Genomic DNA, 55,595 nt, shown 5'->3' on the forward strand with positions numbered 1-55,595 from the left:
AAGTGGTACATGTAGCCCAGGAAAACGCGGTTGTCGGTGGAGCGATCCACCAGCGGGCTGTCCTTGGCGTTGGAGGAAAGTCTCCTGGCCCGAACGTCGAACATCATTGAATGGTGCTTGTTGAAACGGTAGACGCCCTGCAAGCCGACTTCGGTGCTGATTCCGGAGTCGCCGCGATATTCGGGCCGTCCGGCCCGCGCCTCATGCGCCTGCACGCCGTAATAGTAGTCGACGTACTTGCGGTCATGCCACGCCGCGCCGATGCGAGGCGTGAGGGTGAAGCGCTCGCCCAGCCGCCAGGACCTGTCCAGGCCGAGATTGAAGCGCTGTCCCTTGCTGTTGCCCGAAACGTCGTGCGTCCAATCCGCACTGAGGTTCGCCAGGCTGGTCTGCCACTGCACCTTGGCGCCGGCCCAGACGCCGCCTTTGCGCTCGTCCATGCCCTCCAGCGCCCAGGAGTCGTCGGACTCATAACCGGACCCTTCCCAGCGGCCGACGAGGCGAAAATCGATCCTGTTGGTCTCGCTGAATTGCCAGCCGGGCAGTTTGGCTTCCAGTGTGGTCGCGAAGAACCGGACATACCGGTTCTCGACATGCAGCAAGGGCAGGACGGTGGTATCGCGGTCAATATCGATATAGGGTTCCTGGTTGCCGACGACGCCCAGGCCGAGACCCCAGGTGGTTTTCCGGGGGTTCGCATCGTCGGCGAAGGCCGCCGGTGAAGCGAGCACCAGGCCACCGACGAGGGCGGCGAGCGTCAACCCCCTGGCGGCAAGTTGACCAGTAAGAATGAGGGGGTGATGAGAACCCATGGCTGCGCTCCTGATGGCGGTCAAAGCGGCATCATCACGAGGGTTCTCTTACCCGTTTCTTACTGAGCGGCCACCGGCGATCGCTTTGGGATTGGCGTAGGCAAGTCGTCTTCCTCGCCTCTGGGGCGGGCTACGCCTGCGGTCAACCCAGGAAGCGAGTATCGGGGTCAGCGCTTGCCAGGACATTCCCGCCGCAGCACGCTCGCAGCATCCGCGAACTGCTGCCGCATCCATTGCATCGCCGGGTCGGCGACGCTACGCGCAGGCCAGGCGAAGGCGACGTCGAACGGTGTCCGTCCACCGGCGGTTCGAACAGGCGCAGCGCATGGCTCTCGGCATAGGCATGCGCGATACACGCCGGCACCGTCATCACCAAATCGGTACGGGCCACCACCACGGCCGGCGCCACCAGGAAATGCGGAAACGTCAGCACGACGCGGCGGGTAGGGCCCAGCGCCGTCAGCGGCTTGTCCACCACGCCCGGCACACGGCCCCGGCTGGACACCAGCGCATGGTCTTCGGCCAGGAAGGCATCCAGCGTGATCTCACCGCGGCCCAAGCTGCCCGGCGCACGCTGGTGCATACAGGCCGCCAGCGGCGTGAGCATGACCAGCGTGGCGGGGCGCATGCCTTCCCCGATGCGCCCGACTTCTTCGGTGAGGCTGCGCTCGCCGGTTGGTGTCGCGTGGTCGAGGCCGTGCATGGCGCGGGCGGCCGCATCGTTGTGCAGCTTTGGCATTGCGGGCCTGAGCGCCGCCCCGGCCAGCCGCACGATCGGCAGTGCCGGGTTTCGGGCCGGTCGAGCTTCGGGACGAGAACCTGCGGATTCGGGTGAAGGCGATGACCACCGGCGACATCGCTGACGTCGTTGCTTCATACGCACGCGCCGCAGGGCAGGCCGAAGCGCTGGGCTTTGACGGCGTGGAGATTCATGCGGCGCACGAATTCCTGCTCGATACGTTCCTATGGGAAGACAGCAACACCCGCACCGACGCCTACGGCGGTTCGCTGGAGAAGCGGTTGCGCCTCACGGTCGAAGTCGTGCAGGAACTGGGCCGCATCCTGAAACCCCTGGCGAAAGCCGGGGTCGACGTCTTGCATGCCAGCGCGCAAAGATTCTGGGAGCCCGCATTCGCCGGTTCGCTATTGAGTCTGGCCGGGTGGGCACACAAGCTCACCGGCAAGCCGGCCGTCGCCGTGAGCAGTGTCGGACTGCGTGGCGCCATCGACGAGGATGCCGGGGCCGCGTCCTCGGCGCCGGCTGACCTGCACGGTGCAGCCGAACGCATCGAAGCGGGTGAATTCGACCTGATCGCCGTCGGACGAGCGTTGTTGCTGGCTGATCCGGGCTGGACGGACAAGGTAGGTCAAGGCCGATTCGACGAGTTGCGCGGCTATGACGCTGCGATTCTCGAGCGCCCCTTGTTCTGACTGGAGGCGAACGGGAACTACGGCGCTTGCGTTGCTTGCTCGCGGTCGCCGGAGAACTGTCCGCGGCGTGCGGCCGGCGGCTCGGCGAGGTCTCAACCCCTAAGACCACTCGGGCCGGTGTGCGCCTGGAGCGCCTCGATGAAGCGTTGCACCGCGGGCACGGGCTCGCCCGTACGCCAGACGAGATGCGTGACGCTATCTCCGATCGGCAGCCGTGGCAGGCTGGCTGGCACCGGGCTCAGGTCCAGCACGCTCTGCGGCAGCAGCGTAACGCAGGCGCCTGCAGCCACCGCTGCGATCATGGCGTGGTAGGAACCCATTTCCTGGATGCGCCACGCGGGGTTGATTGTCGCGCCCAGGGCTCGTTCGGCGAGCGCGCGATAAGCGCAGCCCGGCGCGAATGCGGCGAGCGAGCGCGTGCGGACGGACTCCGGATGGACGGCGTCCTCGTGTGCCGGCAGCAGGAGGACCAGGGATTCCCGCCAGGCCGGCTGGCGCGCCAGGCCCGGCTCGGCCTCGTCGAGCGGGATCGGGTCCAGGGCGACGAAGGCCGCGTCCAGCCGGCCATCGAGCACCTGGGCCTGCAGCGCTTGCGACGGCCCGGTGCGCACTTCCAGGCGGATCTGCGGGCAGGCCTGGTGGAAGGCGGCGAGCACGCCAGGCAACCGGCTTGCCGCGGTGCTCTCCATGGTGCCCAGGCGCAGTGTGCCGGCCGCGCCGCCGACGACCTGGCGCGCCTCGTCCGACAGGGCGAGCAGGCGCTGGGCATAGCCTTGCAGTCGTTCGCCGGCGCAGGTGAGGCGCATGCGCTTGCCCGCGCGCCCGAAGAGCGTGACTCCCAGTTCCGCTTCGAGTTGCTGCATACGGGTGGTCACGTTCGAGGGGGCGCGGCCGAGCTGGGCGGCGGCGCGCGTAACGCTGCCCTGGCTGGCCACGGCAAGAAAGATGGCGAGCGACGTGGGATCCAAGGTTTTCTTAAATAAAGAATGAAGAAGGTATTATATTCTCCATTGGTGAATTTATATCACGCCGCTGTTGCCCTCTAGCACTGGAGAATCCCATGCCCACCCGCCATCCCTGGCTCGACCATATCGGCTTGCGCTATCCCATCATCCAGGCGCCCATGGCGGGTGTCAGTACGCCGGCGCTAGCCGCCGCGGTGTCCGAGGCGGGGGGCCTGGGTTCGCTGGGCATCGGTGCCAGCAGCCCTGCCCAGGCGCGCGACATGCTCGAGGCAACGCGCGCGCTGACGGCCCGCCCCGTCAACGTCAATGTGTTCTGCCACGCGCCGGCTCGCCGCGATGCCGCGCGGGAAGCGGCCTGGGTGACGCACCTGGCGCCACTGTTCGCCGAGAGCGGCGTGGCGCCGCCGACGCGGCTGGAAGAGATCTATCCGAGTTTTCTGAGCGACGATGCAACGCTGGCCCTGCTGCTCGCCCTGCGGCCTGCGGTGGTGAGCTTTCACTTCGGCCTGCCCGATGCGCACCGGCTGGCCGCGCTGCGCGACGCCGGCATCGCGCTCGTGGCCACCGCGACCTGCGTGGAGGAGGCGAAGCGCATCTCGGTCGCCGGCCTGGACGCCGTGGTGGCACAAGGCATCGAGGCCGGCGGGCATCGCGGCATGTTCGATCCCGATGCGACGGACGAACGGCTCAGCACGGCCGTGCTGGTGCGGCAACTCGTGCGCACCCAGGATCTGCCGGTGATCGCCGCGGGCGGCGTCATGGACGGCGCCGGGGTGGCGGCGATGCTGGACCTGGGGGCGGCCGCAGTGCAGATGGGCACCGCGTTCGTGCTGTGCCCGGAATCGTCGGCCAATGCCGGCTACCGTGCGCGCCTGGCCGGCGACGCGGCGCAGCACACGCGCCTGACCCGTGTGCTCTCCGGGCGTCCCGCCCGCGGCCTGGTCAACCGCCTCATGGTGCACGGCGAAGCCGCGGGCAGCCCTGCGCCGGCCGACTATCCCGTGGCCTATGACGCGGCCAAGCAGCTCAATGCCGCGGCCGCCGCGCAGGGCTGCGACGACTTCGCTGCGCATTGGGCCGGGCAGGGGGCGCCGCTGGCGCGCGCCCTGCCGGCAGCCGAGTTGGTGCGCACCGTGGTCGACGAATGGCAGGCGGCTCGCGGCTAAGGGCGCGCCGGGGTGCTGCGGTGGCGGACGGCCTCACGCAGACAATAGCCGTGTGCCGAGCGCCGGCTCCCGACTTGATGGCAAACTTGCCGCTGCATCGCGGGCGCACGCAGGGCCAATAACGAACGTGCCCGCCCCCATACAGGATCGCCATGAGTCACATCTTCACCGGGCCGGATGGCCAGGATCGCTGCGCCTGGTGCGCCGCCACACCCGCCTACATGCGCTATCACGACACCGAATGGGGATTCCCCGTGACGGACGATCGCCGGTTGTTCGAGAAACTCTCGCTCGAAGGTTTCCAGTCGGGATTGAGCTGGCGCACCATTCTCGACAAGCGGGAGAACTTCCGGGCTGCGTTCGACGGCTTCGCGTTCGAGCGCATCGCGCACTACACCGAACACGACGTCCAGCGCCTGCTGGCGGACGCCGGCATCGTGCGGCATCGGGGCAAGATCGAGGCGGTCATCAACAACGCGTCGCGCGCGCTCGAGCTGGTCGCCGAGTGCGGTTCGCTGGCCGCCTATGTCTGGCGCTACGAGGCCGAGCCCGCGACCCCCGGGCAGGGGCCAGTGTCGGTATCGCCGGCGTCGCTCGCCATGTCGAAAGACCTCAAGCGGCGTGGCTGGAAGTTCGTCGGGCCGACCACCGTCTACGCATTCATGCAGGCCATGGGGCTGGTCAACGATCATGCGCCCGGGTGCGCGATTCATGGGGCTGTGGAGCGGGCGAAGGCGGCTTTTCGTCCCCCGGGCGGGTGAGCGGCCTATCCGGCAACGTCGCCAGTTACGTCATGTACAGCGATATCAAGATACTCCAAGATATATCTTGAAATTGCATTTGTCGATATTAAGATATATCTTTTCAATACGTAATAACGGGTAGACGGATCATGGAACCAACGAATCCCTGGGACGACAAGGTCCCGCCCGGCGTTGCGCGAGGCCTGCATGGCAGCTTGCCGGCCGAGTTGCGGCGGCATGGCGGCCGCCGCCGCTTGTTCGGGCCAGGCGACGTGAAGCTGCTGGCGCTGCGTTGTCTGCACGAAGCCCCACGCCACGGCTACGAGATCATTCGGGCCATCGGCGATGCGGTGGGCGGCGACTACAGCCCCAGCCCGGGCACGATCTACCCCGCGCTCGCCTACCTGGAGGACATGGGATTCGCCAGCGCCGCAGCGGCGGGCGAGGGCGGCCGCAAGCAGTACTGCATCACGCCCGGGGGCGAAGTCCATCTCGTCGAGCAGGCCGAGGCCGTACAGCGCCTGCTGGCGCGGCTGCACCGTGGCCGGGAGCAGGCGCGGGCACGCGGCATCCCCGAGATCCAGCGCGCCATGGAGAACCTGAAGACTGCGCTGCGGCTGCGCTTCGAACACGACGCGCCGGATGCCGAAACCGTGGGGCGCCTGGTGGGCGTGATCGATCGGGCGGCGGTCGAGATCGGGCAGGTGTGAGCGCCTAATCCAGCATTTCGGGGCGAAAGCGCCCACGCCGGCTGATCACCTTGCCGGCGACCATGAAGACGCCATCCCCCGTGTAGTGCAGCGTTTCGGGGTGGCGCGGACGCACAGCCACGTGCGCCTTGACCACCTCGAAAATGAAGAAGTCGTAGCGCTCGACCAGGGCATCGTCGTGCAACCGGCATTCGAAGTTCGCGTGGCAGGCTTCGATCAGGGGCGCGTCGACGCTGGTGCCGTCTCGGGTGGCCAGCCCGAACCGGGCGAACTTGTCGACGTCCGCGCCGCTGGTGTTGCCGATATCCACCACGGTGTCGGTCAACGCCGTGGTGGGCAGGTTGACCACGCAGGTTCCACTGTCGCGGATCATCCGGTGGCTGTGGTTGCCGCGTGCGATCACCATGCCGATCAACGACGGCGCGAACTCCAGCACCGTGTGCCAGCCCAGCGTCATGACGTTGTCCCGCCCCTGCCAGCGCGAGGACACCAACACGATCGGGCCGGGTTCCAGATAGCGCCGTACCTGGGCGACGGGGAAGTCCTGCTTGGCGGTTTCTCGGGGCATGGGGTGATTTCGCGTTCAGTGGTTCAAGCCGCTATTGCGAGATAGTATCGGAGCAATGACAAGAGGCGGATTCAAAATCGTGCGCTGCGGGATGAAAGGCGTGGACGCTGTGTCGGCCGATACGACACATGCGTTCGGCCGACACATCCATGACCAGTTCGGGATCGGCGTCATCCTGCGCGGCGCGCAGAAGTCGTCGAGCGGGCGCGGCATCGTGAAAGCGCAAGCCGGTGACGTCATTGCGGTCAATCCCGGCGAAGTGCATGACGGCTCGCCGCTCGGAGCGAGCGGCCGTGCATGGCGGATGCTCTATTTCGACCCCGGTGTCCTGGCCGACCCTGTCCGCGTCCTGACCGAGGGCAGCATCGATAGCGCCGAGTTTGCGTACCCGGCGATGCGCGATGCGGCGTCGGCCGCGTGTTTCCTGTCGCTCTTTCGCGCCATGACCGATCCGCACGGCGGAGACAGCGAGATCGAAGGCCGGGAGAATCTGCTCCTGCTGCTGGCGCGGCTTATCGACCGCCGCAATCGGCAGCGGCCGCACGAATCGACCAAGGCAATAGCGCAGGCACGCGAGCGCATCGACGATGATCCGTCCGCGCCGCTGTCGCTTGCCGAACTGGCCGCAATCGGCGGTATCAGCCAGTTCCAGCTCGTGCGGGGCTTCTCGAAGGCGACCGGCCTCACGCCGCATGCCTATCTCGTCCAGCGCAGGCTCCAAAGGGCGCGAAACATGATCACGCAAGGCGCGGCCCTCGCCGATGCGGCGCACGCGGCCGGCTTCGCGGACCAGAGCCACATGACCCGGCTGTTCGTCCGCACCTACGGCATGTCGCCCGGGCTCTACGCCGCCGCGATGAACTGAGCTGCAATTTCCTTCAAGACGGGACGAGGCGGCATTGGGCATATTGCTCGAAAAGTGATCGAGCCACAGGAATGCCCATACAGTTTGCCGCCGCAATGACGCTCGAATTTTTCCTTACCTCGCTGGTCATTGTCGCATCGCCCGGCACAGGTGCGATCTATACCGTGGCAGCCGGCCTTGCGGGCGGCGTGCGTGCGAGCCTCATTGCCGCATTCGGCTGCACGCTAGGGATCGTCCCCCATGCGTTGGCGGCGATCAGCGGCCTTGCCGCGCTGCTGCACACCAGCGCGCCGGCCTTCCAGATACTCAAGTATCTCGGCGTCGCCTATCTGCTCTACATGGCCTGGGCGATGTTCCGTGCTCGCGGCGTGCTGAGCCTGAACGATGAGGTGAAGGGTAGAAGTGCTCGGCAGGTGATCGTTTCGGCAGTCTTCATCAACTTGTTGAATCCCAAGCTCTCGATCTTCTTCTTCGCCTTCCTGCCGCAGTTCGTAAGGGCGGATGAAGCTGCCCCCGTGAACAGGATGCTGGAACTGAGCCTGGCGTTCATGGCGCTGACCTTCCTGATCTTCGCTGCCTACGGCGCGTTCGCCGCTGCCGTCAGGCGGCACGTCGTTTCCAGTGCTCGCGTTCAGGCCTGGTTGCGGCGCGGCTTTGCCGCGGCATTCGCTGGGCTGGCTGTACAACTCGCCTGCGCCCAGCGATGAGGTCGCAATCCGGTGCGTGACCCAAGCAACGTTGCGGCCGTGTCGTCAGCCCAGGAGCGAGCTGGCACGTTCTCCGTCCCTGTCAGGGGGCGACGTGGATGCCGGCGGCTCGCGTCACTGCATCCCATTTGTCGGTTTCGGCAGCGATCAGGGCGTCCAGATCGGCGCCGTCCTGCGCCGTGACCTCCATGCCGATGCCGGCGAGCTTCTCACGTACCGCGGGGGTGTCCAGCGCGGCACGCAAGGCCTCGCTCAGCGTCTCGGTGGCGGCAGCCGGCGTGTCGCGCGGGGCGACGAAGCCGAACCAGCTCGCCACCTCGTACGCGGGCAGACTGGCGGCCTGCGCGACGGTCGGCACTCGTGGGAAGGTGGACGAGGGTTCGCGGGTGGTCACCGCGAGCGCGCGCAGCCGGCCGTCTTTCACGTACGGCGCGGCGATCGCGGTGGTCAGCGGCATCATGTCCACGCGGCCGGCGAGCAGGTCGGTCACGGCGTCTGGCTGCCCCTTGTACGGCACGTGGGTCATGTCCACGCCAGCGAGCTGGGACAGCAGTTCCCCGGACAGGTGGTTGGAGGTGCCGATGCCCGCGCTGGCATAGGTGACGGAACCGGGATCGCTGCGGGCTTTTTCGATCAAGGCCGGCAGATCGCGATACGGCCCGCTCGCGGGGACCACGACGAGGTTGGGCACGTAGCCGGCACCCGCGAGCCCGCGGAAGTCGCGCTTCGCGTCCCATTGCGCGCTTGCCACCAGCATCGGCTGCACGACGTGGCTCGCGCTCACGGCGAGCACGGTGTAGCCGTCCGGTTTGGCCTTGCGCACGTTCTCGGTACCGATCGCGCCGCCGGCGCCGGCCTTGTTCTCGACGATGACGGGCTGGCCCAGCGATTTGGCCAGGGGTTCCGCGACGATGCGCGCGACCGAGTCGACGATCCCGCCCGGGCTGAACGGGACGACGATGGTGACCGGGCGGTCGGGGAAGTTCTCGGCCAGGGCTGGCTGGGACAGGCAAAGTGCCAGCCCTGCCATGCCGACATATCGGATGGCGTTCATGGGAGTCTCCTGAGGAATGGTTCTGCGAGTCACGACCGCCTGAAGACGGGCGCTAGCTCGCCAGCGGATGGGGCGCCTGGGGCGCCGGAAAGTCTCTGCCTCGCTCGCTGCGCTCGCCGGTCGGGGCTTGCGCCGTGCTCAGGCCTGCGGTTCGAGCTGCATGTTGAAGTCCGGGTGGTCGAACGGCAGGCGGCCGAGTTGCTTGGCGATGTTGAGTTGATGGATCTGGCTGGTGCCTTCATAGAGGCGGAACAACCGCACGTCGCGGTACATCTGCTCGGCGATGTTGCCGGCGATGTAGCCGCTGCCGCCGAAGAGCTGGACGGCGCGGTCGGCCACGCGGCCGCACATCTCGGACGCGAACAGCTTGCACATCGAGGCTTCCATCGTTACGTCCTCGCCGCGATCGCGCTTGCGCGCGGTCTGCAACACCAGGGCGCGCGCCGCGTGGGCCTCGGTGATGCTGTCGGCGATGAGCTGCTGCACGAGCTGGAACTGGCCGATCGGCTGGCCGGACTGGACCCGGCTCGCCGAACGGCGACGCATTTCGTCGATCAGGCGCAGCGCCGGCCCGACGCACAGGCCGGCGAGATTGATGCGCTGCTTGTTCAGGGTCTTCATGGCGGTCCGAAAGCCGACGCCGGGCACGCCGCCGACGATGGCGCTGGCGGGTACCCGGCAGTCCTGCAAATGGACCTCGCCCACCGGCGAACCATGCTGGCCCATTTTTCGGTAGGCCGGGCCGGTGGCGAGGCCGGGCGTGCCGCGCTCGACAAGAAAGGCGGTGACGCCATCGGCGCCGCGCGCATCAGGATCGGTGCGGGCGAACACGGTGAACAGCCCCGCGATGGGAGCGTTGGTGATGAAGCACTTGCTGCCGTTCAGCACATAGTCGTCGCCCTCGCGCCGGGCGCTGGTGCGCAGGGCCGTGGCGTCCGAGCCGGCCTCGGGCTCGGTGAGCGCGAAACAGCCGGTCAGTTCGCCGGTGGCCATGCGCGGGAGGTAGCGCGCTTTCTGCTCAGGCGTGCCGTCGACGATCAGCGACTCGGTGGCAATGCCGGTGTTGCCGCCGAATCGCGCGCGGAACGCCGGCGCCGCCTGCGACACCACCATGTTCACCCGGGCGAGTTCCTCGGTGCCGAGGCCACCGCCGCCATGCTCGCGCGGAATGCTGTGCCCGAACAGGCCCAGCTCGCCCATGCGCCGCACCAGGGGCGGTGGGATTTCGTCGTTTTCCTCGACCTCGGGCTCGGCCGGGATGCATTCCAGTTGGATGAAGCGGTAGATTTCCGCGAGCATCCGGTTGAACGGGGTATCGGCTTCGGCCATGGTCGTCTCCTGCCGCATCGGGCTTGTCATGTGGGGTGGTCAGGGCGCGAGGCCCAGCGTGTGTTCGATCATGCGCGCGGCCTCGCGCAGGCGCGGTACGGCGAGTGCGGCGAGCGCCTCCGGCGCCGTGCGGTACGCGGCCATCGTGGCGTTCAGTGCGAGCATGCTCTCGCCGGTGGCCTGGCGCACCGGGACGGCCACCGCGTGGATCTCGGCCCGCCAGTCGCCCTGGCTGCGGCAATGGCCTTGTTCGGCCAGGCGGCGTTCGTCCTCGCGTAATTGATTCGCGCGGCGCGCCATGTCGGCGGCGTCGTGCAGGCGCAGGCGATTGAGTATGGCGCTGCGCTCTTGCTGGCCGAGCGAAAGCAGCAGGGCGCGGCCGATCGCCGTGGCGAGCAAAGGCCGGGTACTGCCGATGTCCGGGCTGTGCACGTTGCCCTGGTCGACACGGCAGGTCTCGATGTAGACGATGTTCAGGCGGTCGCGCATGCCGAGATTGACCGTACAATCGGTCTCGCGGGCGATTGCTTCCATCAGCGGCCGCGCCACGTGGCGCACGCGCATGCTGGCGAGCAGCGGATAGCCAAGCGACAGCACGCCCGAGTCGAGCCTGAACTTGTGGAAACGCTCGACATACTCGAGGTAGCCGAGCAGGGTGAGGGTGTAGGTGAGCCGCCACACCGTGGCCTTGGGCAGGCCGGTGCGCTCGATCAGCTCGCGGTTGCCGAGCAGGGGATCGTCGGGGGTGAAGGCGCGCATCACCTGCAGGCCGCGGGCGAGGTTGGTGGCGAACAGGCGGTCGGCGGCGTGCTCGCGCGGGTCGGCCAGCCCGGGCACCAGCGTCGCCGGGTGGGCGGCGTGCTCCGGGACGGTGGCGGTGGTGGGCGAGCGCGTGGGCATGTCGGGTCTGGGTGATCGGGTTGCTTTCATGATCCAGTGCGCTGAAAAGTGCAGTCAACATGATGGGCCAGTGGGTTCGCTGTGCGAAACATTGCTTGCCGGGGTCTCGCCGGGCAACTCAAGGTCTCGCCCAGGGCGCAATGCCCGGACGACCGGAGAAGACCTTGCAGCAGAAAGACCGTGGGCCGCTCGACGGCTTGAGCATCCTCGACATGGCGACCGTGCTGGCCGCGCCCTATGCCGCCACGCTGTGCGCCGACCTGGGCGCAGACGTCGTGAAGCTGGAACTTCCGGACGGCAGCGATCCATTGCGCCAGCTTGCTCCGGTCGAAGGCGACGTGCCGTTGTTCTGGAAGGTCGCGAATCGCGGCAAACGCGGCATCACGCTGGACGTGCGCAAACCCGAGGGCAGGGCGCTGCTGCTGCGCATGCTGCCGCGCTTTGACGTGCTGGTGGAGAATTTTCGCGCCGGCACGCTGGAGCGCTGGGGGCTGGATCTGGCCACGCTGCATGCCGCCAATCCGCGTCTGCTCGTGCTGCGGCTCACCGGTTTCGGCCAGACCGGACCGTATCGGCAGCGGCCGGGCTTTGCCCGCATCTTCGAGGCCATGAGCGGCTTCACCACACTCTCGGGCGAGGCCGGCGGACCGCCCATGCACATGAACTATCCGCTGGGCGATGTGGTGGCCGGGGTGTTCGGCGCGTTTGCCATCTGCGCGGAGGCGTTGCGCCTGCGCGGCGACCCCGAGGCGCGCGGTGCCGAGATCGATCTCGCAGCGACCGAGGCCATGTTCCGCCTGCTCGATCCGCTCGCCGTGGAATACGAGCGTCTGGGCCTCGTGAGGCGGCGCACTGGCAACCTGGCAAGCTATACCGCGCCGTCGAACGTCTATCGTAGCGGCGATGGCGTGGATTTCACGCTGGTGGCCTCGTCCGATGCGGTCTTCCGGCGCCTGTGCGCGGCCTTGGACTGGCCGGCGCTGGCCGAGGACGCGCGCTTTCGCGACAACGTCGCCCGGGTGGCGCACCGCGACGCACTGGATGCCGCGCTGGCCGGCTGGTTCGCCGCGCGCGAGTACGGCGGCATTGCCGCGGCACTGGAGGCTGCCGCGGTGCCTTTCAGCAAAGCCTACAGCATCGAGGACGTGCTCGCCGATCCGCAGTATCGCGCGCGGGAAGCCGTGATCCGGCTGCCCGATCCGGAGCTGGGCTCGGTGCCCGCGCCCTGCGTGGTCCCGCGCGTGACGGGCCGGAACCTGCCGGCCCCGCGTTCCGGGCCGGCCACGGGCGAGCACAACCTCGAGGTGTACGGTGCGCTGGGTGTGGCCGGCGACGAACTCGAGCGCCTGCGGGAGGCTGGCGTGGTGTGAGCGCCCAAGGAAGCCTCATTCCACCCACACATACCGATCCGCCGACAACACCGGCTCGCCGTCCCAACGATAGGCCGCGAGCTTGCCCGGCCCGACCGTGGAACCGGACTTGGCGGCGATGCTGTAGTCCAGGCAGGCGATGTTGGGCGCCAGCGGCGCGGGCGTGCCGGTGAGCCAGTAGTGGCCGAGGAACAACGGCGGTTCGTCGCCGTGGTAGCCCGGCAGCACGTGCTCGGGCACCGGCGTGTGCGGGATCGATTCGATCACTTTGGGCGAGACCATGGCGAGGTCGCGATAGGTCGGTGCATGGGTCGCCCACCAGCGTGTGCGGATGCGGTGGCGCGGGTTGCCGTCCAGATCGGTGAAGCCGTAGCCCGCGGGCAGCGGAATCTCCAGGCCCTTCAGGAGCGTCTCGATGGCCTCGTACGGCGGTGTGTGCTTCTGACCGAGAGCGATCCAGGCGTCGTCGTCGCGGATGCGCTGGCCGTCGTCCAGCCAGGCCTCGCGCAGGGACTGCAGCGAGGCCGGGTGCCAGCAGGCGTGGACCACGCGCAGGCCGTCGCGCTCGAGGTAGACGGGCAGGGTACGGAACCAGGCGATCAGCTCGCGATGCAGCGGCGAGCCTACGCCGACGGCGTCCAGAAAGCCCTGGTGCTGCCTGCGATTGACCGCGTTGTGCGGACGCAGGTAGCCCCCGGGGGCATGCGGGTTGGGCAGGGTCCAGCCCACCGCGTTGTACTCGTGGTTGCCCATCACGGCGAGCGCGCTGTCGGCATCGACCATGGCCCGGGCGATGCGTACCGCGTCCACCTGCCGAGGCCCGCGATCGATGAAGTCGCCCAGGAAGATCACGCGGCGCGAGGGGTGGCGCCAGGCGCCGCGGGTTTCGCGATAGCCGAGTTTGGCGAGCAGGCGCTCGAGGGCGTCTGCGTGGCCATGGATGTCTCCGATGAGGTCGTACATGAAAGTCTCCGGGCGCGCGCGCCGGTGCTGCGGGAGGCTGGACATTGTTCCACAGTCGGGCCGCGCATGGCCTGCTCACTCGCGCACGTGGGGCAGCACGTCGCTGGCGAGCTGGGCGATGACGTCGGCGGGCGCACGGGCGGTGTCCGCGAGGTTCAGGCTGACGTGATGCGCGCCGAGCTCGCGCAGCCCGTGCAGGATGTCGATCAATGCGAGCGGGCCGGTGCGGTAGCCGAGTTCGGCGGGCTCGGCAGGCCGGGCGCGCGCCTCGGCCAGCCAGAGCCGCATGGCCACGCCGAAGCCGCGAAAACCGTCGCCGGCCACGCGCGCGACGGCCGCTCGCCACATGGCGTGGCGGTCGCGCTGGACTTCGGGTTCGCGGTGATAGGTCATCCAGCCGATCGCATGGCGCGCGATCCAGTCCACGCTCTGGCCGGCCGAGCCGACCGCGAGCAGCGGCACGGCAGCGTCCAGCCGCGGCCCCAGGTCGAAGTGCACCGGGGGCGAGCTCGGCTGGGCGGGCCGCACGTCGGCCGGCTCCGCGAGCGCGGCGGCGAGCTGCCCCCAGTGCTGCCGATAGCGTTCGCGCCGGGCATCGCCGTCCACGCCGAAAGCGGCGTACTCGGGCGGCCGGTCGCCCGACCCCAGCCCGAGCACGAGCCTCCCGGGCGCCAGCGCGGCCACCGAGCGGGCGCCCTTGGCGATATGCAGCGGATGGCGCAGCGTGAGCACGATGGCGCCGGTGGCAAGGTGGATGCGCTGTGTGTGGCTGGCCAGCGCGCCCAGGAACACCCAGGGGTCGGGATGGCCCACCGGATCGGGGTAGTCCGGATGGTTCAGCGGTACGTCGCGGACCCACAAGGCGTCGAACCCGAGCGCGTCCGCCTGGCGGGCCAGGGCGAGCTGGGCGGACACGTCGACGTCGCGGCGGCCCTCGGCCTGGATCGGCAGGGCGAGGCCGACGCTCAGGCGCGCCGGCGTGAAGAGGGCGGTGGGCATGGCGATGGGGCTGGGCTGCATGTGCTCATTATGCGCGCGGGCGCTGTCCGCCCGATAATGCGTGCATCCCCTGGAGATCGCATGAACCCGACCGCTTGCAGCCTCGTCGACGTGACCCGCCTCGTGCGCGAGCTCGACGCCTTCGCCGACGCCCGCGACTGGCACCGGCACCATTCCCCCAAGAACCTGGCCATGGCGCTGACCGGCGAGGTGGGCGAACTGGTCGAGCTCTTCCAGTGGCAGTCCGAGGCCGAGTCGTACGACACGGCGAGACACCCCGCGACCGCGCGCGCTGTGCGGGACGAGTTGGCCGATGTGCTCATCTACCTGGTCCGGCTGGCCAGCGTGCTCGAGGTCGACCTGGACGAGGCCGTGCGCACCAAGCTGGTCGCCAATGCGCGCAAGTATCCCGCGCCGCAGGTGCCGCGACCATGACGCTTGCCCGCCCGCAGCCGGTGCGCCGCGGGCTATCCCCGATGCGCTGACGGCCGCCGTTCGCTATCGTTGAAGGCTTTTGCTCAGGCGCAGCGCGCCCTCGAAAGACAGGAGACAGAATGCCCGGACCGCTCATGAAGCACCGATCCCGCATGGTCACCGACGGACTGACGCGCGCGCCGCACCGCGCCTTTCTGCGTGGCACAGGATGGAACGATGCCGCCTTCGACAAGCCGGTGGTCGGCATCGTCAGCACACACGGTGAGAACACGCCCTGTTCCATGGGGCTGGCCCCGCAGGCCGATCGCGCCCGGCTGGGCGTGGCCGCGGGCGGCGGTGTGCCCGTGAGCTTTTCGACCATCTCGGTGTCGGACGGCACCTCGATGAACCACGGCGGTATGCGCATGAGCCTGCTGTCGCGCGAGACGGTGGCCGACAGCGTCGAACTGGCCGTGCGCGGCCATGCCTATGACGGCCTGGTCGCGTTCGCCGGCTGCGACAAGACCCTGCCGGGCATGATGATGGCGATGGTGCGCGTGAACGTGCCCGCGGTATTTCTGTATGGCGGTGCGGCGCTGCCGGGCCGCACCGCGGGGCGCACCACCAACATCCTCGACGCCATCGAGGCGGTGGGGCAGGTGCAGCGCGGCGCGATGACGCGGGAGGAACTGGCGCAGATCGAGCGCACCTGCCTGCCGTCGGTCGGCGCCTGTCCCGGGCAGTTCACGGCCAACACCATGGCCATGGTCGGCGAGGCGCTGGGGCTGGCGCCGCTCGGCTCGGCCATGATGCCGGCCGTGTACAGCGAGCGGCTGGCGCTGGCCCAGGCGGCCGGCGAGCACGTCGTGCGCGTGCTGCGCGAGGGCGGCCCGCTGCCGCGCGACCTGGTCACCCGCGCCAGCCTGGAGAACGCCTGTGCGGCCGTGGCGGCCACCGGCGGTTCGACCAACGCGGCGCTGCACATCCCGGCGATCGCCCATGAGGCGGGCATCCTTTTCACGCTGGACGATGTGGCCGAGGTGTTCCAGCGCACGCCGCTGATCGGCAACCTGCAGCCGGGCGGCCGCTATCTGGCCAAGGACCTGCATGAGATCGGCGGCGTGCCGGTGGTGCTGCGCACGCTGCTGGAAGGCGGCCATGTGCACGGCGAGGCACTGACCTTGAGCGGCGCACGGCTGGCCGATGCGCTGGCCGAGGCCCCGGCGGCGGACGGCGAGATCGTTCGCGGCTGCGCGCAGGCGCTGCATCCCAGCGGCGGCGTGACGGTGCTCAAGGGCAACCTCGCGCCCGAAGGCGCGCTGCTCAAGATCGCCGGCCTGGCCTCGCTGCGCTTTTCGGGGCCGGCGCGGGTCTTCGAGAACGAAGAGGCATGCATGCGGGCGGTGTCGTCCCGGCGCAGCTACCGGCCCGGCGAGGTGCTGGTGATCCGCAACGAAGGCCCCAAGGGCGGCCCGGGCATGCGCGAGATGCTGAGCGTGACCGCCGCCTTGTATGGACAGGGCATGGGCGAGCGGGTGGCTTTGCTCACCGATGGGCGCTTCTCGGGGGCGACGCGCGGCATGTGCATCGGCTACGTCGGCCCGGAAGCGGCGGCCGGGGGCCCCATCGGCCTGGTGCGCGATGGCGACCTCATCGAGATCGATGCGGTGGCCAACACGCTGCAACTGCACGTGGGCGAGGCCGAGCTGGCCGAACGCCGCGCGGTCTACGTGCCGCCGCCGCGCCCACCATTGGCCGGGGTTCTGGAAAAATACGCCTTGCTCGTGCGCTCGGCCGCCCAAGGCGCGGTCACGCACTCGGGCAATGTGCAATGGCCGTATGAAACACCGGAGGCGGAATGAGCAAGGTCGTAGGGTTTTGTGGGATAGGTCTGATGGGCTCGCCGATGGTGCGCCGCCTGCTCGCTGCCGGACACACGGTGCGCGTGTGGAACCGCAGTCCTGCCAAGGCGCAGGCGCTGGCGGCCGACGGCGCGCAGGTGGTGGACACGCCGGCCGCGGCGGCCCAGGGCGCCGACGGCGTATTCCTGTGCCTGACCGACCAGTCGGCCGTCGAGGTCGTGGTGTTCGGCGAGAACGGGATCGCAGGCGTGCCGGGCGGCTGGCTGGTCGATCATTCCAGCATTGCGCCGCAGGCCACGCGCGGCTTCGCGCAGCGCCTGGCCGAGAGCGCCGGGCGCGTCTGGGTCGATGCGCCGGTATCGGGCGGGGTGCCGGGCGCGACGGCGGGCACACTGTCGATCATGGCGGGCGGCCCGGCAGAGACGCTGGCGGCGGCCACGCCCTGCATCGAAGCCTACGCAGGGCGCATCACGCGCGTGGGCGACGTCGGCGCGGGGCAGGTCGCCAAGCTCTGCAACCAGACCATCGTCGCCTCCACCTTGAACGCCATCGCCGAGGCGGTCGCCCTGGCGCAGCACAGCGGCATCGACGCGAGCGCGCTCGATACCGCGCTCGCGGGCGGCTGGGCGGACTCCACGCTGCTGCAGCTCTTCGTGCCGCGCATGACGGGGCCGAGCAGCGCACCGCTGGGCGCCGTGGCCACCATGTTGAAGGACGTCGAGAACGTGGCAGCGCTGGCGGCCGAGACCGGCACCCGCATGCGCGGCCTGGACGGCGTGCTGGCAAGCTATCGCGAAGCCAAGGCGCGCGGGCTGGCGGGCCAGGACTTGTCCGAGATCGTGCGCGTGCCCTGGCCGCAGAAGCCGGGAGAACCGGGAGCGGGCGCATGAAGCTGTCGGCCAACCTCTCGTTGCTGTATGCCGATCGGCCGCTTGCCGAGCGCATCCATGCCGCCGCGCGCGACGGCTTTGCCGGCGTGGAGATCCAGTCTCCCTACGATCTGCCGGCCGATGTGCTGGCCACTCACCTGCGGCAGGCCGGCACGTCGCTGGTGCTGATCAACACGCCGCCCGGCGCGGGCGGGGAAGCCGGGCTGGCGGCGCTGCCCGGCCGCGAGGCCGAGTTCGCCACGGCGCTGCAGCGTGCGCTTGCGGTCTGCGCGGCGACGGGCTGCCCGCGCATTCACGTGATGGCCGGCAAGCTGCCGGGCGGGGCCGATCCCGTGCAGGCCCGCGAGGTGCTGCTCGCCAACCTGAGGCGGGCCGCGCCGCGCGCGGCCGAGCACGGCGTGGTGCTCACGCTAGAGGCGCTCAACCGTCACGACGTGCCGGGCTACTTCTACCACCAGCCGCGCGAGGCCGCCGCGATCGTCCAGGCCCTGGCCGATCCGGCCGTCGGCTTGCAGTTCGACTTCTATCATTGCCAGCGCGAGGGCCTGGACGTCGATGCCGAGCTGGCGGCGGTGCTGCCCTGGGTGCGCCACGTGCAGTTCGCGCATGCGGTGGGCCGCCGCGAGCCCGATCCGGCCGCGCCGGCGGTGGCGGCCGCCTTGCGCCGGCTGGCGGCCAGCGGCTACGCGGGCTGGCTGGGCGCCGAGTACGTGCCGGCCGGCGACACCACGGCCGGGCTGGGCTGGCGCGCGCAACTCGAGCGCGTGCTCGCCGGCTGAGGGCAAATCCGTCGGCGTGTGATACCTTAGTGGGCTGCGCGCTGGGATGCCCGGCGCGGCTCGCGCGTCGAGGCAGCTTCGCCCACCGGCGGCGCGGCCTTGCGAATTTCGCGGCGCCATCCGCGGCGCTGCATTGCCAACGGGCGCGAGACCCGTACCTGGATAGAGAAATGCCTGCATATCGTTCCCGCACCAGCACCCATGGCCGCAACATGGCCGGCGCGCGCGGCCTCTGGCGCGCCACCGGCATGAAGGATGGCGACTTCGGCAAGCCCATCATCGCCGTCGTCAACTCCTTCACCCAGTTCGTGCCCGGCCACGTCCATCTGAAGGATCTCGGCCAACTGGTCGCGCGCGAGATCGAAGCCGCGGGCGGCGTCGCCAAGGAATTCAACACCATCGCCGTGGACGATGGCATTGCCATGGGCCACGACGGCATGCTGTATTCGCTGCCTTCGCGCGAGCTGATTGCCGACAGCGTGGAGTACATGGTCAATGCGCACTGCGCCGACGCCATGGTCTGCATCTCCAACTGCGACAAGATCACCCCGGGCATGCTGATGGCCGCGCTGCGCCTGAACATCCCGGTGATCTTCGTGTCCGGCGGGCCGATGGAGGCCGGCAAGGTGGTGTTGAAGGGCAAGATGATCCCGCTCGACCTGGTCGATGCGATGGTGGCCGCGGCCGACGACAATGTGAGCGACCAGGACGTGGCCTCGATCGAGCGTTCGGCCTGTCCCACCTGCGGCTCCTGCTCGGGCATGTTCACCGCCAACTCGATGAACTGCCTGACCGAGGCGCTCGGCCTGTCGCTGCCCGGCAACGGTTCCACCCTGGCCACCCACGCCGACCGCAAGCGCCTGTTCCTGGAAGCCGGCCGCCGCATCGTCGATCTGGCCCGCCGCTACTACGAGCAGGACGATGCCAGCGTGCTGCCTCGCAACATCGCCGGCCGCCCCGCGTTCGAGAACGCCATGACGCTGGACATCGCCATGGGCGGCTCGACCAACACCGTGCTGCACATCCTCGCCGCCGCCCATGAGGCCGAGATGGACTTCACCATGGCCGACATCGACCGGCTCTCGCGCCACGTGCCGGTGCTGTGCAAGGTGGCGCCGGCCAAGTCCGACGTGCACATGGAAGACGTGCATCGCGCCGGCGGCATCATGGGTATCCTGGGCGAGCTGGATCGCGCCGGCCTGATCAACCGCGATCAGCCCACCGTGCACTCGGCCACGCTCGGCGCGGCGCTCGACAAGTGGGACATCGTGCGCACGCAGGACGAAGAGGTGCGCAACTTCTTTCGCGCGGCGCCCGGCGGGATCCCGACCCAGGTCGCGTTCAGCCAGGACAGCCGCTGGGACAGCGTGGATGACGACCGCACCAACGGCGTGATCCGCAGCGCCGAGACGCCGTTTTCGCACGACGGCGGCCTGGCCGTGCTCAAGGGCAATCTCGCCACCGACGGTTGTATCGTCAAGACGGCGGGCGTGGACGAGAGCATCCTGAAGTTCTCCGGCCCGGCCCACGTGTTCGAGAGCCAGGACGCCGCCGTCGAGGGCATCCTCGGCGGCCACGTCAAGCCGGGCGAGGTGGTGCTGATCCGCTATGAAGGCCCGCGCGGCGGCCCCGGCATGCAGGAAATGCTCTACCCGACCAGCTACCTCAAGTCCAAGGGCCTGGGCAAGGCCTGCGCCCTGGTCACCGACGGGCGCTTCTCGGGCGGCTCCTCCGGCCTGTCGATCGGCCATGTCTCGCCCGAAGCGGCGGCCGGCGGCCTGATCGGCCTGGTGCGCGACGGCGACATCATCGAGATCGATATCCCCAACCGCAGCATCCACCTCGCGGTGGGCGCCGAGGAACTCGAAGCCCGCCGCAAGGCGCAGGACGCCGCCGGCTGGAAGCCCGCGCAGCCGCGCCAGCGCCGCGTGACCACCGCGCTGCGCGCCTATGCCGCTTTCGCGGCCAGCGCGGACAGGGGCGCGGTGCGCATCGTGCCGGAATAAGCGGCCGACGGGCGTAGGCGGCCTGCGCGCAACGTCATGCCTGTTCGACAAGGCCCGCCGCCGGCGGGCCTTGTCGCATTCATCGCTGGCCCGGGGCCGCGCCGCCTGCGGTCTCGCCCGGCGCGAACTGCAGTTCGGCGAATGGTTGCGCGAGGACTTGCGCGCCGACATCGTCGAGCCGCCGACGGCCGACCCGGATCTGGCCATCCTGTTGACCAAGGCGCGCATGCGCAGCGTGGCCGTGGTGGCCCCCCCTCCGGCGCAGGCCTGGTTCGATCCGGTACCGGCTGAGGACCTCCTGCGGGCGTACGCCGACACCGTCGCGCTCTGGCAGCACCCCGCCGACTGCATTGCCGGTCTGCTCGCGCAGCCGCCTGCGGGCTGAGGCCGCCGGCTGCCCGCGGGTCGGAGGCGCGCTCCGGTGAACACGTACGAGGCAGCCGCGGCAGGTTCACAGAAAGCCGATCCAGCGCCCGGCGACCAGCGCCGACAGCCACGCGCAGAGCGAGATCGCGGCCCGTACGCGCACCGCGGTGGGCACGCTGCGGCCGGCATAGACTGCCTGCATGCCGGTGCCGGTGTGCTGCCAGGCGACGTTCAGCAGCGCCAGGGCGAGCAGCGCCAGCTTGTACAGAAACGCGGCATTGTGCAGATAGTCGACCGGGCGCACGGTGTACAGCCATGCCCCGGTAAGGATCGCCAGCAGCACGCCCACCGCGCCAACCCGGCTGAGCCAGGGGGCGAGCACGCGCAGAGGCTCTCCGCCGCGTCCGGCGATCAGCCGCAGATCCAGCGGCAGGATGGCCCCGAGGACGAGGCCGATGCCCAGGATGTGGGCGGCATTGACGAACAGGTAGGCGGTGCTCGACGACTGCAGCCACGTCGCGCCGGGCCATTGCGCGAGCATGGCCACCCATGGCGGCGTGTTCACGGCTGCTTGATGCGCTCCGGATACATGTCGTAGTGCTGGCCGCCCACGGTGATCCGTACGGCCTTCATGTGCGGCTTGCCCGGCTCGGCGCTACGGTTGCCCAGGATTTCGATCGGGGCCCCGACCTGGGTCGTCTCGGCGGTGAAGCCTGAACGCTGGGTCTGGCTGGGATTGCCCAGATCGACTTGCCAGAGTTCGCCGTCGGCGGCTTTGACCCGCAAGGTGGGATGGGGCGGCGCCATCGAGATCTGTTCGACGGTGCCGGCAAGGGTGGTTTGTTCGCCTTCCGCCCAGGCCCAGCCGTGGTGGGCGAGGGCGCTCGGCGCGTGTGCGCAGGCAAGGGCGGCAGCCAGGGCCATGGCGGCGCGGGTGGACGCTAGGGACATGAAAACCTCCAGGAAAAGCGTGGCGGGCGCGGTGAGCGGTACCGTATCCAGGGGATGCCTTGATTCAGCGTAACCAGCTTAGGCCGAGGGCAGTGGCAGTTAGTTCCCCAATCGGGCAGGCGGATTGCGTCCGAGGAGTAGAATCTGCCTCCTGCATGGCGTGCCCCATGCCGGTCCAGCGGCGGGTGGTCTCCCGCAGGGAGGCCTTCGCCGTTGGCGCCGCGCGCGGGCAGCCATGCCAGTCCAGGCGCGCCGGGCCGACCTTCTGCCCCCATCGCCGCGCCAACTGTGGCCCAGTGTTCAGCACGATCTTGTCTCCATGCAGACGCGCACCTCCTTCGCCGCAGGGAACTCAGATTCTCTGGAGATCCTTCAATGTCCGAGTCGTTGTCCGTAGATGTTCCCCACTATTCGTCCGAGGAAAAGCGCCACCGCGTCTTCGCCATCATGGCGGCCTCTTCCGGCAACCTGGTCGAGTGGTTCGATTTCTACATCTACGCCTTTTGCTCGATCTACTTCGCGAGCGCCTTCTTTCCCAAGGGCGACACCACCGTCCAGCTACTGCAGACCGCGGGGGTGTTCGCCGCGGGCTTTCTGATGCGTCCGATCGGCGGCTGGCTGTTCGGCCGCATCGCCGATCGCTACGGCCGCAAGAAGTCCTTGCTCATCTCGGTGAGCATGATGTGCGCGGGCTCGCTGATGATCGCCGCGCTGCCCACCTACGCGCAGATCGGCGCGGCCGCTCCGCTGCTGCTGTTGCTGGCCCGCCTGGTGCAGGGCCTCTCGGTGGGCGGCGAGTACGGCACCACGGCCACCTACATGAGCGAAGTGGCGCTGCGCGGCCAGCGCGGCTTCTTTTCTTCGTTCCAGTACGTCACGCTGATCGGCGGCCAACTGCTCGCGGTGCTCGTCATCGTCGTCATGGAGACGGTGATGAGCGAGGCCGAGATCCGCGCCTGGGGCTGGCGCATTCCGTTCGTGCTGGGTGCGGTCGCCGCCGTGGTCGCGCTGCTCCTGCGCCGTACCCTGCGCGAGACCCAGGATACCGAGACGCGCGAGAACAAGGACGCCGGCTCGCTGACCGCCTTGTTCCGCGATCACCGCGCAGCCTTTCTGACCGTGCTCGGCTACACCGCCGGCGGCTCGCTGATCTTCTACACCTTCACCACCTACATGCAGAAGTTCCTGGTCAACACCGTGCACCTGCCGATCAAGACGGCGAGCCTGGTGATGACCGTGGCGCTGTTCGTCTACATGTGCATGCAACCGGTGTTCGGCATGCTCTCGGACCGCATCGGCCGGCGCAACAACATGCTGATGTTCGGCGCGCTGGGCACGATCTTCACCGTGCCCATCCTGACGGCGCTCCAGCACGTCCAGAGCCCCGCCGTCGCCTGGGTGCTGATCGTCCTCGCCCTGGCCATCGTGAGCCTCTACACCTCGATCAGCGGCATCGTGAAGGCGGAGATGTTCCCGCCCGAGGTGCGCGCCCTGGGCGTGGGCCTGGCCTACGCGGTGGGCAACGCCATCTTCGGCGGATCGGCCGAGTTCGTCGCCTTGTCCATGAAGGCCGGAGGCCACGAGGAAGTGTTCTTCTGGTACGTGACCGTGATGATGGTCATCGCCTTTCTGGTCAGCCTGCGGCTGCCGCGCCAGGCGAAGTATCTGCATCACGAGCGGTGAGGCAAGGGGGCCGGGGCATGTCCGGCCGCGCCGCTCAGCGTTCCAGATGCCGCGTGACGTCCGCCCCCTGCGCGTCGGCCTTGCCGATCGAGGCGCGCATGTAGGCGGCGATCGCCCGCGCCGCATCGGTGCCGCGCGACTCCAGCCCCCGGGCTGCCCCCAGCTTGTCCGCGTCCGCGTAGTGCTGGTTCAACTTGAACTTGGGCAGCACGTCGTCCACGTCCAGGGCGAAACCGAGAATGTGCGGCAACAGCCGGGCGCGGCGCTCCGGGCTGTAGTCTTCCAGCGGCCAGCGCTCGGGCAGCTCGGCTTCGTTGACTTCGACCAGTTCGTCGACGATCGCGCTCGTCTGTTCCGGCGTGTCGAGCAGGCGCACGCGCCCGTTGACGTGCACGACGACATAGTTCCAGCTCGGCGCGGCCTCGCACTCCGGCGTGAACCATTGCGCCGAGAGATAGGCGTTCGGGCCATTGAACACCACGGTGGCGCGAGGATCGGCCGCCAGGGCCCGCCAATGCGGGTTCTGGCGCGCGAAGTGGCCGCGCAGCCGTACGATGCGGCCGTCCTCGACATCCACCAGCAACGGCAGGTGCGAGAACTGCAGTTCGTTCTCGAAAATCGAGACGAGCAGGCCAAAGCGCAGTTGCTGCACCAGCCGGACGGCGTCGGCCTGCGGCCAGCCGGTGAAGCGTTCGGGCATGAATAGCATGAAGACTCCGGACGTGAGTCACGAAATGGGGCGCCGAGGTGGAACGGCCAGCGCTGGGCCCCCGCGATCAACTGAGCGCACGGGCGGCGTGCGGATAATGTTCCCGGGCGAAAGCCGGGGTGATGAGGCCGTCGGCGAGGTCGGTCGCCACGGCTTCGGCGGCGCGTTCGCCGGGCAGCCCCCAGCCGGCGCCGCCGCCGACCGTCAACTCGACGATGTCGCCCTTGGCCAGGCGCATGACGTCGGGGTTGCGCAGCGAGAAGACGGCGTCGCCGCGCCGCACGACGAGCGAGGCTTTACGCGCGTCGGCGCCGTGGCATTTGCCGCGCGGCGGCTGGCGGAAATGTTCGGAATAGAAGCTCAGTTCGACGCCGTCCTCGAGGATCTCGATGGCGCGCGAGAAACCCAGCCCGCCGCGGAATCGGCCCGCGCCCGCGGAGTCCGGCACCAGGCGGTAGTGCAGCATGCGCAACTGCGGATGGATCTGCTCGATCGCTTCGATGGGGGTGTTCCGGCTGGAGCTGAGCAGGCCCGCGAGCGCGTGCGCGCCATCGTAGTCCGGCGCGCCGCCGTAGCCGCCGCCGAGCACGTCGGCATAGATGCGCACGCGTCCGCCGTCGCGGCGCTGCACGAGGTACAGCCCGGTGGTGGAATTGAAACCCTGAGCCGGCACGCGCTCCGGCACGGCCTGGGCGAGGGCATCGTGCACGGCATCGAGCACGCGGTACGAGGCGAGGATGCGGGCGCGCACGGGCAAGCCGGGCTCCGGATTGAGAATGCAGCCGCGCGGCATGCGGATGTCCAGCGCGCGATTGCAGCCGTCGTTGGCGGGGATGTCCTTGTCGGTCAGAATGGCGCGCACCGCGGAGATCGCCGCGGCGGTGGACGACGCCAGCGAGCTGTTGAACATGCTCTTCACCTGGGGCGCCGTGCCCTCGAAGTCCAGCGTCATGCCGCCATCGCGCACGGTGACGCTCACGCGCACGGGCAACGGTTCGTCGCCGCCCACGTCGTTGTCTATCCAGGCGGTGCCCTGCCAGCGGCCCTCGGGCAGTTCCGCGATGGCGGCGCGCACCCGGCGCTCGGCGTAGGTCAGCGTCTCGGCCATGGCGGCGCGCAAAGTCGCGCCGCCCACACGTGCCGCGAGGTCCTGCATGCGCTCGATGCCGGTGCGGTTGGCGGCGAGCTGCGCGTAGAAGTCCCCGCGGCCCAGGTCCGGTGTGCGCACGTTGGCGAACAGCATGCGCTCGAGCGGGCCGCCGTACAGGTCGTGCCGCACGTCGAGGAGCAGGGGCGGGATAACGATGCCTTCCTGGATCAGCTCGTTGGCGTGGATGTTGATGCCCGCGCCGGTCCCGCCGCCGATGTCGAGGTGGTGGGCGGTGTTGCCGGCCCAGCCCAGCAGCTCGCCTTCATGGAAGATCGGCTGAAAGAGGATGAGATCGTTCAGGTGCTGGCCCCCGGCGTAGGGGTCGTTGAGCAGGACGGCGTGCTCGGGGCCCACGCCCGACAGGTCGAGCTGGGCGGCCGATTCCCGGAAAGCCAGGCTGAGCCCGCCGTTGTGGATCGGGATCATTTCGGCCTGCGCGACCACGTTGCCGTGGGCGTCGAGCAGGGCGCAGGCACAGTCGCGCGCCTCGCGCACGATGGTCGAGAACGCCGAGCGCACCAGGGTGGCGCCCATTTCGTCCGCGATGGCGTGCATGGCGTTGGCGAGGATGGCGAGCTGGGTGGGGTCGTGAGGAATGGTCACAGGGTCTCCTTCGCGTGCAGGCGCGGCGTCGGCGGCTGAGCCGGCCGGGCTCGCCGCGTCGTGCGGTGGGTCGAGGCTGGCGCGGTCACCGGACTGCGTTCGCGCTGCGCCCTCCGGTATTCGCGCTCGGGGCGGTCCGGCGCGCTCATGCCGTCTTCTCCAGCAGCAGGTCGCCGGTCGGTTGGCAGGTGCACTGCCAGCCGGGGGGCACGACGACGGTGGATGTGGCCTCCTCGACCACGGCCGGGCCGGCGATGCGCTGGCCCGGAGGCAGGGCGGCGCGCGGGAGGAAGGACATCTCCAGGGCGCGTCCGGCCAGCGTTACCGTGGCGGTCTCGGGCTGCGCGTCCACGACGGGCGGCAGCGGTGTGCGCAGCTCCAACGTGTTGCGCCGGACCAGGCGCCCGCGCAGGTTGACCACCTGTACCGGCAGCGTGCTGCGCGCGTAGCCGTAGCGCTGTTCGTGCACGCGCTCGAAGGCGGCGCGCAGTTCGTTCGCGCCTGCACTGTCCGCATCATGCAGCCAGACCGTGAGCTCGAAGCCCTGGCCGGCGTAGCGCAGGTCCAGCCCCATCTCGACCTCGTACGTGCCGGCAGCAAGGCCGAGCTGTACCGCCTGCTCGTCGCACAGCGTGCGCAGCGTGGCCCGGGCGGCGGCGTCGAGCGACGCATCGGTCAACGGGCCGACGCTCGCCTTGACCATGTCCACGATGAGATCTGCGACGAGCAGACCGAACGCGCTGCCGATGCCGGGCGACCAGGGCACCAGCACGCGCCGCATGCCGACCTCGTCGGCCACCATGGCGCCATGCACCGGCCCGCCGCCGCCGTAAGCGACCAGTGTGAAGTCGCGCGGGTCGATTCCGCGGGCCGTCGACACGAGCCGCACGGCTGCCGCCATGTTGCTGTTGACCATGCGCAGCACCGCGTCGGCCGCCGCGGCGACACCGCCGGGCAGGCCCAGCGAGGCCAGGGCGTCGCGAGCGAGATCGGTGCGCAGCGCCATGCGGCCGCCGAAGAACCGAGCGGGGCGCAGAATGCCGGCGATCACCTGGGCGTCGGTCACGGTAGGCAGCGTGCCGCCGCGCTCATAGCAGGCGGGGCCGGGGACGGCGCCGGCGCTCGCCGGCCCGACGTTGAGGAACCCGCCCTTGTCGATCGCCGCGATGCTGCCGCCGCCCGCGCCGACCGTCGCCATGTCCACGGCGGTGGTGCGGATGGGCAGGTCGTCGACCACGAGTTCGGGCACGATGCGCGCCTGCAGCCCGGGCGCCACCGCGACGTCGGTACTGGTGCCGCCCATGTCCAGCGTGATGATGTCGTTCACGCCGTTGCGCTGCGCGAACCAGACGGCCGCGCGCACGCCGGCCGCCGGGCCGGAGAGCAGCATGCGTACCGCGTTGGCCTCGGCGGCGGCGGCCGGCATCATGCCGCCGTTCGACTGCATGAGGCGCAGCGCGCCGCGATAGCCGTGCTCGCGCAGGCCGGCGTCGAGGCGATCGACGTAGCCCTTGACCACCGGGCCGACGAAGGCGTTGACCGAGGTCGTCACCGTGCGCTCGTACTCGCGGAACTCGGGCGAGACCTGGTGGCTCAGCGAAACGTGCAGCCCGGGCGAGCGTCGGTGGATCAGCTCGGCGAGACGGATCTCATGCTCGGGGTTGCGATAGGCGTTGAGCAGGCAGACCGCGATCGAGTCGACGCCCTCGGCGAGCAGGGCATCCACTTCGCGCAGGGCGGCGGCCTCGTCCAGCGCGCCCAGCACCTGTCCGTCGGCGCCCATGCGCTCCGTCACTTCGCGCACCAGCCGGCGTGGAATGGGTACACGCGGCTTGGTGTAGAAGGCGGTATAGATGTTGCCGACCCGGTCGTGCGTGCCGATCTCGATGACGTCGCGAAAGCCTGCCGTAGTCAGCAGCCCGGTGCTGGCGCCGCGGCGCGTGAGCAGGGCGTTGGTGGCCACGGTCGAGCCGTGGGCGAACTGGGCCACCTCCGCCAAGGGCACGCCGGTGCTGCGCACCGCATCGAGTACCGCCTGATGGATCGCGCCGGGCGTGGACGGGACTTTGCCCGTCGTGACGGTGCCGTCCTCGCGCAGCCAGACCAGATCGGTGAAGGTACCGCCGATCTCTACGCCAACTTGCATGATGTCCTCTGGATGATGTGGTCCTGCGTTCTGGGAGCGGCGCCGCGATTCGATGGCACCGGATGCAGCCGAATGCGCGCGGGGGCCTCAGGACGCGGCCAGCAGGCCCGCCTTGCCGATGCGCTCGCGCTCGAGTTCGAAGTGTTCGGCGATGAGCTTGCCGAAGTCCTCGCCGCTCAGGTATTGCACCGCCTGGCCGGCCTGCTCCAGCGCCTGCACGTGTGCCGGCGACTCCAGGCCCTGCTTGAACGCATCGTGCAGCACCTGCACGACGGCGGGGTCCATGCCGGCCGGCCCGATGATGCCGTTGGGGCTGCTGGCCGGGATCTCGTAGCCGAGGTCGTAGAGCGTCGGGACATCGGGCCAGCGCGCGAGTCGCGTGTCCGAGAACAGCGCGAGCCAGCGCGCTTTGCCGCCGTCGACCAGGGCGCCGAGGCCGGTGCCGCCGGCATGGGCGTGGATGTGGCCGCCCAGCAGCGCGCTGGTCGCCTCGGCATCGCCCTTGAACGGAATGTGGTTGAAACGCACGCCTTCCTGCTCGGCGACCTGCACCAGCGCAAGGTTCTGGGCGGTCGCCGTGCCGTTGCTGCCATAGGAAATGCGGTCGGGCTCGCGGCGCGCGGCCTCGACGAAATCCTCGAACGTCCGGAAGGGCGAGTCCGTCGGCACCATGAGGCCGACGTTGAAGGCGCTGACCGCGATGACCGGGGTGAAGTCCTTCAGCGCGTCGTACGCGGTCTTCTGCATGAGCTGCATGCGCAGCACGGCCGAATGCGTCACCGTCAGGCGATAGCCGTCGGGCGGGGCGCTGGCGATGGCCACGGCGCCCAGGGTGGCGCTGGCGCCCGGCCGGTTCTCGATGACCACGGTCTGGCCCAGGAACGGTTCGGTGGCCGTCGCGAGAATGCGGTAGGTGACGTCGGCGGTGCCGCCGGGCGGAAAGGGCACGATGAGGGTGACGGGCCGGGTGGGGAACGCGCTGGCCGCCCGCGCCGCCAGGGGCCGGCCCGCCAGCGCCGCACAGCCTGCGGCGGCTGCGCCCGCCAGCAGAAGACGTCGTTTGGAGGAGATGGACATCGGATGCACTCCTTGGACCGCTAGACCGGAAGGGCCGGCTCGGGCCGGCTGCTGGATGGTGGCTGTGGCATGGGCGGAGAGCCGGTGCGGCGCCACGCGAAGCACTGTACCGAGCGGTTATCCATCTGTACAATCGAAATAAAAACTTAATTAAGCTGTGGTATCGATGAATTGAACGCGGCGGTGATCGAATGGACAGCGACGAATCGAGCGCACGGTCTTTCGGCGGTGCCGGGAGGGCAGCATGAACATCTCGACCCGCGATCTACAGGCTTTCCTCGCGCTGGCCGAGGAAAAGCACTTCACGCGGGCGGCCGCGCGTTGCTGTCTTTCGCAATCAGCCTTCAGCGCGCGCATCGGCGCCATCGAACAAGCGCTGGGTGCGCGGCTGTTCGATCGCACCACCCGGTCGGTGGAACTCACCGCCGAGGGCGCGCTCTTCATGGAGTCGGCGCGCCGGCTGCACTCCGAATTCTCCGAAGTGGTGGAGAACTTCCGCGACCATGCGGCGCGGCGCAAAGGGCGTGTCGCGCTGGCCGCGCTGCCTTCGCTCGTGGCCGCATGGCTGCCGGCCGTGATGGCGGGATATCGCCAGGCCCATCCGGGCATCGAGCTGTCGCTCACCGACACCATGTCCGAGGAGTGCCTGGCACTGCTGCGGGCCGGCCAGGTCGACCTGGCCATCGCGGCGGGCGTGAGCGCCGCGGAAGATCTGGAAAGCCAGATGCTGTGCGCGGACCCGTTCTTTCTCGTGTGCCGGGAAGACCATCCGCTCGCGGCGTGCGCGCAGCCGAGCGGCGCCGACGTCGCGGCGCATCCGATGGTGCATATCGCCCGCCGCAGCAGTGTGCGCAACTATCTCGACCTGGCGCTGCACCCGGCATCGATCCATGCCACCTTCGAGGTACAGCATCTGGCAAGCGTGGCGAGCCTGGTCGAAGCGGGCCTGGGCGTCACGGTAGTCCCGGGGCTCACGCTGTTCCACTTTCACCGCCCCGGGCTGGTGGTGCGGCCGATGAACGTGCCGGGCCTGGTGCGCCGCATCTACCTCGTGCGACGGCGCGGGCGGAGCCTGTCTCCGGCCGCGAGGGCCATGTACGAACATATACTGGCCGCCCGTGCCGTGCTGGAGAACCTGTCCGCCGGATATGGCGTTGGGAGCGGTGCGCGTTCGGGGCGGTCCCCGCAAAGCGTAGCGGCAGTCGCCGGCGCACGACGGTGACGGGCAGGCTTTGGCCGGGATCTGGCCGTAGCATGCGATCCTCAGCACGCGATCGCCCTTGGCCGCAGCTCGTTCTCGATCAATGGGCCGGCGGATCTTCGTGGATCGACAGCATCTCGGCAGGCTGGGTCGTATTGGTCATCAGCACCTTGCGGCGGAAGTAGCGCATGATGGCGCTCGGGCCCATGCGGGACTCTCCCATGCCCGACAGGCGAAATGAACTTTTCTCCGCGTCCCGGGTGATCGCCATGGTCAGCGTCGTGTCCTGCAGGCTGATCCCGCCCGCATCGAGGCGCATGCCGATTCTGCGCGCCTCCTCCTGCGAGCCGGCGATGACGGCACCCGAAAGACCGAAGTGGGACAGGTTCGCCATGCGCACGGCATCTTCCTCGTCGTCGTACGGCATGACGGGGATGACCGGACCGAAGGTTTCCTCGACCATGATGGCCATGTCGTGCGTCACATCCACCATGACGGTGGGACGCATGTAGACGCCGCCGCCATGTCGCTCGCTCTTGCCGCCGGTGAGAATGCGCGCGCCGCGCGCCAGGGCGTCGTCGATCTGCTGGTCGACGATGGCGGCCTGCCTCTCCATGATGAACGGGCCGATGTGGCCCCGCGATGCGTCGGGATAGCTCAGGGTGAGCCGGCTTGCCGCCTCGGCCAGGCGCTCGACGAAGGGCTCGTAGATGTCGCGCTGCACGTAGACGCGCTCGATGGCATGGCAGATCTGCCCGGTGGCGAATACCCCGCCGCGGAGCACGGCCTGGCACGCGCGTTCCAGATCCGCGCTGGCCGTCACGATGGCGGCGTCTTTGCCGCCCAGTTCGAGGAACACCGGAATGAAGCGGCGCGCGCAGTGCTCGGCGATCTTGCGGCCCGTGGGCACGCTGCCGGTGAAGCACAGCATGTCGACTTCCTCGATCAACTGCGAGCCGGTTTGCGCCCCGCCCTGGATCAGCGCAAACACCTGGGCCAGTTCCGGCACGGCGCGCACGGCGTCCATGACGGGATCGGAGAAGCGAGGCGCGATTTCGCTGCACTTGACGATGACCGCGCAGCCCGCCAGCAATGCCGGGATGGCGTCCACGGTGGACAGGAAGAGCGGATGGTTCCAGGGGCTGATGGCGCCGACCAGGGTATAGGGGCGCAACTGGGATTCGAAACTGACATTGGGCCAGATGGAGGATTGGCCGCTGCGCGCCGCCCCCGCCAGCAGCGCGGGTGCCCGCCGCGCCCAATCCCGCACGCCGGCGATCGTGATATCGACAATCTCGCGGGAAAGTCGAAAACGGCCCGTATCCGCCGACTCCGCGGCGATGAGCGCATCGCCGCGCTCCTGCAGGGCGTCGGCCCAGCGCAGCATGACGGCGGCGCGTGCCTGCGGGCCGATGTCTTCCCAATGTGCCTGGGCGGCTCTCAGTCCGGCACAAAGGGAACTGAGTTCGTCGGGGGCCGGCGGCACGATTTCATAGTCGTACTGGCCGGTGCGCGGGTTGCGCACGGGGATGGTGTGCGTAGCGGAATGGCTCATGGGTCTTCCTGGTGTCTGAGCTCAGCCGATGATCCGGCTGACCATGTCTTCGTATTCCTGGATACTCGGCCGATAGGGGCTGGTCAGGTTGACGGCGCTGGCCTCGGCGGCCCTCGCCAGCGCTGCGGGATCGCCGTCGGTGCATCCCGCGGCACGCAGGGTCAGCGGGATGCCGCAGCGTTCGTGCAGGCGCTCGAGCAACGACCTGAAGCCGTTCGCGGACTGGCCGGCGGGTAGCCCCAGCGCCTGGGCGACGGCCGCCATTCTTCCGGGCACGTGCCGCTCCATGAGATCCAGGCTCGGCGGCAGTGACAAGGCGGCAAGCGTGCCGTGGGCGACCGGCCAATGACTGAAGACCGTGGCCAGCGCGTGTGCCGGGCCGAGTCCCTTGCCGATGCTGATTCCGCCTTCCAGCGCCCCGAGCATCATGGCTTCACGGGCCTGGCGATCGGCGCCGTCCGCCACCGCGCGTTCCAGATGTGCGGCAATGCGCGTGATTCCACCCAGCGCGATGCTGTCGACGACGGGGTTGCCGGCCGGCGAAAGATAGCCTTCGATGCAGTGGGTCAACGCGTCCAGACCCGCGCTGGCGGTCAGGCGCGGCGGCATGGTCAGCGTCAGTTCGGGATCGCAGATCGTCGCGACCGGCATCAGCCGGGGAGCGCGGGTGCGCACGCCGGGTTCGCCCGCGGCTGGGTGGATGCCCGTGCTGGGCGACACTTCGCTGCCCGAACCCGACGTGCTCGGCAGCACGACCAGCGGTGCCGCGGGCTTTGTGATCCGTTCCGCGGCGCCGGCATAGTCCGCCGTGCTGCCGCCTTGGGATGCCAGCACGCTTGCCATTTTCGCCGTGTCGATCACGCTGCCCCCGCCGACGGCGACGATGCCGTCGCAGCGGGCGGCCCGGTAGGTCCCGGCAGCGGCGTCCACGGCCGCGAAGGTCGGCGGCTCGCCGACCGCGTCGAAGATCGGGACGCGGGAATCGCCGAAGGCCTTCAACACGTAGTCCAGACCTCCGCTGCCGCGCACGCCGGCATCGGTGATGAACAACGGCTGACGAACGCCGACATCCGCCAGGACGTGCCGAAGTACGGCGGCACTGCCGAACCCGAAATGCACGAGGGGAAGATGAAGCATGGGGTTCACGGCTAGTCGACCAGAATATTGAGTTGGCGGACGATTTCCCGACTCGTGCCGATCTTGTGTTGCAGGTAGGCCGACAACTGCCCGGGGGACGACGGCTGGGGAGTCAGGCCGAGCGCCTCGAGCCTGCGCGCCACGTCGGGATTGCGCAGGGCCGTGCCGAACGCTGCGCTGAGCGTCTGCAGTTTCTCGGCCGGCGTGCCGGCCGGCGCCATCACCGCCCAGAATACGGCCGCCTCGACGTCGGTGATGCCGGCCTCGGCGATGGACGGTACGTCCGGGAAAGCGGGAGCGCGTTCCGGTGCGAGTATCGCCAGCGCCCTCAGCTTGCCCGTGCCGGCATTCGCCGCCGTGGCGGCCGGGTCGAGCAGGATCACCGGCACCCGGCCGCCGAGCACGTCCGTCAGGGCGGGCGCCGTGCCGCGGTAAGGTACGTGCGTCAGATCCAGGCCGGCACGAAGCATGAAACTTTCCATCGCGACATGGTGAGGACTGCCGTTGCCGGGCGAGGCATACGAGAGCGCCCCGGGGCGGGCTTTTGCATAGCCCAGGAACTCTTGCAGCGTGGCGGCCGGGAAGGACTCGTTCACGACCAGAAACAGCGGGTGCTCGGCGATCAGTGACACGCCGGTCAGTTCCGTGTCGGGGTCGAAGGGAAGACGCTTGTAGATCACTTTGTTGACAACCAGGCTGCCGTTGTCGCCTAGGAAGAGTGTGTTGCCGTCCTTGGGCGCGCGGGCGGCTTCCGCACCGGCCAGCGCGCCGCCCGCTCCGGCCCGGTTCTCGACGAGGACGGTGCGGCCCAGCTCGGTGGACAGGTGTTCGGCCAGCAGACGCGCCACGACGTCGCTCAAACCGCCCGGAGCGTAGCCGACCAGCAATCGGATCGCGCCCCGGTCCTGCGCCTGGGCGGCAGCCAACGCAAGCAGGTTGAGCGCCAGCAAACCCGTAAGAATCTGTCGTCTCTTCATTTCGTATTCCTCTTCCCCGCACGTGACGTCTTCACGTATTCTTGTTCGATCGATGCGCAGCCGGGCTGGATCGGTAAACCGCAGCCTCGCGCGGGTTGTTCGATGCCACCCGTCGCCATGTTAGAAACGCGGGGCCGGGCCGTCTGTCCTCCAATCCGGGTACGGGATTGCCCTGACATGAAACAACCCCCACGCTCGCTGCGTTCGCTGCCCCCCTGGGGGGCTTCAGCCTCCTTCGGGCGGCCGTGCGGAGGCTGAACGCCATGCAGACAGATTTCGCGATTTGGCCTTCTCCGCCGCCATCGCTGGCCCGGCTGGTGGACAGTATCGGCAGCAACGTCTTCGACGCCCAACTGATCCATTGCCTGCACGAGATCTCGGGCGCGGATCACTGCGCTGTCTACGCCTTGAACAGCGACCGGGTGGAGTTGCTTGCTGCCGCCAGCATCAACGGCAGCGATCATGCACAGACAAGAGGCCTTGACTATGCAAGCAGCCAGAGCTGGCGCGGGGACTCGGGGTTCCTGGCGGCGTATGGCGACAGCTCGATGCCGAGAGCGACCTTGGTGCGAGCCCGCAAGAGCTATTCGGCCAGGGGGCGCCCGCAGGTGTATGACAAGCTCTTCCTTTACGGCATCCGCAGCCATCTCTATGGGATCAGCGTGCTGCGCGACGACATGCACAATCCACGCTTCTGCGAGCGCGACCTGCAACGGCTGAGCGTTTTCGCCGACATGGCATTTTCCTGCGTGGACCAGCACGTCCGGGCGCGCGAGCGGGCGGTGCGGGCCTTGGCTCCGCTGGGCTCCGTGGAAATCATCGAGAGCAGCCTGCAGCGCCGCACGCTCGGGCTCAGCCGGCGCGAACTGCAGGTTTGCGCCCGGATACTCTATGGGTTGCCCCTGCCCGAAATCGCCCGTGATCTTGGCATCAACCCCGAAAGCGTCGTGACTTACAAGCGGCGGGCATTCCTGAAGGCGAAAGTCTCCGGCAGACACGAGCTCATGCGGCTTTACCTCGAGAGCTAGCGTGCAGGCCGGTCACGGCGCGGGGCCTGCGCACGACATGACTTGATGTAGCCTTTCGTCTCCGTCTGAAAGCGCAAACCGGTCGGACCGGGCCCGAGCGCCTAGAATCCCACCTGTTCCACTCTCGAGTTTCCTACGTGTCTTCCTTGCCATTGTCCGGTTCACTTCCCGTCGTCCTGGCCCTCGCCGCGTTGGCGGCGGCGCCGCCGTCCGTATCGGCTGCCGAGCCCGCCGAGCCCGATTGGCAGGCCGGCTGCGACAAGGCCGACGCGGGCAGCGCCTGCGCGCAGGCCTTTTCAGAAGGCCTGGCGGCGGTACGCGTGGGCCGGCTGGGCGGCGACGCCGGGCGCTGGGGCTTCGTCGATCCCGACGGGCGCATGGTGATCGAGCCGCGCTACCTCGCCGTGGCGTCGTTCCGACTAGGGCTCGCCGCGGCGCAGTCCGAAGACGGGTGGGGCTATATCGACCGCACTGGCCAGTGGATCATCGAGCCACGGCTGCGCCGCGCCACTTCCTTCAATGCCCAGGGCACGGCGGTGGTCGAGGACGGTGAAGGCCGTCTGCAACTGATCGGCCGCGACGGCAAGTTCACGCGCGCCCTGCCGCGCGGCGCCATGCTGGCGGGCGAGGGGTTCGGCGTGGGCGATGTGGCCGGCCTGCGCGTGCCGTCCACGCCGCTGGTCTGGCAGGAGCGCAGCTACCGTCGCCTGCGCCTGCCGGTCGGGGTGGGCGCCGTGGAGGCAGTGGGTTCGGGATGGGCGCTGGTGCGGCCCGAGCGCACCGGCAGCACCTGGGGCTATGCGCGCTATGACGGTACCTGGGAAGTGGCGCCGGGCGAACTCGATTCCGATCGTGCGCCGATCCGCGACGGCGAGGTGATCGCGCTGCATGGCCCGGACGGCTGGCGCTTTGCCGGCCTGGACGGCGAGGCGCTGGACGACGCGGTATACGCCGAGCTGCGCCACCCCTTGCCGGGCCTGTGGCTCGCGCAGTCCGCCAAGGGCGCCTGGCGCGTGCTCGACGTGCAACGCCGTCCGGGGCCGGAACTGGGCCGCTCGCTCGAACTCATCGGCGAGGGCAACTGGCGAGTCGCCAGCACCGAGAGCGGTGCGTGGCTGCTTGGCCCCTGGGGCCAGGTCCGCGTCTTGAGCGAGGCACCGCTGCAGGCGAAATCGGTGGACCGCCGGGTCTGGCTGTTTGCCACCGACGCGCAGGGCGGACAGGCGCTGCGCCAGGTCGTCGATCTGCGCGACGGGCGCCGCTTGCTCGATGCGGCAACTGCGCAGGCGCTGGCCCGCCGCGACGTGCAGGTGCTCGAGAGCGCGGCCGACGCAGCCCCGACTGGCGACACGCCGGCCGTGCTCGCCCTGGTGGCCGGACAGACGCCGGATGCCGCCCCGTCGGTGCTCAACGCCGAAGGCGCACTGGCGCCGGTGGGTGGCGCCGCGAGCCTGAAGCCCGCGGGCGACGCCGGCTGGGCGCAGGGCGTATCGGAGGATGGGCTGACCGGCCTGGTCGACGGCCATGGCGCCTGGCGCGTCGAGCCTGTCTATACGAGTGTCGGCGCCTTCATCGACGGGCTGGCGCTGGCGCGGCTGCCGGCGGACGAAGGCGAGGGCGAGGCCGGCCGCACGGTGGCGCTGACCGTCGGCGGCGAGCGGATCGACGTGCCGACCCGGATCTTCGAGCAGGCCGAGCGTCTGACCGGCGGCTATATCCTGTACGCCGAGCGTACCGAGGGCGACAAGCGCTACGGTATCTGGGACGTTCGTGCAGGGCGCGCGGTGCTGGAACCCAGCCTGACCGGCATCGAATCCTTCCGCGACGGGTACGCCCTGGCCCGAGAGGCCGACGCCTGGGGCGTGCTCGATACTGCGGGACACTGGCGCATCGCGCCCGGCACGATGGGCGACAGCCGGCCGCGCCATCTGGGCGGGGCGCTCTTTCTGGCGCCGGTGGCCGGCGATGGCGAGCAACCGCGGTACCGGCTGTACAGCGCGGTGGCCGGCAACGCCCTCGAAGAGACGCTCAGCCGTGAGCCGGAGGCCACGGGGCCGGGCCGGTGGCTGCTGCGCCTGAGCGCGGGCGGTGTCGTGGTGGTGGATGGCGAACGTCATATCCTGCTGCGCGAGAGCCGCATACCGCGCCGCGTGCGCACGCTCGGAGATTGGCTGGTGCTCGATTTCGAGGACCGCTATGGCGCCATCGACGGCCAGGGCGAGTGGCGCATCCCGCCCACGCTGCCCGGTCCGCTGAATTTCGTCGCGCCCTTGAACCTCGCCTCGGTGTTCGGCGATGGCCGGCATATCCTGGTGGATCTGAACGGTGCGCCGCAATTGCCTGACCGGCCGGGAGCCCAACCCATCCCGGGCATGGCGCGGCTCGCGTGGTCGCGCGGTCCCGACGGCGGCACCCAACTGCTTGCGCCGGACGGCACGAGCGTGGCCACCTTCGAGCAGCCGCAGGTGCTGGACCCGGGCAGCGCGGGCGACGGCTGGGTGGCCTATCGCGAGGGCGCGCGCGCCGGCTTCATGGACGCGGACGGCAAGCGCGTCACGGGCCCGCACTTCGACCGGCTCGGTGTCTGGCGCGAAGGCCGCGCCTACGCGCAGCGGCGCGATGTGTCGGGCAGTCTGCTCGGCTACATCGATGCGCAGGGGCACTATGCGATCAGGCCCCGCTTCGACTGGGCGCAGCCGTTCTTCGAAGCGCGCGCCTGGGTGATCGAAGGCGGCGGGCTTGCCCTGATCGACCGCGACGGCAACGTGGTGCTGCGCTCGCTGGCCGAGTGCGGCCAGCGCGTGCTGCTGGGCGCGGCCGACGAGCCGCGCTGGCCCACCGAACGCCTGGCCTGCCAGACCAACCCCTCCTCGAGCGCAAAGACCAACCCGTGATGTCCTCTGCTGTGATTCGAACCACGCCGCTGCACCGTCTGTCGCCGTTGTGTGCGGCCATGCTGCTCTTCACCGCTGCGCCGTTCGCCGGCGCCCAGGCTCAGCCCCAGGCGCAGGGCGCCGCCGCTGCCTGTTATGCGGCGCCCGCGGCTTCCGCCGAACCGGGCGCCGACAGCCGTAACCTCTGCCTGCGCGACATCGTCGACGGCCACGCCGCGGTGCGCCTGCCGGCCGCGGACATTCCCATCGACGATGCGGCGCGCATGGCGAAAGGCGAGCGCTGGGGATTCCTCGATGCGCAAGGCGGGCTGGCCATCGCGCCGCAGTTTCTCGCGGTGGACGATTTCCGTCACGGCCTCGCGGCGGTGCGTACCGAGCAGGGCTGGGGCTACGTCGATGCGCAGGGCGATTGGGCGATCGGGCCGTCCTACGCGTATGCCGGGCCGTTCGCCGAATCCGGCCTGGCCTTGGTGCGGACGCCCGAGGGCTGGCAGGTGATCGACCGGCAAGGCGCTGTGGTACTCGCGCTGGACGCGGGCGTTGCGCAGGCCACGCTCGAGGGCGCGGCGCCCTCGCGGCTCGCGCTGCGCTATGCGCGCCGGCATCTGGCGCCCCAGGGCGAAGAAGTCGCGGTGCCGGCCGACGTGACGCTGGTCGAGGCGCTGGGCAGCGAAGGCCTGCTCGTCGCGCGCCGGGGTGATACCTGGGGGCTGCTGGACGGCTCGGGCCAATGGCGGGTGGAGCCCCGCTACGCGGCGATCGACCCCTGGCGCGGCCCAGGCATGGCCGGCGCGGCGACGGCACGCGAAGCGTCGGGCGCTTTGCGCGTGCTGCGCGCGAACGGCGAGGTATCGAGCGAAGCCTACGAACAGGCCAGGCCGCTCGCCGGGCGCTATGTGACGCTGGTCGCCGGCGATGGCGCCACCCATCTTTTTCGCAGCAGCGGCGAAGCCGTGCTGAGCCTGGCGCAGGCGCCGGGGCAGAGTCTGCGCGAGGCCGGCGCCTTTCTGTTCTGGCAGCCGGCAGACGGGCAGACCCTGGTGCTGGCGCCGCAGGCCACCGAACCGACCGCCTTGCCCCGCGATCAGGTCGTGCGATCCGCGAACGGCGAGGTGCTGCTGCTCGCGCAAGGGCCGGACGGGCCGGTGCGCGGCCTGGTGCTGCCTTCCGGGCGGCGCATCGAGACCGGCGACGCGCTGGCCTCGGTGGCGCGCGTGGAGCGCCAGGGCGAGCGGATCTGGCTGGCCGATGCCCAAGGGCGCTGGCTGGACATCCTGGATGCCGACGGCCGCAGCCTGCTCGCCGCGTCCGCGCGCCAGGCCCTGCGCGAGGGGAGCTGGCAGCGCCTGGACGGCGACGCCGCCGGCATGCCACTGGCCCTGGCGCGCACGCACTGCGGCTGCGCCGCCGGCGGTGCAGGCCTCATCGATGCCGATGGACGGCTGGTGGCCGATGCCGCCTGGAACGGACTGTTGCCCGACGATCCCGCGCGCCGGGACGGCGCGCCGCGCTTTCGGGTGACCACGGCCCAGGGCATGGGCGTGCTCGACGAGCGCGGCGGCGTGGTGCTGGCGCCCCGGCTCGGTCACATCGGGGCGTTTCGCGGCGACTACGCCGTGGCGTATGCCGATGGCGCCATGTTCGCCGTGGATCGCCAGGGTGCGCGGCATGCGTTGCCCGATGTGTTCGTGGCCGAGCCGATTGGCGGCACGTGGTTCCGCTTTCTGGATAGCGCGCTGGCCGATGCGAACTGGGGCATCTACGACGTGGCGAGCGAGAGCATCGTCCAGACTCCGCCGCTGGCCGCCATCGGCGAGCGCCAGGGCGAGTACACGCAGGCCGCGGTGCGCACGGATGGCGGCCTGCGATGGGGGGTGCTGGGCCCGGACGGCCAATGGCGGCTGCAGCCGGAGTTCGCCGAGTTCGAGCGCCTGGCGAGCGGCGACTGGAAGGCCGTTGCGCCCGCTGCGCAGGGTCGGGCGCGGATCGGCATCGTCGCGCCGGATGGGCGTTGGCTGGTCGAGCCGGTCGAAGGGCTGGAGATCGTCGCCGATGCGACGGGCAGTTGGGCCGCCGCCGCGGGCTCGCGCTCCTGGATGCGCCGGCCCGATGGCGATGTGCTCGCCAGCGCGCCCGGCGAGCGCTATGTACGGCAGGATCGCTGGATCGTCGTCGAACGCGCACCGCAGGTCGGCTATCTCGAACCGGATGGCGCCTGGGCGCTGGCGCCTTTCGACGCCGACGGCGCCTCGGCATTCACGCCACAGCGGCGTACCGCGCTGGTCTGGCGCGGCGAGCGCGCCTGGCTCGTCGACGAGGCGGGCAAGGAGATCGCGCGCCTGCCGGACGGGCCGGGCTGGCGCTGGCCCGCGCAGGCCGAAGGGCCGTATCGCGTGCGCAGGGGCGAGGACGGCAAGCGAAGCACGCAGTATGCGGACGCCAACGGCAAGATCACGCATACCCTGGACGGCGTGGGCGGCCCCCGCATCAACGGCATGATCGTGCTGAGCCCGGCCCAGGGGCGCGTGACGCGACTGGACGTGAACGCCAAGGAGAGCGTGAACTGGTTCCTCGACAGCCTGCGGCCGGGCGCCGGCGGGCCGGCGGCGGCCGGCGTGCGCGGGCGCTATGGCTACGTCGATGCGCAGGGCCGCTATGTGCTGGCGCCGGTGTATGCCGCTGCCCAGGCCTTCGTCGGCGAGCGGGCCGTGGTGTCGACCCACGACCAGTCGCTGCTGATCGATGCCGCGGGACGTCCGCTCGCGCGCGTCGAACGCCAGTGCGGCATCCACGTGTTGTACGGCGCCGACGCGACCCGTGTGTGGCCCGAGCAGATGCCTGTGCGCTGCCCGCCCGCCTGAGGCGGGCGGCGGGGGCGCGGGCTAGATCGGACGTGTCGGTCAGCCGGTCGCACGCGCGCTCAGGTCGTCGAGAAGGGGCTTGAGGCGCAGCTCCGTGTCGGGTTCGTCCGCCGGGAGGAGGGCGGCATTGCGGTATCCTGCCGGCTTGCCGGTAAAGGAGATGTCGTGTCCAGCAGAACGCTGCGTGTGCGTGTCGTGTTGTGGGTCTTTCTTGCGATTGCGCTGGGCGCCGGCGCGGTGGCGCTGGTCTACTGGCTGTTCATGAGCGCCATCGGTCAGCGGTGAGGGTACGTGCGCGGGCGCACGGGGCTTGCGGTATGCTGCGGGGCATGCTCGATCTCTCCGCCATCCGAGGCATCTCCCTGGACCTCGACGACACCCTCTGGCCGGTGTGGCCGACGATAGGCCGCGCCGAACAGGTATTGCACGACTGGCTGCGCGAGCACGCCGCGCGTACGGCGGCGGCCTACCCGATACCGCAGGCTTTGCGCGAGCTGCGCCTGGCCGTGGAGCGCGACCGTCCCGACCTGCAGCACGATCTCAGCGGACTGCGGCGCGAGTCCATCCGCCTCGCCATGGCCCGGGCGGGCGACGACCCCGAGCTCGCCGATACGGCGTTCGCTGTCTTCTTCGAGGAGCGCCAGAACGTCGAACTGTTCGACGATGTGCACCAGGTGCTGGCCGCCCTGAGCGCACGCCTGCCCATCGTTGCATTGACCAACGGCAATGCCGACGTGCACCGCACCGGCATCGGCCAGTATTTTCAAGGGGCGCTGCACGCGCGCGAGTTCGGCGTGGGCAAGCCTGATCGCCGCATCTTCGAGGCAGCGGCGGATCTACTCGGCCTGCCGGTCGGCGCGGTGCTGCACATCGGCGATGACCCGGTGCTCGACGTCAAGGGCGCCCACGAGGCCGGCATGCAGACCGTGTGGGTGAACCGCTCGGGCAAGGAATGGGGGCTGGATTTCGCGCCGGGACTGGAAGTGACGGCGCTCGCCACCTTACCCGACGCGCTGCGTGCTTCGGTAGCCGATGCAATGGGGCGGCAGGCCCGGGCCGACGGCTGAGCACGCACGCGCGGCGAGGTGACGCCGCCGCGGCACAGGCAGCCGGGCGCCGGATGCCTCATGCCGGCCTGGCCGGGCGGCCCCGGCTTTCGGACGACGGTTCGACGAAATAACCGCCGCAGCCGCCCACCGCACCGGCGCCGCTGGCGTACATGGCGCCCGAGCGAAGCAGCGCCATCAGCGAAATCCCGCCTTCGGCGCGTACCACATAGGCACCGCCGCTGCGGTCCATCCACAGCAGACGGGCGCCGGCCGCATCGAGTACCGCGCCCGCGTCGGCGAACGACTTGCCGGGCGCCATCACCACGGTGAGGGTTGTGGGCGCGCGGCCGAACAGGGGCTGCACGTTCAGCGCGGCCGCCGTGGCGGCCAGCGCGATCAGGGCCAGGGTGGCGTGGCCACGACCCGGCCCGGGAGGGTGCCCCGATGCCGTCCGGAGCAGCCATCGGCCGAGCAGGAAGGGGCCCAGGCCGAAGACGGCGAGCCATGCCAGATCCCACGCCAGCGGATTGGCCGTATCCATGCGGATGCGGTGTATCCCCAGTATCCAGTGCGAGAGCAGCGCATCGAGCGCGTGCCAAGCCGCGAAGCCGTAGAGCGCCGTGCCGAGCACCGCACGCCACGGCAGAGCGCGGGCGTGGCGATGCCGGACCAGCAGCGCCAGGCCCCACGTCAGCACCAGATACATCGCCGCGTGAAAGAACCCGTCGGCGGCGATCTGCAGGCGCAGGTCTGCCGCCACGCGGTCTATCCCGCTGAGCAGGTGGTGCCACTCGAGGATCTGGTGCAGCAGGATGCCGTCGAAGAATCCGCTCAGGGCGAACCCGATCAGAAATATCGCCAGGCGCTGGCCTCGAGGCCGGGCGTGGCCAGTGTGTCGTTCTTGCATACCGTTACTCCCGTGGCGGGCGTGCGCGCATGGCGCACCCCTGCCCGCAGCGGCGCGCCGTCCGTGGCAGCAATCGATGGGCCACGGCAGCCCTTCTCTGCCTTGATAGGGAGACAGGCCTCTGCACGCCAGCCGGGCAGGCGGGTATCCATGTCGGGATCGGGCGCGATGACGAGGTATCGCTCGGCATTCCTGCCCGCACGCGCCGCGCGGCAGGCCCGTGGCGGCGCCGGCCGTTACCTATACAACAAGCGCGCGGGAGGAGGCATCGCGTTCGGCCTGCGACGGCTGAGCAGGAGTCTCCGCCGCTTTGCAATATGTGCATGGTCGCAGCCCTTGGCGCCCCGGGGCGGAGGGAGTTGGCATGGACGTTGCATTGAAGAGGATGCCATCGCGAGATGGAACTTCTCAACTTCAAATGGAGGTACATTCAAATGGCGAATCAGCAACACAATCGTCAAGGTCAATCGCAGAACAACCGCGGCTTTGCGGGCATGGACCCCGAACGCCAGCGCGAAATCGCCGCCAAGGGCGGTCGGGCCTCCCATGAGTCCGGCAACGCGCACGAGTTCGACTCCCAAGAGGCGCGCAAGGCGGGCCAGCAGAGCCACAAGAACCGCTAAGCGGTTCGCACTTCCCGGGCGCGAAGCCCGACATGCCGGCGTTGCGTAGCGGCATGTGCGGCGGGGTGGAGGGTGACTGCCTGCGGGCGGGCCCGAGCCCCGCTTCTTCTTTGTGGTCGGCGCGTGTTCCGCGGCGCATGCTTGCCGTGCCGTGCCGTGCCGTGCCGTGCCGGCGCTAGCGCGGCCATGCACGGCGAGGGCAGCCGACAGGCGTGTCCGGCGCTTGCGGGAAGCAGCGTCAGTACGTGGGCCGCTTCGGTTTACCCACGAAGTGACGGCGTATGACGCTGATGCGCCCGTCCGCTTCGATATAGGCCCGATGCACTTCGTCGAGATCGCCCACGCCGGCGGCGCGAAGCTCGGCCAGCAGTTCGTCCTCGGTCAGATACTCCTTGCGCAGGCCTGCGCGCAGTATCTCGCCATCCTTGACGAGCAGCACCTGGCCGGGCTCCAGCCACCGGCGCACGCGTGGCGAGTAATAGCCCAGGCGGTCGACGATGATGCTCCAGAACACGATGGTGGCCACCACGGTGATACCCGACAGCAGGGTGGAGTCGTCGCTGCTCGCGAGCGCGTTACCGGCCGCGTCGGCGACCAGCATCACCACCACCAGGTCCGCCACGCCGACGGTGCCCAGGTCGCGCCGCCCCGCGAGCCGCAGCAGGATGAAGATCGCCCAGTACATCACTGTGCCGCGCAAGACCATTTCCAGCGGCGAAGAATCCAGGTAGAGGATGGCAGCGAGTTCGGCGGGCATAGAAATGACGGATGAGGGATCGGATGCAGCGGATCGCGAGGCAGGGCCGAGCAGCGCACGCGGCCGTGGCGCCGGCCGGCGCCACTCGATTTCAGGCGGCGACCGGTGCCGCGAGTACAGTGTCGCCCTGCGGTTGCGCCTTGCCCGCACGGTTCAGCAAGCAGCGTACCCCTTACCTGGGGGCAGCCACGCCGTACAAGCTGGTGTCGGTGCGGAACGTGCGCGGCATCTGTCGAGCCCGTGCGCGGCGCCGGCACACGGGCGTCTGGCTCGGCTGCCTGTCTTGGAATGGGGCTTGCTGTCGTCAGGCTGGGCCATTCGGGTCCCGTTCGCACGCACGGAGGTTCGTCAACCATGAGTTCGGAATCGAGCGACAAGACGCTGCCGCCCCAGGAGCAGCCGCGACAGCCGGGTATCCAGGCGCAGATGACGCCGCAGCCGGAGGTCGTGCAGCCGCCCTACAGGGCCGCGGGCAAGCTGGAGGGACGCAAGGCCGTGGTGACGGGCGGCGACAGCGGTATCGGGCGGTCGGTCGCCGTGCTGTTCGCCAAGGAGGGCGCGGATGTGCTGGTAGCCTACCGCGACGAGCATGACGACGCGCGCGAGACGCAGCGTCTCGTGCAGGCCGAGGGGCGGCGCTGCGAACTCTTTGCCGGCGACATCGGCGAAGAGGCCCAGGCGCGGGCGCTTGCGCAGCGCGCCGCCGAGCTTTTCGGCCGGGTGGACATCCTGGTCAACAACGCGGCCGAGCAGCACACGAGCCAGGCGCTGGAAAACGTGTCCGCCGAGCAGTTGGAGCGCACGTTCCGCACCAACTTTTTCGGCATGTTCAACCTGACGCGCGAAGTCCTGCCGCACATGCACGAAGGCGGCGCGATCATCAACACCACCTCCGTCACGGCCTACCGCGGCAGCTCGCACCTGATCGACTATGCATCGACCAAGGGCGCCATCGTGGCCTTCACCCGCTCCCTGTCGTCGATGGTGATCGAGCGCGGCATACGCGTGAACGCGGTGGCGCCCGGGCCGATCTGGACCCCGTTGATTCCCGCCTCGTTCAGCGCCCAGGAAGTGGAGAAGTTCGGCGCAAGCGTGCCGATGAAGCGGCCAGGCCAGCCCTCGGAAGTCGCGCCGGCCTATGTGTTCCTTGCCTCGGACGATGCGAGCTACATGAGCGGCCAGGTGCTGCACCCCAATGGCGGCGAAGTGATCAACGGCTGACGGGAACCCTGTCGCCGCGGGGCGGGCACTTGACTCGTGCGCCCGCCCCGCGGTGGCGCGGGCGACGCCCGCAGCCGGCGAAAATCGGTCTCGGCCGGGGGTCCGCAGTGTCAGGCGCGCTGGGTCGCTCCGCCGTCCACGTACAGGTCGGCCATGGTTACGTGGCTGGCCTGATCCGACAACAGGAACATGACGGCGGCCGCCACATCTTCCGGTTCGCCGATCTTGCCCAGCGGGATCCCCGCCTTGAACTGCTCGGGAATGCCGGCGATCACGCGTTGTTCGCCCGACGCGTCGGCCCACATACCGGTCTGCATGGGCGTGCGGGTGGAACCCGGGGCCACGATATTGCAGCGGATGCCCAGCGGAGCCAGTTCCAGGCCCAGGGAACGCATGTACATCGTGGTGGCGGCTTTCGAGGCCGCGTAGGCCGCCATGCCGTAGCGCGGCACGCCCGCGGCGTTCGAGGAGACTGCCACCAGCGCACCCTCGCGCCGCGGCCCCATCCGGCGGGCCAGGGCGCGGGTCAGGTGAAAAACGCCGTCGGTATTGACCGCGAACGTCTGTCGCCAGTCGGCCGCCGAGGTCTCGGTAGCCAGCCCAGTGGTGAGCACCCCGGCGAGCGACACGCCGAAGCGGATCGGCCCGATCTCTTCTTCGACGCTTGCCACCAGGGCGTCGACGGCCGACGCATCGCGCACGTCCAGCGGCAGCCGGGTCAGGCCGTCCACGGCGGCGGCTTGCGGCCAGTCGAGGTCGGTGGCCACCACGCGGGCGCCGGCTTCGATCAGCGCATGTACCACGGCGGCGCCGATGCCGCCGCCCGCGCCGCTCACCAGCGCGATTCGATTCCGAAAGCCCGTCAGTTGCATGATGCCGTCTCCGTGTCGAGCGCCGCGATCAGCGCCTGGGTACTCAGTGCGACGCCGCAACGTCCGGCGACCCATTTCAAGGCCATATCGTGGTCCTCCCGGTTGAAGTCCGCCACGGCGTCGGCGACCAGGAAGGGTTCGATATCCCGCTGGAAGGCCTCGGCGGCCGTGGCCATGCAGCCAATGTGGGCATAAACGCCGCAGACGATCAACTGGTCGCGCCCGCGCACCCGCATCAAGTGCTCGAGGTTCGAGCGCTGGAAGGCGGAATAGCGGTGCTTGACCAGCACGAAGTCTTCTTGTCGTGGGGAGAGTTCCGGAATGATGGCTTGATGCTCGGGTACCGCCGACATGCCCGGCCCCCAGAGGTCGGCCTGCAGGCCGCGGTCGCGCCGGTCCTGGTTGCCCGCCTGGGCCGTGTAGAACACCGGCATGCGCAGCGAGCGCGCGCGCTCGATCAGGCGCACGATGTTGGCGACTGCGGGAGCCAGCGGGCTGGCGTCGGCGGCGTAAGGCGCCAGAAAGTAGCGCTGCATGTCGTGCACGAGCAGCGCAGCGCGCGCAGGGTCGGCACGCCACGGCGCGCGCGACGCGGGAATCTCGTCTTCGGTGGGTAGCGGGTAGATGGGGATTCGGGGTAGACCAGCCATGATTCGATCTTCGTGGGGTGCGGAATGGGAAAACGGGCGTACGGGCGGAGGCGCTCGCCGGTGGACGTCGAGCGCAAGGCCGTTCATGCTGCGTTGTCGAGAGACCGGCCGCTTTCGTCGATGCCGAAGGTCGCCAGCATGGCCAGGAACTTGGCCGAGGTCTCGGCTTCTTCCAGGGCAGGGTCGGAGCCGGCGACGATGCCGGCGCCGGCATAGAGCCTGGCCTCGGTGTCGAGAAGCTCGGCGCAGCGCAATGCCAGGTACCAGCAGCCGTCGCCCGCACCGTCGATCCAGCCCACCGCACCGGCGTAGAAGCCGCGGTCATAGCCTTCCAGCGCGGGCAGGGCCGCTTCGGCCGCGGCGCGCGGCATTCCGCCCACCGCGGGGGTGGGATGGAGCACGGCGAGAAGCTCGGCGCACGAGGACTCGGGGTCGCGCAGGCGGCCTTCGATCCGGGTTCCCAGATGCCACATCTGCGCCGTCGAGACCAGGGCCATGCCCTGCGGAGCGCTCAAGCGGTCGCAATAGGGCGCCAGTGCATCCAGCACCATCTCGGCCGCCATGGCGTGCTCGCGTCTGTCCTTGTCCGACGCCAGCAAGGCCGCGCCCGCTGCACGATCCCGTGCGGTGTCGGCGTGGCGGCGAGCCGAGCCCGCCAGTGGGTGCGAGACGACTTGGCGCCCCTGCCGCTGCAGCAGCAGTTCGGGCGTCGCGCCCAGCAAGCGGCGGCGTTCGCCGGCACGACGCGCGGGGAGCGGGACGCGGAACACGGTGGCTTCGGGATCGCGCTGCAACCGCGCCAACAGCTCGGCCTCGGCGTGCGGCTGCTCGCCCAGTAGGCGCAGGCTGCGTGACAGCACGATCTTGTCGAACTCGCCGCGCTGGATGCGCCGCACCGCTTCGGCTACGGCAGCGCGGTAGCCGGCGCCCGAAGGTTCGGCCACCACACGCACGGCGCGGGTGCCGCCGCCGCTTGCCGCCGGGGCTGTCCAGCGGCGTGCGACGAGCGCATCGGGTTGGAACAGCGCGTCGTCGGCGCGGCGATCATAGGGAATCGCCCCGACCAGCAGCCGTGGCCCGTCGGGATGGGAATCGAAGAAGCTCGCGGCGCGCTCGGCCAGCGTGGGAAGCGCGCCGCTGGGCAGGTCCCGCTTGCGTCCCGCCACGGTGAGCGAGTGGCGGGGCCCGTCCAGCAGGAAGTCAGGCACCGGCGGGCGGGGGGCATCATCGGATAAAGGAGTCATCAGCAAGGCTCGTCACAAGACAAGGCTCGGCATACCCACGCCTGCATGAGGGTGGGCGGCCGCCCTGTTCGGCGCCGGCAACGCTGGCTGGAGGAAGGCTCGCCCTGAGGCGGCGGCTCCTGCCGGATTGCCGGCCGTCAACAGGCGTGTCGGACGGTGTGGCGGGGAAGAAGGCCGGGGCGGCTTGAAAGGGCGAGTGTCACGAAAAAGCGTTGCGGATGAGGCACGAACCGACCCGGCCTGGAGCGGCCGGCGAGATCGGCGATGCAAAGGTGTCGGATAACGGACCGGCGCAAGTGACGGCCGGACGCTCGAGTATACGCCCGTCGGGCGAGGCCACGCTGGCGGTGGATGGCCTGGCGATAGGTCCTGCCGTCATCCGCACGAGGCCGGCGAACGCTCAAGACATGAACACGGTCGGCGCTACATGGAACCGCTCGGATAGGGCCTTCACCTGGCGCAGGTTGAGCTCGCGTCGGCCGCGCAGGATTTCGGAGACCACGCCCTGGCTGCCGACTTCGGGCACTTCGGACTGGTTCAGGCCATGTTCATTGATGAGCGCGCGCAGTACGTCGGCAGGCGCTGCAGTGTCAGGCCAGGGGTGTACGCGGTCTTCGTCCTCGCGGATGCCGTCGGCAACGACATCGAGCAGGCCGGGCGCAGCCTCCACGCCGGAGCGTGCGGCGTCTTCGGCAAGCTGCTCGGCCAGGGCAAGCATCTGCTCGTAGTGCGATTCATCAAGGATCGGTCCGCCGATTCCGTAGCGCTGGTGGAAAGCCGCCCATTCGCGGCACAGATCTTTGACGTTCATTTCCAGTCACCTTTGCCGTAGTCCTTGTGCGTGAGCACGGCTTTGACCGAGATGATTTGCGGGCGAAAGCAAGGGTATGGTCCAAGGCATTTACGCGGACCGGGTTATGGTCATTCGCTTTATTCCTGCATTCGGCCTATGCTGGCATGTTGGCTTCAGCAAGCGTGCTGTGGCCGCCCATAGGCCATGGAGGTCGAAATGGACAAGAAAGGAAAGCCGGCAAAGAAGGCGCAGCCGAAGTCGCCACGACCCGCGAACGAAGGGGGCTGGCCAGGCCAAAGCCCTGATTCGGGGATCAAGTTCGCAAAGTCGGTTCACGACCGCAAGCCCGGCGGGCGGGGCGCAGCTAGGGGTCGGTGATCGACGTTAGCGGCTTGGCCGCTGCAACCAGTCGATTGAGCGGCTCAATCAGCAGGCCCTGCGAGTATTCGATGCAGATTTGGTGCACCTCGGCGCAAGTAGCCGCGCAGGCCTGCCATATGGCGAGCGCGGTATTCATCGATTCCGGCAGCCGATACGCGTAGATGGGAGGGCGCAGACCAGCTCTGCCATGCTCGATGCACCGGCATCGTCAGTGCCGGACGGCGGTTGACAACCGCTGAAGGTGTCTCGGCAATACGCGAGGGTTCCGACGGATGTCGTCCAAGTGACCTGGCCTCGCGTGCTGCCGGTTTGCCGACTGGCGTGGGGGCGACCCCAGCCAAGGGGCGAGCGGCAGCGGTTGGTGGCGATCCCGGGGTCGCCGCCTGCTAGCGCCAGGCACGGCGCGATATAAATGCCAGCCCTCAACAGTTGGCAGGCCTGCCAGCTCAATCAGGGCGTATGCCATGATCAAGCCGACCCTCAGCTACAAGCAACGCCGATCGCTGATCCTGTTGCTCATACTGCTGGTCGGTTAGCAGGGTACTACCCTCGAAAAAGGGTGGCTACACTTCATTGAGCGCACATCGCTGCGCGCCCTCTCCTGAATCCCTGGTTGTTAAAGAACGAATCGCCGCTAGGCAGGGTACTGCTACGAGCATTACTGGTTGGGCTTGGCCCCCAGGGTTGCGTAACTACAAAAAATTCTTGCAGTGCCTTGTTTTTGTAACTACAATAACTGCGTGAACCTTACATTCGACCCGGCCAAGAACGAGAGCAACATCGCCAAGCATGGTGTGTCGCTCTCGCTGGCGAGCAACCTGGAGTGGCCGGAAGTGATGTGTAAGCCCGATACGCGGCAGGATTACCACGAGGTACGAGAAATTGGCTATGGCGTGATCGGCGATCGCCTTTACTGCGTGGTATTCACGCAGCGCGGCGACACGATGCATGTCATCAGCCTGCGCAAGGCGAATTCACGGGAGGTGAAACACTATGTCGAGCAAACGTAGGCTGATTGTGCCAACGCCTGAAGAAGACGCAGCCATCAACGCCGGCATTGCGGCCGACCTCGACACGTACGAACTGGGCGCGGACGAGTTCAAGCAACTCAAACGCATCGGCCGGCCGCCTAAGGCTAGTCCGAAGGTCGCGGTGACGATCCGTTACGACCAGGAGGTCATCGATGCCTTCAAGGCCGGTGGGGAAGGGTGGCAGACCCGGATGAACGACGCACTGCTGAAGGCGGTGCGGCAAGGCGCGCACTGAGCGCCGACAACCGCCTAGACGTTAAAAATCCCGCGCGCGGCGGAGTGGATCGGCAGTGGCGGGTGTACTCAGCCGTCGCTGTGCTTTTCGGGGTGGTCGGTGATCCGAGGTATTCCTGTCGTCTTGCCGGGGTTCTCGTTCTGCCATTCGTGCAAAGCGATTGCCACAGAATGTCCGTGTCCAGCACCAGCCGATTAGCCGCGTCTTTGAGCCAATCATGATCGTCGTGTGCAGCTATGGCGTGGTTCAACGCATCGTTCAAAAGGTGTATGCGCTGCGACGGGCACGATCAGTACGTCCGACGCCCGCGAGAAGTCCACCCCGGCCGAGATCTCCGATGAGGTTTTGGACGCGTGGCAGGACGTTTCTCTCATCGCGTATCAGTTTCTGTCCGCGCTTGCGCTGAAGGGCGCTTCGGCCAGGATCCATATCGGCCTCATCGCCCAGCAGGTCCGGGATGCATTTACCGCCCAAGGCCTGGACGCCACACGGTACGGGCTTCTGTGCCGGGATGAGTGGGAGGAGGAGTACGAGCCCGTGATGGGTACGCGGGATATCTACCAATGGGTCGAGCACGAGACCCGGGAAAAGGACGAGCCCGTTCGCATCGAATGGCGCTACGACAGGATCGGCACTGAGGAATACGAAACCGACGAGCGCCGTTTGGTGCGCAGCGGGAGATCGGTGGGGAGTCCGCGCGGACCAGTGCCTATTTCTGGAAGCCGCTCTTCAGCGTCGCACCGTTGCGCGACTCGCCGCACGCGTCAGCGCGCTGGAAGATTGAGGCGGGTCAAATGTGTGGTCGTTCTTCCATGGCTCTCCTGTCCTGATAGAAGGGCGTTGTCTGGCGTTCGCCATGGAGCCCAAAGCGCTTCCGTGAGCCTCATCGCACCAGCCAATGTAGTAGAAAGAAACATACTTGATGGCCCACCCCGCGCGGGCTTTTTCCTCATCCGCAATACCTGCCCACCGTATCATGCATTGTGCGGGAACTTGAAGGCTTCAGGAGATATCTCATGGCAACCGTCTCTCGCGATTTTATTGACCTTGGTGCGGAGGGCGTGAGTCAGTCGCGATCTGCCATGTTCAATCGGCAGACCATTCAGGCTGCGGTGAATGAACTTCATGGGCGTTCCCAGGGAGGCTGCCTCTTGCTGCCGGCGTGTTCGGGAGGCGGTACGATCGATGTCGATCAGTACTCATATCTCTACAACGACATCACGATCGAGGGATACGGGCAGGCGACCGTCCTGCGTAATGTGACGGAGACCGAGACTTTCGGTGGCCAGGGGCGCATCTGGGATGTGGGCAACTACAACCCCAACGATATCCTGACTGAGCCCGCATATGACGTCGACCCGCTGGCGCGTGGGTCGGTCACGGCGACGCTGGTAACGGCCGGGCATGCGAGCCAGTTCGCGCCGGGTGATCTGGTGTGGGTCGCTACGAGCGAGCGCGTGGGCATGTTCGCTGTTGGGTTTCAGGCGAACCGCATCCGCTCGATTTCCGGGGCAGTGCTCACGATGGAGCGCCCCTGGTACGACGACATCGGAGGGGTGCAGCCGCAGATCTACAAATCGTCGGGCACGATCATCAATGCCAATGATGGCCGGCCTCGCCGGCTCGTTGCGGGCTGTGCATTCCGAAAGCTGCGCATTCCGAAAGCTGCGCATTGTCACCTCAGCGCCACGGGCATGGGCTACGGCAGCGGGCGGCATGTACGAATGCACGTTCGAGGATCTGTGGATGGATGTTCGCGCGGCGATCTATCACAACGCGACGTTCTACAGCAGGTTCAACCGCATCACTTCCACGTTCTGCGACCGTTTTATCGAGTCGGGTGTGTACTCCCATGATAACGACTACACGGTCATCCAGGGCATCTATCAGCCGCGCGACATTCCGGTCGAGGGCGAGCCGCTCATCGGATTTAACGAGAATAGTCGTCGCGCGCGCGTGCGTAATTTCCGCATAGACGCTGGAGAATGCGCGGAGGCGGCCGTTGCATCCTGGTTCTGGGCGAGCGACTGCTCGGTAGAGGACGGAGTGGTGTATGCCCGCAACCTGACGAGTGACCTTATCAAATTCGCCCCGGGCCTGGGGCAATCGTGCTCTCGCAATGCGATTCGCCGCGTCGAGGTTGACCAGGCTACTCCTGGCCGTCTATTGGTATTCGGCTATGGCACACAAGTAAGCGATAACGCCGATAATGTCGCCGAGGACCTCACGTTCACCGGCCCCCAGGCCCAGCCCGACGCAGTGCGCATGGCGTCGGGTCAACGTCCTGTTGCGCGGGGAATCGTGTCCGAGCGTGGAGGCTACGTGGTGACCCAGGGGGCTGTCGAGCCGCAGCTCGAGCGCATCGTTGCACGGTCGGAGCGGCACATGATACAGACACGCTCGCGTACGGTTACGATTACCGGTGTGTCGCCCGATGGCTCTGGCGGTGTGCGGATGACCGCCGCTGATCATCTCTTGCGTTCCGGAGACCGGGTGCGCATAAGCGGCGTTTTTGGAGTGCCAGTTAACGGTAGCTGGATCGTCGCCAGCATGGATTCTGACCAGTTCGACCTTGTCGGTTCAGTGTTCAGTGGCAGCTATGAGTCGGGCGGTACGATGCGTTGGGAGGCGACGGGCCAGTTTCTTGACATGCGTGATCTATCGGCAATCGATCTCGCGCGTGTCGGCGTCAAGGTCGGCCCCCCGGGTAGCGTCACGTCCACGAACCCCAACAACGTGGTCGCCTCGACGGTCGTCCCTATCGATACGCTTGTTGCGGGTGACGAGATCGACGTGCGGACAAGCTGCCTGGCGAGTGGTACTGCAGGTGCGAAAACGGTGACCGTCCTGCTTAACGGCACGGCGGTTGCCACACTCGCATACACATCGGCCGAGACTGGCAACGGAGCGATCGATGTCAAGATCTACACTTCGTCCGCAACAGGCGGCAAGTACATCACCGGTACGGTGCGAAAAGGCTCGAACGTCTCAAGCTTGCGGTCTGTACATTCGATCAACACACAAGCGGAACCGCTGCGCATCGACGTCGTTGCCTATGTCTCGTCATCGCCAGATGTGCTCTATCCCGATGGCACGGTGATTCGCGCCAATCGATGGGGATCACTGCTAGATAGCTGAAGCCGCATTCCATCATTCGCACCAACTGGCCCGCCGGCGAGAGCCCGCGGGCTTTTTCTTCGCCCGCAGTCACCCCGTAAGCTCCCCTGTCAAGTAGACAACGACAGATACAGAGTCGGAGCGCGGATTAACCGAGGCATGTACTGCACCGGCCGGACGCCGCCCAGCGCTTGGTGTGGGCAGTATTCGTTGTAGTCGATCAGCCATTGGTCGGTGATGGCCTGGACCTGTTGCAGCGTGGCGAACAGATGGGCGTCGAGCACCTCGGTCCGATACGTCCGATTGAAGCGCTCGATGAAGGCATTCTGGTTAGGCTTGCCCGGCTGGATATATCGAACGGCGATGCCTTTGGCAGTTGCCTATTGTGGTTGAGGCACATTTCCGAGATGTCGCGTCCCACACCCAACGCTCGCAAATGCGAGCGACCTGTCGAGCGGAGGTCGTGTGGGGTGAAGCGGCGAACAGGAGGGATATGGTGCTCGAGCCAGTACTTGATAGCGTCGGCGATCGTGTTGTTGTTGATGTGGTTATCGCCGTGCGCTCACTCGAGGCGGCTGTAGGTGCGGGCAGGTACAACGAACTCGGAGTTCCAGGCCAATGGCCGCAGTTCGTGGAACCAGCCGGCCACCGGCGGCGTCAGGGGCACGTCCATAGCCGTTCCGGTTTTCGACGCCAGTATTTGCCAGCGCGCAGCCCAGAGCGTCGACGGTCTCCTCGTCAAGGTGCACATTGGCCCAAAGCGCGGTCACGAACTCGTTCGACCGAACCATCGTGGCAAGCAGCACCCATACCGCCAACTGGTTGATGCGGTTCATCGACGGGTTCATGACGTGCTTCAGCTCCGCGTTCGTGAGCATGAGCCGCTTGCGTGGTGCGGGGCGTTTGCCGATCACCGCTTCGAGGTCGATGTCTGTGCAAGGATGCGTCGTGATGACGTGCTGGCCGGGCCCGTGCTTGAACAGTTCCTTGGCGACGATCCAGAAGGATTCAGCTTCGCGCCAGCCGCGCTCTTGGTAGCGGCGGAGCAGAGTCGCAATATCAGACCCGTTGATGGACGGCGCCGGACGCCCGCCGAACTGCGTGCGTATGCGTTTTCGCTGGCGACTGTAGGTGCGATTGGTGCTCGCGGACAGGCCGGGCAGTATCTTCGTCTGGTAGTCGTCGATAAGCCAGGCAACGGACTTCTCGGCCTGCGCCGCTCGTTTCGCTGCTTGCTTCTCTGCCGCAGGGTCCGCGCCGGCATCGATCTGAACCCGATAAGAGCTGGCGAGCTTGCGTGCACTCGCCAACGCCAAGTCTGGGTAGTTGCCCAGCGTCAATTCTCGGCGTTTTCCAGCAAAGCGATATCGGAGAACTCATGTCGCCGTGCCGCTGGCTGACAGCGTGAACGTGAGTCCACCGCCATCGGACTTCGCGACGGGGGCGCCCGCTCGAACCCAGTTGCGGAGCTGGACCTCGATGAGAGAGCCTTGTGCAGTTCTTGTTGCCATCGTCTGACTGGGTAGCTTCTTCTCTAGCTACCCACCTAGGAACCACGAAAAACAGAAAAATCAAGGACTTGATGTGATGCGTGAGACGCCGGGAAACGCCGGGATACTCAAACCAAGATTACGTCGTACTGCTCCTGGCTGTACGCCGTTTCCACCTGCAGCGACACCGGCTTGCCGATGAAGTCTCCCATCTGTGCGAGGTGCTGGCTTTCTTCTTCCAGAAACAGGTCGATCACGGTCTGTGAGGCGAGGATGCGGAACTCGCGCGGATTGAACTGGTGCGCCTCGCGTAGCAGCTCGCGCAGGATCTCGTAGCACACGGTGCGGGCCGTG

51 protein-coding genes and 3 pseudogenes (1 of these 54 running past the window's edge) are annotated in these 55,595 nt (G+C 68.5%); 26 read left to right on the plus strand and 28 right to left on the minus strand.

Annotated elements, in window-relative coordinates:
* Both FOZ76_RS02780 and FOZ76_RS28120 read right to left on the minus strand, forming a co-directional pair.
* On the minus strand, positions 1 to 836 hold an 836-nt coding region (locus FOZ76_RS02780; protein WP_211365975.1), incomplete at its 3' end, for a MipA/OmpV family protein.
* A 118-nt stretch (positions 837 to 954) separates the two neighbouring features.
* Complete coding sequence (locus tag FOZ76_RS28120; RefSeq protein WP_281282924.1) at positions 955 to 1,551, minus strand: type 2 periplasmic-binding domain-containing protein; 597 nt, start codon at positions 1,549 to 1,551, stop codon at positions 955 to 957.
* 41 nt (positions 1,552 to 1,592) lie between these two features.
* Here FOZ76_RS28120 and FOZ76_RS27815 point away from each other — a divergent pair, with 41 nt between their 5' ends.
* On the plus strand, positions 1,593 to 2,243 hold the full coding sequence (locus FOZ76_RS27815; protein ID WP_281282925.1) for an oxidoreductase: 651 nt from the start codon (positions 1,593 to 1,595) through the stop codon (positions 2,241 to 2,243).
* Between the two features lie 92 nt (positions 2,244 to 2,335).
* On the opposite strand, the gene FOZ76_RS02795 is transcribed toward FOZ76_RS27815, so the two are convergent.
* Positions 2,336 to 3,211: a LysR substrate-binding domain-containing protein gene (locus tag FOZ76_RS02795; protein WP_143946612.1), complete on the minus strand. Its 876-nt coding sequence runs from the start codon at positions 3,209 to 3,211 to the stop codon at positions 2,336 to 2,338.
* A 92-nt stretch (positions 3,212 to 3,303) separates the two neighbouring features.
* Between FOZ76_RS02795 and FOZ76_RS02800 the strand changes: the two genes are divergently transcribed.
* From FOZ76_RS02800 to FOZ76_RS02810, 3 genes are all read left to right on the plus strand, one after another.
* Positions 3,304 to 4,374, plus strand: coding sequence for an NAD(P)H-dependent flavin oxidoreductase (locus FOZ76_RS02800; RefSeq protein WP_143946613.1), 1,071 nt, complete (start codon positions 3,304 to 3,306; stop codon positions 4,372 to 4,374).
* A 152-nt stretch (positions 4,375 to 4,526) separates the two neighbouring features.
* Positions 4,527 to 5,135, plus strand: a complete 609-nt coding sequence (locus FOZ76_RS02805; RefSeq protein WP_143946614.1) for a DNA-3-methyladenine glycosylase I — start codon at positions 4,527 to 4,529, stop codon at positions 5,133 to 5,135.
* A 131-nt stretch (positions 5,136 to 5,266) separates the two neighbouring features.
* On the plus strand, positions 5,267 to 5,827 hold the full coding sequence (locus FOZ76_RS02810) for a PadR family transcriptional regulator (RefSeq protein ID WP_143946615.1): 561 nt from the start codon (positions 5,267 to 5,269) through the stop codon (positions 5,825 to 5,827).
* Between the two features lie 4 nt (positions 5,828 to 5,831).
* Here the strand turns inward: FOZ76_RS02810 and FOZ76_RS02815 are convergent, their stop codons facing one another.
* Positions 5,832 to 6,395, minus strand: coding sequence for a flavin reductase family protein (locus tag FOZ76_RS02815; RefSeq protein WP_143946616.1), 564 nt, complete (start codon positions 6,393 to 6,395; stop codon positions 5,832 to 5,834).
* 55 nt (positions 6,396 to 6,450) lie between these two features.
* Here FOZ76_RS02815 and FOZ76_RS02820 point away from each other — a divergent pair, with 55 nt between their 5' ends.
* Together FOZ76_RS02820 and FOZ76_RS02825 are read left to right on the plus strand one after the other, a co-directional pair.
* Entirely contained in the window at positions 6,451 to 7,260 is an 810-nt protein-coding gene (locus FOZ76_RS02820) for an AraC family transcriptional regulator (RefSeq protein WP_143946617.1), read from the plus strand.
* Positions 7,261 to 7,331: 71 nt separating this feature from the next.
* Positions 7,332 to 7,967 (plus strand): LysE family translocator, encoded by a 636-nt coding sequence (locus FOZ76_RS02825; RefSeq protein WP_246129261.1) that lies wholly within the window; start codon positions 7,332 to 7,334, stop codon positions 7,965 to 7,967.
* 82 nt (positions 7,968 to 8,049) lie between these two features.
* Here the strand turns inward: FOZ76_RS02825 and FOZ76_RS02830 are convergent, their stop codons facing one another.
* The 3 genes from FOZ76_RS02830 to FOZ76_RS02840 all read right to left on the minus strand — a co-directional run bounded on the left by FOZ76_RS02830 (position 8,050) and on the right by FOZ76_RS02840 (position 11,250).
* The gene (locus FOZ76_RS02830) at positions 8,050 to 9,021 is read right to left on the minus strand and encodes a Bug family tripartite tricarboxylate transporter substrate binding protein (RefSeq protein WP_143946618.1); all 972 of its coding nucleotides are present in this window, start codon (positions 9,019 to 9,021) and stop codon (positions 8,050 to 8,052) included.
* A 138-nt stretch (positions 9,022 to 9,159) separates the two neighbouring features.
* Complete coding sequence (locus FOZ76_RS02835; RefSeq protein WP_143946619.1) at positions 9,160 to 10,350, minus strand: acyl-CoA dehydrogenase family protein; 1,191 nt, start codon at positions 10,348 to 10,350, stop codon at positions 9,160 to 9,162.
* 39 nt (positions 10,351 to 10,389) lie between these two features.
* Complete coding sequence (locus FOZ76_RS02840; RefSeq protein ID WP_143946620.1) at positions 10,390 to 11,250, minus strand: IclR family transcriptional regulator; 861 nt, start codon at positions 11,248 to 11,250, stop codon at positions 10,390 to 10,392.
* A gap of 140 nt (positions 11,251 to 11,390) precedes the next feature.
* On the opposite strand from FOZ76_RS02840, the gene FOZ76_RS02845 reads away from it, so the two are divergent.
* Positions 11,391 to 12,620, plus strand: a complete 1,230-nt coding sequence (locus FOZ76_RS02845; RefSeq protein ID WP_246129262.1) for a CaiB/BaiF CoA transferase family protein — start codon at positions 11,391 to 11,393, stop codon at positions 12,618 to 12,620.
* Between the two features lie 15 nt (positions 12,621 to 12,635).
* Here FOZ76_RS02845 and FOZ76_RS02850 read toward each other — a convergent pair whose 3' ends face one another.
* Positions 12,636 to 13,583: a metallophosphoesterase gene (locus FOZ76_RS02850; RefSeq protein ID WP_143946621.1), complete on the minus strand. Its 948-nt coding sequence runs from the start codon at positions 13,581 to 13,583 to the stop codon at positions 12,636 to 12,638.
* A 75-nt stretch (positions 13,584 to 13,658) separates the two neighbouring features.
* Positions 13,659 to 14,603 (minus strand): TIGR03571 family LLM class oxidoreductase, encoded by a 945-nt coding sequence (locus tag FOZ76_RS02855; RefSeq protein WP_143946622.1) that lies wholly within the window; start codon positions 14,601 to 14,603, stop codon positions 13,659 to 13,661.
* Between the two features lie 60 nt (positions 14,604 to 14,663).
* Here FOZ76_RS02855 and FOZ76_RS02860 point away from each other — a divergent pair, with 60 nt between their 5' ends.
* The 6 genes and pseudogenes from FOZ76_RS02860 to FOZ76_RS02885 all read left to right on the plus strand — a co-directional run.
* Complete coding sequence (locus FOZ76_RS02860; RefSeq protein WP_143946623.1) at positions 14,664 to 15,017, plus strand: nucleotide pyrophosphohydrolase; 354 nt, start codon at positions 14,664 to 14,666, stop codon at positions 15,015 to 15,017.
* 119 nt (positions 15,018 to 15,136) lie between these two features.
* Complete coding sequence (gene ilvD, locus FOZ76_RS02865) at positions 15,137 to 16,858, plus strand: dihydroxy-acid dehydratase (RefSeq protein ID WP_143946624.1); 1,722 nt, start codon at positions 15,137 to 15,139, stop codon at positions 16,856 to 16,858.
* The gene (locus FOZ76_RS02870; RefSeq protein ID WP_143946625.1) at positions 16,855 to 17,748 is read left to right on the plus strand and encodes an NAD(P)-dependent oxidoreductase; all 894 of its coding nucleotides are present in this window, start codon (positions 16,855 to 16,857) and stop codon (positions 17,746 to 17,748) included. Before ilvD (FOZ76_RS02865) ends, FOZ76_RS02870 begins: the two co-directional genes overlap by 4 nt.
* A complete protein-coding gene (locus FOZ76_RS02875; RefSeq protein ID WP_143946626.1) occupies positions 17,745 to 18,527 on the plus strand; it encodes a hydroxypyruvate isomerase family protein in 783 nt (260 codons plus the stop codon). Before FOZ76_RS02870 ends, FOZ76_RS02875 begins: the two co-directional genes overlap by 4 nt.
* A 170-nt stretch (positions 18,528 to 18,697) precedes the next feature.
* On the plus strand, positions 18,698 to 20,533 hold the full coding sequence (gene ilvD, locus FOZ76_RS02880; RefSeq protein WP_143946627.1) for a dihydroxy-acid dehydratase: 1,836 nt from the start codon (positions 18,698 to 18,700) through the stop codon (positions 20,531 to 20,533).
* Positions 20,534 to 20,648: 115 nt separating this feature from the next.
* Positions 20,649 to 20,879, plus strand: a pseudogene (locus FOZ76_RS02885) (AadA family aminoglycoside 3''-O-nucleotidyltransferase); the annotation flags it as partial.
* A 105-nt stretch (positions 20,880 to 20,984) separates the two neighbouring features.
* Here FOZ76_RS02885 and FOZ76_RS02890 read toward each other — a convergent pair.
* Entirely contained in the window at positions 20,985 to 21,464 is a 480-nt protein-coding gene (locus FOZ76_RS02890; protein ID WP_246129263.1) for a DUF2214 domain-containing protein, read from the minus strand.
* On the minus strand, positions 21,461 to 21,850 hold the full coding sequence (locus FOZ76_RS02895; RefSeq protein WP_143946629.1) for a DUF6152 family protein: 390 nt from the start codon (positions 21,848 to 21,850) through the stop codon (positions 21,461 to 21,463). The genes FOZ76_RS02890 and FOZ76_RS02895 overlap by 4 nt, the downstream gene beginning before the upstream one ends.
* 375 nt (positions 21,851 to 22,225) lie before the next feature.
* Between FOZ76_RS02895 and FOZ76_RS02900 the strand changes: the two genes are divergently transcribed.
* Positions 22,226 to 23,533, plus strand: a complete 1,308-nt coding sequence (locus FOZ76_RS02900) for an MFS family transporter (protein WP_143946630.1) — start codon at positions 22,226 to 22,228, stop codon at positions 23,531 to 23,533.
* A 34-nt stretch (positions 23,534 to 23,567) separates the two neighbouring features.
* On the opposite strand, the gene FOZ76_RS02905 is transcribed toward FOZ76_RS02900, so the two are convergent.
* The 4 genes from FOZ76_RS02905 to FOZ76_RS02920 all read right to left on the minus strand — a co-directional run bounded on the left by FOZ76_RS02905 (position 23,568) and on the right by FOZ76_RS02920 (position 29,218).
* Complete coding sequence (locus tag FOZ76_RS02905; RefSeq protein ID WP_143946631.1) at positions 23,568 to 24,242, minus strand: FMN-binding negative transcriptional regulator; 675 nt, start codon at positions 24,240 to 24,242, stop codon at positions 23,568 to 23,570.
* A 67-nt stretch (positions 24,243 to 24,309) separates the two neighbouring features.
* Positions 24,310 to 25,995: a hydantoinase B/oxoprolinase family protein gene (locus FOZ76_RS02910; RefSeq protein WP_143946632.1), complete on the minus strand. Its 1,686-nt coding sequence runs from the start codon at positions 25,993 to 25,995 to the stop codon at positions 24,310 to 24,312.
* A 145-nt stretch (positions 25,996 to 26,140) separates the two neighbouring features.
* Entirely contained in the window at positions 26,141 to 28,141 is a 2,001-nt protein-coding gene (locus FOZ76_RS02915; RefSeq protein ID WP_143946633.1) for a hydantoinase/oxoprolinase family protein, read from the minus strand.
* 87 nt (positions 28,142 to 28,228) lie between these two features.
* A complete protein-coding gene (locus FOZ76_RS02920; protein ID WP_143946634.1) occupies positions 28,229 to 29,218 on the minus strand; it encodes a tripartite tricarboxylate transporter substrate binding protein in 990 nt (329 codons plus the stop codon).
* A 244-nt stretch (positions 29,219 to 29,462) separates the two neighbouring features.
* Between FOZ76_RS02920 and FOZ76_RS02925 the strand changes: the two genes are divergently transcribed.
* Entirely contained in the window at positions 29,463 to 30,440 is a 978-nt protein-coding gene (locus FOZ76_RS02925) for a LysR family transcriptional regulator (RefSeq protein ID WP_143946635.1), read from the plus strand.
* Between the two features lie 79 nt (positions 30,441 to 30,519).
* Here the strand turns inward: FOZ76_RS02925 and FOZ76_RS02930 are convergent, their stop codons facing one another.
* The 3 genes from FOZ76_RS02930 to FOZ76_RS02940 are packed head-to-tail and all read right to left on the minus strand — an operon-like array spanning position 30,520 to position 34,088.
* The gene (locus FOZ76_RS02930) at positions 30,520 to 31,974 is read right to left on the minus strand and encodes an aldehyde dehydrogenase family protein (RefSeq protein ID WP_143946636.1); all 1,455 of its coding nucleotides are present in this window, start codon (positions 31,972 to 31,974) and stop codon (positions 30,520 to 30,522) included.
* A gap of 21 nt (positions 31,975 to 31,995) precedes the next feature.
* Entirely contained in the window at positions 31,996 to 33,111 is a 1,116-nt protein-coding gene (locus FOZ76_RS02935) for an iron-containing alcohol dehydrogenase (RefSeq protein WP_143946637.1), read from the minus strand.
* Between the two features lie 11 nt (positions 33,112 to 33,122).
* Positions 33,123 to 34,088, minus strand: coding sequence for a Bug family tripartite tricarboxylate transporter substrate binding protein (locus FOZ76_RS02940; protein WP_143946638.1), 966 nt, complete (start codon positions 34,086 to 34,088; stop codon positions 33,123 to 33,125).
* Between the two features lie 263 nt (positions 34,089 to 34,351).
* Here FOZ76_RS02940 and FOZ76_RS02945 point away from each other — a divergent pair, with 263 nt between their 5' ends.
* The 4 genes from FOZ76_RS02945 (at position 34,352) to FOZ76_RS02960 (ending at position 41,938) form a co-directional block, all read left to right on the plus strand.
* Positions 34,352 to 35,116, plus strand: a complete 765-nt coding sequence (locus tag FOZ76_RS02945) for a helix-turn-helix transcriptional regulator (protein ID WP_143946639.1) — start codon at positions 34,352 to 34,354, stop codon at positions 35,114 to 35,116.
* Between the two features lie 137 nt (positions 35,117 to 35,253).
* A complete protein-coding gene (locus FOZ76_RS02950; protein ID WP_143946640.1) occupies positions 35,254 to 38,010 on the plus strand; it encodes a WG repeat-containing protein in 2,757 nt (918 codons plus the stop codon).
* Complete coding sequence (locus tag FOZ76_RS02955; protein ID WP_143946641.1) at positions 38,010 to 40,871, plus strand: WG repeat-containing protein; 2,862 nt, start codon at positions 38,010 to 38,012, stop codon at positions 40,869 to 40,871. The genes FOZ76_RS02950 and FOZ76_RS02955 overlap by 1 nt, the downstream gene beginning before the upstream one ends.
* Before the next feature lie 329 nt (positions 40,872 to 41,200).
* Positions 41,201 to 41,938: an HAD family hydrolase gene (locus FOZ76_RS02960; protein ID WP_143946642.1), complete on the plus strand. Its 738-nt coding sequence runs from the start codon at positions 41,201 to 41,203 to the stop codon at positions 41,936 to 41,938.
* Positions 41,939 to 41,996: 58 nt separating this feature from the next.
* Here the strand turns inward: FOZ76_RS02960 and FOZ76_RS02965 are convergent, their stop codons facing one another.
* Entirely contained in the window at positions 41,997 to 42,827 is an 831-nt protein-coding gene (locus FOZ76_RS02965) for a DUF2243 domain-containing protein (protein WP_143946643.1), read from the minus strand.
* 398 nt (positions 42,828 to 43,225) lie between these two features.
* On the opposite strand from FOZ76_RS02965, the gene FOZ76_RS02970 reads away from it, so the two are divergent.
* Positions 43,226 to 43,450, plus strand: a complete 225-nt coding sequence (locus tag FOZ76_RS02970) for a KGG domain-containing protein (protein ID WP_170235271.1) — start codon at positions 43,226 to 43,228, stop codon at positions 43,448 to 43,450.
* A gap of 238 nt (positions 43,451 to 43,688) precedes the next feature.
* Here the strand turns inward: FOZ76_RS02970 and FOZ76_RS02975 are convergent, their stop codons facing one another.
* A complete protein-coding gene (locus tag FOZ76_RS02975; protein WP_143946644.1) occupies positions 43,689 to 44,207 on the minus strand; it encodes a DUF421 domain-containing protein in 519 nt (172 codons plus the stop codon).
* A gap of 354 nt (positions 44,208 to 44,561) precedes the next feature.
* Between FOZ76_RS02975 and FOZ76_RS02980 the strand changes: the two genes are divergently transcribed.
* On the plus strand, positions 44,562 to 45,428 hold the full coding sequence (locus tag FOZ76_RS02980; protein WP_143946645.1) for an SDR family oxidoreductase: 867 nt from the start codon (positions 44,562 to 44,564) through the stop codon (positions 45,426 to 45,428).
* Between the two features lie 110 nt (positions 45,429 to 45,538).
* Here FOZ76_RS02980 and dhbA read toward each other — a convergent pair whose 3' ends face one another.
* The 5 genes from dhbA to FOZ76_RS27380 all read right to left on the minus strand — a co-directional run bounded on the left by dhbA (position 45,539) and on the right by FOZ76_RS27380 (position 49,504).
* The gene (dhbA, locus tag FOZ76_RS02985) at positions 45,539 to 46,300 is read right to left on the minus strand and encodes a 2,3-dihydro-2,3-dihydroxybenzoate dehydrogenase (protein ID WP_143946646.1); all 762 of its coding nucleotides are present in this window, start codon (positions 46,298 to 46,300) and stop codon (positions 45,539 to 45,541) included.
* Positions 46,291 to 46,950 carry an isochorismatase family protein gene (locus tag FOZ76_RS02990; protein ID WP_143946647.1) on the minus strand — a complete coding sequence of 220 codons (660 nt, stop codon included), beginning with the start codon at positions 46,948 to 46,950 and terminating at the stop codon, positions 46,291 to 46,293. Before FOZ76_RS02990 ends, dhbA begins: the two co-directional genes overlap by 10 nt.
* Positions 46,951 to 47,033: 83 nt before the next feature.
* Positions 47,034 to 48,194, minus strand: coding sequence for an isochorismate synthase (locus FOZ76_RS02995; protein ID WP_143946648.1), 1,161 nt, complete (start codon positions 48,192 to 48,194; stop codon positions 47,034 to 47,036).
* A 400-nt stretch (positions 48,195 to 48,594) separates the two neighbouring features.
* On the minus strand, positions 48,595 to 49,005 hold the full coding sequence (locus tag FOZ76_RS03000; protein WP_143946649.1) for a helix-turn-helix domain-containing protein: 411 nt from the start codon (positions 49,003 to 49,005) through the stop codon (positions 48,595 to 48,597).
* A gap of 346 nt (positions 49,006 to 49,351) precedes the next feature.
* On the minus strand, positions 49,352 to 49,504 hold the full coding sequence (locus FOZ76_RS27380; RefSeq protein WP_170235272.1) for a hypothetical protein: 153 nt from the start codon (positions 49,502 to 49,504) through the stop codon (positions 49,352 to 49,354).
* A gap of 604 nt (positions 49,505 to 50,108) precedes the next feature.
* Here FOZ76_RS27380 and FOZ76_RS03005 point away from each other — a divergent pair.
* From FOZ76_RS03005 to FOZ76_RS03025, 5 genes are all read left to right on the plus strand, one after another.
* On the plus strand, positions 50,109 to 50,378 hold the full coding sequence (locus tag FOZ76_RS03005) for a BrnT family toxin (RefSeq protein ID WP_143946650.1): 270 nt from the start codon (positions 50,109 to 50,111) through the stop codon (positions 50,376 to 50,378).
* The gene (locus tag FOZ76_RS03010; RefSeq protein ID WP_143946651.1) at positions 50,362 to 50,634 is read left to right on the plus strand and encodes a BrnA antitoxin family protein; all 273 of its coding nucleotides are present in this window, start codon (positions 50,362 to 50,364) and stop codon (positions 50,632 to 50,634) included. The genes FOZ76_RS03005 and FOZ76_RS03010 overlap by 17 nt, the downstream gene beginning before the upstream one ends.
* Positions 50,635 to 50,862: 228 nt before the next feature.
* On the plus strand, positions 50,863 to 51,699 hold the full coding sequence (locus FOZ76_RS28330) for a tail fiber domain-containing protein (RefSeq protein WP_143946652.1): 837 nt from the start codon (positions 50,863 to 50,865) through the stop codon (positions 51,697 to 51,699).
* Positions 51,651 to 52,490 (plus strand): hypothetical protein, encoded by an 840-nt coding sequence (locus FOZ76_RS03020; RefSeq protein WP_143946653.1) that lies wholly within the window; start codon positions 51,651 to 51,653, stop codon positions 52,488 to 52,490. The genes FOZ76_RS28330 and FOZ76_RS03020 overlap by 49 nt, the downstream gene beginning before the upstream one ends.
* Entirely contained in the window at positions 52,381 to 53,772 is a 1,392-nt protein-coding gene (locus FOZ76_RS03025) for a hypothetical protein (RefSeq protein WP_143946654.1), read from the plus strand. The genes FOZ76_RS03020 and FOZ76_RS03025 overlap by 110 nt, the downstream gene beginning before the upstream one ends.
* A gap of 89 nt (positions 53,773 to 53,861) precedes the next feature.
* On the opposite strand, the pseudogene FOZ76_RS03030 reads toward FOZ76_RS03025, so the two are convergent.
* The 3 genes and pseudogenes from FOZ76_RS03030 to rng all read right to left on the minus strand — a co-directional run.
* Positions 53,862 to 54,119, minus strand: a pseudogene (locus tag FOZ76_RS03030) (integrase core domain-containing protein); the annotation flags it as partial.
* Positions 54,120 to 54,299: 180 nt separating this feature from the next.
* Positions 54,300 to 55,115, minus strand: a pseudogene (locus tag FOZ76_RS03035) (integrase arm-type DNA-binding domain-containing protein); the annotation flags it as partial.
* 254 nt (positions 55,116 to 55,369) lie between these two features.
* A protein-coding gene (rng, locus tag FOZ76_RS03040) for a ribonuclease G (RefSeq protein WP_143946656.1) crosses the window boundary here: on the minus strand, positions 55,370 to 55,595 show its 3' portion. It continues 1,238 nt past the right edge of the window; only the last 226 of its 1,464 coding nucleotides appear in the window; its start codon lies off the right edge, out of view; it ends in the stop codon at positions 55,370 to 55,372.

Source organism: Verticiella sediminum (assembly GCF_007558815.1).
Taxonomy (GTDB): domain Bacteria; phylum Pseudomonadota; class Gammaproteobacteria; order Burkholderiales; family Burkholderiaceae_B; genus Verticiella; species Verticiella sediminum.

Bases quoted from the DNA above. Each gene is read 5' to 3' on its own strand.
- FOZ76_RS28120 (WP_281282924.1), bottom strand. From the start codon at position 1,551: ATGCCAAAGCTGCACAACGATGCGGCCGCCCGCGCCATGCACGGCCTC.
- FOZ76_RS02800 (WP_143946613.1), top strand. From the start codon at position 3,304: ATGCCCACCCGCCATCCCTGGCTCGACCATATCGGCTTGCGCTATCCC.
- FOZ76_RS02805 (WP_143946614.1), top strand. From the start codon at position 4,527: ATGAGTCACATCTTCACCGGGCCGGATGGCCAGGATCGCTGCGCCTGG.
- FOZ76_RS02810 (WP_143946615.1), top strand. From the start codon at position 5,267: ATGGAACCAACGAATCCCTGGGACGACAAGGTCCCGCCCGGCGTTGCG.
- FOZ76_RS02815 (WP_143946616.1), bottom strand. From the start codon at position 6,395: ATGCCCCGAGAAACCGCCAAGCAGGACTTCCCCGTCGCCCAGGTACGG.
- FOZ76_RS02820 (WP_143946617.1), top strand. From the start codon at position 6,451: ATGACAAGAGGCGGATTCAAAATCGTGCGCTGCGGGATGAAAGGCGTG.
- FOZ76_RS02825 (WP_246129261.1), top strand. From the start codon at position 7,332: ATGCCCATACAGTTTGCCGCCGCAATGACGCTCGAATTTTTCCTTACC.
- FOZ76_RS02830 (WP_143946618.1), bottom strand. From the start codon at position 9,021: ATGAACGCCATCCGATATGTCGGCATGGCAGGGCTGGCACTTTGCCTG.
- FOZ76_RS02835 (WP_143946619.1), bottom strand. From the start codon at position 10,350: ATGGCCGAAGCCGATACCCCGTTCAACCGGATGCTCGCGGAAATCTAC.
- FOZ76_RS02840 (WP_143946620.1), bottom strand. From the start codon at position 11,250: ATGCCCACGCGCTCGCCCACCACCGCCACCGTCCCGGAGCACGCCGCC.
- FOZ76_RS02845 (WP_246129262.1), top strand. From the start codon at position 11,391: ATGCCCGGACGACCGGAGAAGACCTTGCAGCAGAAAGACCGTGGGCCG.
- FOZ76_RS02850 (WP_143946621.1), bottom strand. From the start codon at position 13,583: ATGTACGACCTCATCGGAGACATCCATGGCCACGCAGACGCCCTCGAG.
- FOZ76_RS02855 (WP_143946622.1), bottom strand. From the start codon at position 14,603: ATGCAGCCCAGCCCCATCGCCATGCCCACCGCCCTCTTCACGCCGGCG.
- FOZ76_RS02860 (WP_143946623.1), top strand. From the start codon at position 14,664: ATGAACCCGACCGCTTGCAGCCTCGTCGACGTGACCCGCCTCGTGCGC.
- ilvD (WP_143946624.1), top strand. From the start codon at position 15,137: ATGCCCGGACCGCTCATGAAGCACCGATCCCGCATGGTCACCGACGGA.
- FOZ76_RS02870 (WP_143946625.1), top strand. From the start codon at position 16,855: ATGAGCAAGGTCGTAGGGTTTTGTGGGATAGGTCTGATGGGCTCGCCG.
- FOZ76_RS02875 (WP_143946626.1), top strand. From the start codon at position 17,745: ATGAAGCTGTCGGCCAACCTCTCGTTGCTGTATGCCGATCGGCCGCTT.
- ilvD (WP_143946627.1), top strand. From the start codon at position 18,698: ATGCCTGCATATCGTTCCCGCACCAGCACCCATGGCCGCAACATGGCC.
- FOZ76_RS02895 (WP_143946629.1), bottom strand. From the start codon at position 21,850: ATGTCCCTAGCGTCCACCCGCGCCGCCATGGCCCTGGCTGCCGCCCTT.
- FOZ76_RS02900 (WP_143946630.1), top strand. From the start codon at position 22,226: ATGTCCGAGTCGTTGTCCGTAGATGTTCCCCACTATTCGTCCGAGGAA.
- FOZ76_RS02905 (WP_143946631.1), bottom strand. From the start codon at position 24,242: ATGCTATTCATGCCCGAACGCTTCACCGGCTGGCCGCAGGCCGACGCC.
- FOZ76_RS02915 (WP_143946633.1), bottom strand. From the start codon at position 28,141: ATGCAAGTTGGCGTAGAGATCGGCGGTACCTTCACCGATCTGGTCTGG.
- FOZ76_RS02920 (WP_143946634.1), bottom strand. From the start codon at position 29,218: ATGTCCATCTCCTCCAAACGACGTCTTCTGCTGGCGGGCGCAGCCGCC.
- FOZ76_RS02925 (WP_143946635.1), top strand. From the start codon at position 29,463: ATGAACATCTCGACCCGCGATCTACAGGCTTTCCTCGCGCTGGCCGAG.
- FOZ76_RS02930 (WP_143946636.1), bottom strand. From the start codon at position 31,974: ATGAGCCATTCCGCTACGCACACCATCCCCGTGCGCAACCCGCGCACC.
- FOZ76_RS02935 (WP_143946637.1), bottom strand. From the start codon at position 33,111: ATGCTTCATCTTCCCCTCGTGCATTTCGGGTTCGGCAGTGCCGCCGTA.
- FOZ76_RS02940 (WP_143946638.1), bottom strand. From the start codon at position 34,088: ATGAAGAGACGACAGATTCTTACGGGTTTGCTGGCGCTCAACCTGCTT.
- FOZ76_RS02945 (WP_143946639.1), top strand. From the start codon at position 34,352: ATGCAGACAGATTTCGCGATTTGGCCTTCTCCGCCGCCATCGCTGGCC.
- FOZ76_RS02955 (WP_143946641.1), top strand. From the start codon at position 38,010: ATGTCCTCTGCTGTGATTCGAACCACGCCGCTGCACCGTCTGTCGCCG.
- FOZ76_RS02960 (WP_143946642.1), top strand. From the start codon at position 41,201: ATGCTCGATCTCTCCGCCATCCGAGGCATCTCCCTGGACCTCGACGAC.
- FOZ76_RS02965 (WP_143946643.1), bottom strand. From the start codon at position 42,827: ATGCAAGAACGACACACTGGCCACGCCCGGCCTCGAGGCCAGCGCCTG.
- FOZ76_RS02970 (WP_170235271.1), top strand. From the start codon at position 43,226: ATGGAACTTCTCAACTTCAAATGGAGGTACATTCAAATGGCGAATCAG.
- FOZ76_RS02975 (WP_143946644.1), bottom strand. From the start codon at position 44,207: ATGCCCGCCGAACTCGCTGCCATCCTCTACCTGGATTCTTCGCCGCTG.
- FOZ76_RS02980 (WP_143946645.1), top strand. From the start codon at position 44,562: ATGAGTTCGGAATCGAGCGACAAGACGCTGCCGCCCCAGGAGCAGCCG.
- dhbA (WP_143946646.1), bottom strand. From the start codon at position 46,300: ATGCAACTGACGGGCTTTCGGAATCGAATCGCGCTGGTGAGCGGCGCG.
- FOZ76_RS02990 (WP_143946647.1), bottom strand. From the start codon at position 46,950: ATGGCTGGTCTACCCCGAATCCCCATCTACCCGCTACCCACCGAAGAC.
- FOZ76_RS02995 (WP_143946648.1), bottom strand. From the start codon at position 48,194: ATGACTCCTTTATCCGATGATGCCCCCCGCCCGCCGGTGCCTGACTTC.
- FOZ76_RS03000 (WP_143946649.1), bottom strand. From the start codon at position 49,005: ATGAACGTCAAAGATCTGTGCCGCGAATGGGCGGCTTTCCACCAGCGC.
- FOZ76_RS27380 (WP_170235272.1), bottom strand. From the start codon at position 49,504: ATGAATACCGCGCTCGCCATATGGCAGGCCTGCGCGGCTACTTGCGCC.
- FOZ76_RS03010 (WP_143946651.1), top strand. From the start codon at position 50,362: ATGTCGAGCAAACGTAGGCTGATTGTGCCAACGCCTGAAGAAGACGCA.
- FOZ76_RS03020 (WP_143946653.1), top strand. From the start codon at position 51,651: ATGGCAACCGTCTCTCGCGATTTTATTGACCTTGGTGCGGAGGGCGTG.
- FOZ76_RS03025 (WP_143946654.1), top strand. From the start codon at position 52,381: ATGGATGTTCGCGCGGCGATCTATCACAACGCGACGTTCTACAGCAGG.